Origin of the sequence: Amycolatopsis sp. DSM 110486, assembly GCF_019468465.1 — a bacterium.
Classification (GTDB): Bacteria; Actinomycetota; Actinomycetes; order Mycobacteriales; family Pseudonocardiaceae; genus Amycolatopsis.
The window spans coordinates 7,071,732-7,128,653 of sequence record NZ_CP080519.1; the positions used below are offsets into that span (position 1 = coordinate 7,071,732).

The 56,922-nt window shown below is 71.0% G+C and carries 54 protein-coding genes and 1 pseudogene (2 of these 55 running past the window's edge); 26 read left to right on the top strand and 29 right to left on the bottom strand.

The window, feature by feature from the left end:
- Positions 1–16 carry the 3' portion of a TIGR03854 family LLM class F420-dependent oxidoreductase gene (locus tag K1T34_RS34340; protein ID WP_220238881.1) on the top strand. The gene continues 902 nt to the left of window position 1, outside the view, so only the last 16 of its 918 coding nucleotides appear in the window; its start codon lies off the left edge, out of view; its stop codon occupies positions 14–16.
- Here the strand turns inward: K1T34_RS34340 and K1T34_RS34345 are convergent.
- Positions 13–1,536 carry an MDR family MFS transporter gene (locus K1T34_RS34345; protein WP_220238882.1) on the bottom strand — a complete coding sequence of 508 codons (1,524 nt, stop codon included), beginning with the start codon at positions 1,534–1,536 and terminating at the stop codon, positions 13–15. The genes K1T34_RS34340 and K1T34_RS34345 overlap by 4 nt on opposite strands.
- A gap of 113 nt (positions 1,537–1,649) precedes the next feature.
- On the opposite strand from K1T34_RS34345, the gene K1T34_RS34350 reads away from it, so the two are divergent.
- On the top strand, positions 1,650–2,804 hold the full coding sequence (locus K1T34_RS34350) for a DUF1015 family protein (protein ID WP_220238883.1): 1,155 nt from the start codon (positions 1,650–1,652) through the stop codon (positions 2,802–2,804).
- Positions 2,805–2,972: 168 nt separating this feature from the next.
- Positions 2,973–3,146, top strand: a complete 174-nt coding sequence (locus K1T34_RS34355; protein WP_220238884.1) for a hypothetical protein — start codon at positions 2,973–2,975, stop codon at positions 3,144–3,146.
- A 17-nt stretch (positions 3,147–3,163) separates the two neighbouring features.
- Here K1T34_RS34355 and K1T34_RS34360 read toward each other — a convergent pair whose 3' ends face one another.
- The 18 genes from K1T34_RS34360 to K1T34_RS34445 all read right to left on the bottom strand — a co-directional run bounded on the left by K1T34_RS34360 (position 3,164) and on the right by K1T34_RS34445 (position 23,101).
- The gene (locus tag K1T34_RS34360) at positions 3,164–4,147 is read right to left on the bottom strand and encodes an amidohydrolase family protein (RefSeq protein ID WP_220238885.1); all 984 of its coding nucleotides are present in this window, start codon (positions 4,145–4,147) and stop codon (positions 3,164–3,166) included.
- Between the two features lie 11 nt (positions 4,148–4,158).
- Positions 4,159–4,941, bottom strand: a complete 783-nt coding sequence (locus K1T34_RS34365) for a PaaX family transcriptional regulator C-terminal domain-containing protein (protein ID WP_220238886.1) — start codon at positions 4,939–4,941, stop codon at positions 4,159–4,161.
- A gap of 56 nt (positions 4,942–4,997) precedes the next feature.
- Entirely contained in the window at positions 4,998–6,359 is a 1,362-nt protein-coding gene (locus K1T34_RS34370) for an MmgE/PrpD family protein (protein WP_220238887.1), read from the bottom strand.
- On the bottom strand, positions 6,343–8,091 hold the full coding sequence (locus K1T34_RS34375; protein ID WP_220238888.1) for a hydantoinase B/oxoprolinase family protein: 1,749 nt from the start codon (positions 8,089–8,091) through the stop codon (positions 6,343–6,345). The genes K1T34_RS34370 and K1T34_RS34375 overlap by 17 nt, the downstream gene beginning before the upstream one ends.
- Positions 8,088–10,151: a hydantoinase/oxoprolinase family protein gene (locus K1T34_RS34380; protein WP_220238889.1), complete on the bottom strand. Its 2,064-nt coding sequence runs from the start codon at positions 10,149–10,151 to the stop codon at positions 8,088–8,090. The genes K1T34_RS34375 and K1T34_RS34380 overlap by 4 nt, the downstream gene beginning before the upstream one ends.
- Positions 10,152–10,176: 25 nt before the next feature.
- On the bottom strand, positions 10,177–10,989 hold the full coding sequence (locus tag K1T34_RS34385) for an ABC transporter permease (protein ID WP_220238890.1): 813 nt from the start codon (positions 10,987–10,989) through the stop codon (positions 10,177–10,179).
- Between the two features lie 4 nt (positions 10,990–10,993).
- On the bottom strand, positions 10,994–11,821 hold the full coding sequence (locus K1T34_RS34390) for an ABC transporter permease (RefSeq protein ID WP_220238891.1): 828 nt from the start codon (positions 11,819–11,821) through the stop codon (positions 10,994–10,996).
- Positions 11,818–12,597 (bottom strand): ABC transporter ATP-binding protein, encoded by a 780-nt coding sequence (locus tag K1T34_RS34395; RefSeq protein WP_220238892.1) that lies wholly within the window; start codon positions 12,595–12,597, stop codon positions 11,818–11,820. The genes K1T34_RS34390 and K1T34_RS34395 overlap by 4 nt, the downstream gene beginning before the upstream one ends.
- A gap of 12 nt (positions 12,598–12,609) precedes the next feature.
- Positions 12,610–13,599, bottom strand: a complete 990-nt coding sequence (locus tag K1T34_RS34400; RefSeq protein ID WP_220238893.1) for an ABC transporter substrate-binding protein — start codon at positions 13,597–13,599, stop codon at positions 12,610–12,612.
- Between the two features lie 270 nt (positions 13,600–13,869).
- A complete protein-coding gene (locus K1T34_RS34405) occupies positions 13,870–14,367 on the bottom strand; it encodes a hypothetical protein (protein WP_220238894.1) in 498 nt (165 codons plus the stop codon).
- Entirely contained in the window at positions 14,364–15,626 is a 1,263-nt protein-coding gene (locus tag K1T34_RS34410; protein WP_220238895.1) for an aconitase family protein, read from the bottom strand. Before K1T34_RS34410 ends, K1T34_RS34405 begins: the two co-directional genes overlap by 4 nt.
- The gene (locus tag K1T34_RS34415; RefSeq protein WP_220238896.1) at positions 15,623–16,903 is read right to left on the bottom strand and encodes an aconitase/3-isopropylmalate dehydratase large subunit family protein; all 1,281 of its coding nucleotides are present in this window, start codon (positions 16,901–16,903) and stop codon (positions 15,623–15,625) included. The genes K1T34_RS34410 and K1T34_RS34415 overlap by 4 nt, the downstream gene beginning before the upstream one ends.
- Positions 16,900–17,409 carry a 3-isopropylmalate dehydratase gene (locus K1T34_RS34420; protein WP_220238897.1) on the bottom strand — a complete coding sequence of 170 codons (510 nt, stop codon included), beginning with the start codon at positions 17,407–17,409 and terminating at the stop codon, positions 16,900–16,902. Before K1T34_RS34420 ends, K1T34_RS34415 begins: the two co-directional genes overlap by 4 nt.
- 45 nt (positions 17,410–17,454) lie before the next feature.
- Positions 17,455–18,534, bottom strand: coding sequence for an ornithine cyclodeaminase family protein (locus K1T34_RS34425; RefSeq protein ID WP_220238898.1), 1,080 nt, complete (start codon positions 18,532–18,534; stop codon positions 17,455–17,457).
- The gene (locus K1T34_RS34430; protein ID WP_220238899.1) at positions 18,531–19,577 is read right to left on the bottom strand and encodes an aminopeptidase P family N-terminal domain-containing protein; all 1,047 of its coding nucleotides are present in this window, start codon (positions 19,575–19,577) and stop codon (positions 18,531–18,533) included. Before K1T34_RS34430 ends, K1T34_RS34425 begins: the two co-directional genes overlap by 4 nt.
- Complete coding sequence (locus K1T34_RS34435) at positions 19,574–20,746, bottom strand: Xaa-Pro peptidase family protein (RefSeq protein WP_220238900.1); 1,173 nt, start codon at positions 20,744–20,746, stop codon at positions 19,574–19,576. Before K1T34_RS34435 ends, K1T34_RS34430 begins: the two co-directional genes overlap by 4 nt.
- Positions 20,747–20,800: 54 nt before the next feature.
- Positions 20,801–22,192, bottom strand: a complete 1,392-nt coding sequence (locus K1T34_RS34440) for an MFS transporter (RefSeq protein WP_220238901.1) — start codon at positions 22,190–22,192, stop codon at positions 20,801–20,803.
- Positions 22,193–22,627: 435 nt separating this feature from the next.
- Positions 22,628–23,101, bottom strand: a complete 474-nt coding sequence (locus tag K1T34_RS34445; protein WP_220238902.1) for a MarR family winged helix-turn-helix transcriptional regulator — start codon at positions 23,099–23,101, stop codon at positions 22,628–22,630.
- Positions 23,102–23,290: 189 nt separating this feature from the next.
- On the opposite strand from K1T34_RS34445, the gene K1T34_RS34450 reads away from it, so the two are divergent.
- The 4 genes from K1T34_RS34450 to K1T34_RS34465 are packed head-to-tail and all read left to right on the top strand — an operon-like array spanning position 23,291 to position 26,331.
- On the top strand, positions 23,291–24,340 hold the full coding sequence (locus tag K1T34_RS34450; protein WP_220238903.1) for an aromatic ring-hydroxylating dioxygenase subunit alpha: 1,050 nt from the start codon (positions 23,291–23,293) through the stop codon (positions 24,338–24,340).
- Entirely contained in the window at positions 24,337–24,552 is a 216-nt protein-coding gene (locus tag K1T34_RS34455; RefSeq protein ID WP_255637755.1) for a hypothetical protein, read from the top strand. The genes K1T34_RS34450 and K1T34_RS34455 overlap by 4 nt, the downstream gene beginning before the upstream one ends.
- A gap of 21 nt (positions 24,553–24,573) precedes the next feature.
- Positions 24,574–25,515 carry a PDR/VanB family oxidoreductase gene (locus tag K1T34_RS34460; RefSeq protein WP_220238904.1) on the top strand — a complete coding sequence of 314 codons (942 nt, stop codon included), beginning with the start codon at positions 24,574–24,576 and terminating at the stop codon, positions 25,513–25,515.
- 21 nt (positions 25,516–25,536) lie between these two features.
- Positions 25,537–26,331, top strand: a complete 795-nt coding sequence (locus K1T34_RS34465) for an IclR family transcriptional regulator (protein WP_220238905.1) — start codon at positions 25,537–25,539, stop codon at positions 26,329–26,331.
- Between the two features lies 1 nt (position 26,332).
- Here K1T34_RS34465 and K1T34_RS54500 read toward each other — a convergent pair whose 3' ends face one another.
- The 3 genes and pseudogenes from K1T34_RS54500 to K1T34_RS54510 form a co-directional block, all read right to left on the bottom strand.
- On the bottom strand, positions 26,333–27,229 hold the full coding sequence (locus tag K1T34_RS54500; protein ID WP_220238906.1) for a CU044_5270 family protein: 897 nt from the start codon (positions 27,227–27,229) through the stop codon (positions 26,333–26,335).
- Complete coding sequence (locus K1T34_RS54505; RefSeq protein ID WP_304504332.1) at positions 27,222–27,326, bottom strand: sigma factor-like helix-turn-helix DNA-binding protein; 105 nt, start codon at positions 27,324–27,326, stop codon at positions 27,222–27,224. The genes K1T34_RS54500 and K1T34_RS54505 overlap by 8 nt, the downstream gene beginning before the upstream one ends.
- 251 nt (positions 27,327–27,577) lie before the next feature.
- Positions 27,578–27,790, bottom strand: a pseudogene (locus K1T34_RS54510) (RNA polymerase sigma factor); the annotation flags it as partial.
- A gap of 143 nt (positions 27,791–27,933) precedes the next feature.
- On the opposite strand from K1T34_RS54510, the gene K1T34_RS34480 reads away from it, so the two are divergent.
- Genes K1T34_RS34480 through K1T34_RS34490 form a run of 3 tightly spaced genes read left to right on the top strand, consistent with a single transcriptional unit; the run spans position 27,934 to position 30,463 of the window.
- Positions 27,934–29,016 (top strand): ATP-dependent DNA ligase, encoded by a 1,083-nt coding sequence (locus tag K1T34_RS34480; RefSeq protein WP_220238907.1) that lies wholly within the window; start codon positions 27,934–27,936, stop codon positions 29,014–29,016.
- On the top strand, positions 29,013–30,014 hold the full coding sequence (gene ligD / locus K1T34_RS34485) for a non-homologous end-joining DNA ligase (protein WP_220238908.1): 1,002 nt from the start codon (positions 29,013–29,015) through the stop codon (positions 30,012–30,014). Before K1T34_RS34480 ends, ligD begins: the two co-directional genes overlap by 4 nt.
- A gap of 5 nt (positions 30,015–30,019) precedes the next feature.
- Positions 30,020–30,463 (top strand): GNAT family N-acetyltransferase, encoded by a 444-nt coding sequence (locus K1T34_RS34490; protein WP_220238909.1) that lies wholly within the window; start codon positions 30,020–30,022, stop codon positions 30,461–30,463.
- 102 nt (positions 30,464–30,565) lie between these two features.
- Here K1T34_RS34490 and K1T34_RS34495 read toward each other — a convergent pair whose 3' ends face one another.
- The gene (locus tag K1T34_RS34495) at positions 30,566–30,841 is read right to left on the bottom strand and encodes a hypothetical protein (protein WP_220238910.1); all 276 of its coding nucleotides are present in this window, start codon (positions 30,839–30,841) and stop codon (positions 30,566–30,568) included.
- 107 nt (positions 30,842–30,948) lie between these two features.
- Positions 30,949–31,989 carry a GTP-binding protein gene (locus K1T34_RS34500; RefSeq protein WP_220238911.1) on the bottom strand — a complete coding sequence of 347 codons (1,041 nt, stop codon included), beginning with the start codon at positions 31,987–31,989 and terminating at the stop codon, positions 30,949–30,951.
- Between the two features lie 345 nt (positions 31,990–32,334).
- Between K1T34_RS34500 and K1T34_RS34505 the strand changes: the two genes are divergently transcribed.
- From K1T34_RS34505 to K1T34_RS34520, 4 genes are all read left to right on the top strand, one after another.
- A complete protein-coding gene (locus K1T34_RS34505; RefSeq protein ID WP_220238912.1) occupies positions 32,335–33,480 on the top strand; it encodes a nitric oxide synthase oxygenase in 1,146 nt (381 codons plus the stop codon).
- Between the two features lie 147 nt (positions 33,481–33,627).
- A complete protein-coding gene (locus K1T34_RS34510) occupies positions 33,628–34,134 on the top strand; it encodes a flavodoxin domain-containing protein (protein ID WP_220238913.1) in 507 nt (168 codons plus the stop codon).
- Positions 34,135–34,326: 192 nt separating this feature from the next.
- Complete coding sequence (locus K1T34_RS34515; protein ID WP_220238914.1) at positions 34,327–35,616, top strand: MFS transporter; 1,290 nt, start codon at positions 34,327–34,329, stop codon at positions 35,614–35,616.
- Between the two features lie 600 nt (positions 35,617–36,216).
- Positions 36,217–37,284 carry a PadR family transcriptional regulator gene (locus K1T34_RS34520; RefSeq protein ID WP_255637757.1) on the top strand — a complete coding sequence of 356 codons (1,068 nt, stop codon included), beginning with the start codon at positions 36,217–36,219 and terminating at the stop codon, positions 37,282–37,284.
- 294 nt (positions 37,285–37,578) lie between these two features.
- On the opposite strand, the gene K1T34_RS34525 is transcribed toward K1T34_RS34520, so the two are convergent.
- Positions 37,579–38,337 carry an IclR family transcriptional regulator gene (locus K1T34_RS34525; protein ID WP_220238915.1) on the bottom strand — a complete coding sequence of 253 codons (759 nt, stop codon included), beginning with the start codon at positions 38,335–38,337 and terminating at the stop codon, positions 37,579–37,581.
- Positions 38,338–38,435: 98 nt separating this feature from the next.
- On the opposite strand from K1T34_RS34525, the gene K1T34_RS34530 reads away from it, so the two are divergent.
- Positions 38,436–39,545: a mandelate racemase/muconate lactonizing enzyme family protein gene (locus K1T34_RS34530; protein ID WP_220238916.1), complete on the top strand. Its 1,110-nt coding sequence runs from the start codon at positions 38,436–38,438 to the stop codon at positions 39,543–39,545.
- Positions 39,546–39,658: 113 nt separating this feature from the next.
- The gene (locus K1T34_RS34535; protein ID WP_255637758.1) at positions 39,659–40,687 is read left to right on the top strand and encodes an iron-containing alcohol dehydrogenase; all 1,029 of its coding nucleotides are present in this window, start codon (positions 39,659–39,661) and stop codon (positions 40,685–40,687) included.
- 329 nt (positions 40,688–41,016) lie between these two features.
- On the opposite strand, the gene K1T34_RS34540 is transcribed toward K1T34_RS34535, so the two are convergent.
- Positions 41,017–46,488, bottom strand: coding sequence for a biotin carboxylase N-terminal domain-containing protein (locus K1T34_RS34540; protein ID WP_220238917.1), 5,472 nt, complete (start codon positions 46,486–46,488; stop codon positions 41,017–41,019).
- Positions 46,489–46,876: 388 nt separating this feature from the next.
- On the opposite strand from K1T34_RS34540, the gene K1T34_RS34545 reads away from it, so the two are divergent.
- From K1T34_RS34545 to K1T34_RS34570, 6 genes are all read left to right on the top strand, one after another.
- Positions 46,877–47,425 (top strand): cupin domain-containing protein, encoded by a 549-nt coding sequence (locus tag K1T34_RS34545; protein ID WP_220238918.1) that lies wholly within the window; start codon positions 46,877–46,879, stop codon positions 47,423–47,425.
- Between the two features lie 418 nt (positions 47,426–47,843).
- Complete coding sequence (locus tag K1T34_RS34550) at positions 47,844–49,370, top strand: sugar ABC transporter ATP-binding protein (RefSeq protein ID WP_220238919.1); 1,527 nt, start codon at positions 47,844–47,846, stop codon at positions 49,368–49,370.
- Entirely contained in the window at positions 49,367–50,368 is a 1,002-nt protein-coding gene (locus K1T34_RS34555; RefSeq protein ID WP_220238920.1) for an ABC transporter permease, read from the top strand. The genes K1T34_RS34550 and K1T34_RS34555 overlap by 4 nt, the downstream gene beginning before the upstream one ends.
- A gap of 28 nt (positions 50,369–50,396) precedes the next feature.
- Complete coding sequence (locus K1T34_RS34560; protein WP_220238921.1) at positions 50,397–51,410, top strand: substrate-binding domain-containing protein; 1,014 nt, start codon at positions 50,397–50,399, stop codon at positions 51,408–51,410.
- A complete protein-coding gene (locus tag K1T34_RS34565) occupies positions 51,407–52,813 on the top strand; it encodes an L-fucose/L-arabinose isomerase family protein (RefSeq protein WP_220238922.1) in 1,407 nt (468 codons plus the stop codon). Before K1T34_RS34560 ends, K1T34_RS34565 begins: the two co-directional genes overlap by 4 nt.
- A 53-nt stretch (positions 52,814–52,866) precedes the next feature.
- Positions 52,867–53,271 (top strand): hypothetical protein, encoded by a 405-nt coding sequence (locus K1T34_RS34570; protein WP_220238923.1) that lies wholly within the window; start codon positions 52,867–52,869, stop codon positions 53,269–53,271.
- Between the two features lie 677 nt (positions 53,272–53,948).
- On the opposite strand, the gene K1T34_RS34575 is transcribed toward K1T34_RS34570, so the two are convergent.
- Both K1T34_RS34575 and K1T34_RS34580 read right to left on the bottom strand, forming a co-directional pair.
- Positions 53,949–54,224, bottom strand: a complete 276-nt coding sequence (locus tag K1T34_RS34575) for a hypothetical protein (protein WP_220238924.1) — start codon at positions 54,222–54,224, stop codon at positions 53,949–53,951.
- A complete protein-coding gene (locus K1T34_RS34580; RefSeq protein WP_220238925.1) occupies positions 54,225–54,380 on the bottom strand; it encodes an EsaB/YukD family protein in 156 nt (51 codons plus the stop codon).
- Positions 54,381–54,637: 257 nt separating this feature from the next.
- On the opposite strand from K1T34_RS34580, the gene K1T34_RS34585 reads away from it, so the two are divergent.
- Positions 54,638–55,051, top strand: a complete 414-nt coding sequence (locus K1T34_RS34585) for an SsgA family sporulation/cell division regulator (protein ID WP_220238926.1) — start codon at positions 54,638–54,640, stop codon at positions 55,049–55,051.
- Positions 55,052–55,305: 254 nt separating this feature from the next.
- On the opposite strand, the gene K1T34_RS34590 is transcribed toward K1T34_RS34585, so the two are convergent.
- Positions 55,306–56,121 (bottom strand): hypothetical protein, encoded by an 816-nt coding sequence (locus K1T34_RS34590; RefSeq protein WP_255637759.1) that lies wholly within the window; start codon positions 56,119–56,121, stop codon positions 55,306–55,308.
- Between the two features lie 94 nt (positions 56,122–56,215).
- On the opposite strand from K1T34_RS34590, the gene K1T34_RS53680 reads away from it, so the two are divergent.
- From K1T34_RS53680 to K1T34_RS34600, 3 genes are all read left to right on the top strand, one after another.
- A complete protein-coding gene (locus K1T34_RS53680) occupies positions 56,216–56,344 on the top strand; it encodes a hypothetical protein (protein ID WP_255637760.1) in 129 nt (42 codons plus the stop codon).
- A 97-nt stretch (positions 56,345–56,441) separates the two neighbouring features.
- Positions 56,442–56,810: an STAS domain-containing protein gene (locus K1T34_RS34595; protein WP_220238927.1), complete on the top strand. Its 369-nt coding sequence runs from the start codon at positions 56,442–56,444 to the stop codon at positions 56,808–56,810.
- A 39-nt stretch (positions 56,811–56,849) separates the two neighbouring features.
- Positions 56,850–56,922: the beginning of an aldo/keto reductase gene (locus tag K1T34_RS34600; RefSeq protein ID WP_220238928.1), read on the top strand. The gene runs 767 nt beyond the window's last position; the window shows 73 of its 840 coding nt (coding positions 1–73); the start codon lies at positions 56,850–56,852; its stop codon lies off the right edge, out of view.

Here is a 56,922-nt window from a genome sequence, read left to right on the forward strand (position 1 = left end):
GCCGCTCCAGAACTAGAACTGCAGCTGCTCCGTCTTGCGCGGCATCAGGGCCAGCGCGACGAGGCTGAGCGCGGCGACGGCGGCGATCGCCACGAATACGTTGTGCGTGGCGCCTGCCAGCGAATCGCGCACGTACTCCGCGGCCGCCGAGTGGTCGTTCCGCCCGAGTACGAGGCTGGTCGCGTCGGCGCTGTCGGGCAGGCGCCCGGCGACGGCGGCGGGCGGGTGGGCGAAGCGGTCGGCGAGGGTGGAGTTGGCGATCGCGCCGAACACCGCCGCGCCGATGGCGCTGCCCAGCGAACGGCCGAACATGTTCGTGGCCGTGACCACGCCGCGGCGTTCCCAGCCGACGCTCGACTGGCTGGCCACGATCGTGGGGCTCGAGGCCAGGCCGAGGCCGGCGCCGACCACGAACGCGGCGCCGGCCACGCTCCAGAGCGAGGTGTCCGCGCCGAGCAGTGTGGTGAGCACCACGCCGACGACGATGAGCCCGGCGCCGATGAACGCGGTGTCGCGGAACCCGATCCGCATGTAGAGCCGTCCCGACAGCGACGCGGCGAGCGGCCAGCCGACGGTGAGCGCGGCCAGGGCGAACCCGGCCGTGAGGGCGTCGTGGCCGAGCACGCCCTGAGCGTAGGTCGGCAGGAACGAGCTGAGTCCCATCAGCGTCGCACCGACCACGAGGGCCACCAGGGTGCCGCCCACGAGGGTGCGCCGCGTGAACACCCACAGCGGCAGCACGGGCTCGGCCGCGCTGCGTTCGACCAGCACGAACCCGACCAGCGCCGCCGCGGAAGCGACGAAGATGAGGACGCCCACCACTGAGCCCCAGCCCCAGGCCACGCCGCCTTCCAGCAGCCCGAGGATCAGCAGCGTGCAGCCGCTGATGAGCAGGCCGGCGCCCGCGTAGTCGATGCGGTGGCGCGTGCGTTCGACGCGTTCGGCGAACTTCCGGTACAGCATCCAGGCGGCGATCGCACCCAGCGGCAGGTTCACGAAGAAGATCCAGCGCCAGCTCAGGAACTCGGAGAACACGCCACCCAGCGCCGGGCCGAGCACGGACGCGACGGCCCACACACCGGCGACGTAGCCCTGCACGCGCGCGCGTTCCTCGACGGTGTACAGGTCGCCGACCATTGTCATGCTGATCGGCTGCACGGCCCCGGCGCCAACGCCCTGCAGGGCTCGCGCGGCGATGAGCACCGGCATGCTCCAGGCCGCGCCGCACAGCACCGAGCCGAGCAGGAACACGGCGATGCCGAAGAACATCACCGGCCGGCGGCCAAGGACGTCGGCGAACTTGCCGTAGAGCGGCACGGTGACCGCCTGGGTGAGCAGGTAGACCGAGAACAGCCACGGGAACTGCGAGAACCCGCCCAGGTCGCCGACCACCGAGGGCACGGCCGTGGCGATGATCGTGCTGTCGAGCGCGACCAGCCCGGTGCTCAGCATCACCGCCGCAAGCACCGGCCCGCGTTCGGAGCGCAGGCCGACGGCCTTTTTCGTGGTCGCCGGCGTCTCGGCGGGGGTGCTCATCGGCGGGGTCTCCTTCGGGGTTCCCAGGGGCCGGGACAACTGTTTCGCAACGGTAAGCATTTCACGAACGAGTGACTGTCGGACAGTCTTGGCGGGCCAGCCATGATGAGGGGATGGACACGTGGGTGCGGCCGATCCGCCGCGGGTGGGTGGTGCGCGGCGAGGTGCCGGGCCCGGACGTCGACGAGTTCGCGGAGCCCGACGCGGTGGTCACGGCCCTCGCGTCCCCCGGCGCGGCGGGCGACACGCTGCTGGCGGTGCAGCACCCGGCGCGCACGCCCGCGGCGTTGGCGCGGGGCCTCGACCTGGCCGCCGCGCTGCCTTCGGCGCGGGCCGCGCTGGCCCGCATCCGGGCGCGGCACTACCGGTCGGTGGCGGGGTTCGTCGCGCCCTACCGCATCTCGGGGCCGGACGGCGTCGCGGTGGGCGTGCTGTGCCTGGTCGACGTCCGTGAGCTGACGGCGGGCGGGTCCCACGTGCGGCACACGGAGGAGGTGTACCCGCACGTGGTGGCCGAGCGCGCCGCGGTGCTGGCCGGGCTGGGCACCGCGACGAGTGCCGCGCTGCTGGTGCCGTCGTCCGGCGGCGAGGCGCTGACCGCGGCGGTGGAGGCGGCGTGCGCGGCGCTGGGGCCGCCGGACGTGTCCACTGTGGATCAGTCGGGGCGACGGCACGAGCTGTGGGTGGTTCCGTCGGGGACTTTGCAGGAACGTTTGGTGGGGGCCGCGTCGGCTGCGGATCTTCTGGTCGCGGACGGGAATCACCGCGTGGCCGCGGCTGCGCAGACGGGTGCGCTGCTGGCTTTGGTTACCGGCGGACCGCGGTTGCGGATCGGGGCCATCCACCGGGTGCTGACGGGGACGGGGCTGACGTCCGATGCGTTGGCTTCGGCTTGGCGTGGGGTCGGGTTGGAGGTTTCGGAGATCGTCGACGCCACTGCGCCCGCTGTTTCGGGTTCGGTGGTGGTACTGGCCCGGCCGTCTTCCTTGCGGGTGGTGTTGCCGCCGGCCGACGAGCTGACGATCGACCACGCTGTGGTGGAGCAGCTGCTGTTGGGGGAGGCTCTCGGTTTGGATCTGGACGGCCCGCACGTGCAGCCCTTGCCGGCCGGCCGCCCTGCACCTCCGGATGCCGACGCGGTGGTGCAACTGGCGCCCGTCGAGTTCTCGACCGTGCTGAAGGTCCACGCGGCCGGCCTGCGCATGCCCCGCAAGGCGACTTACTTCACCCCGAAACCTCGGGGTGGGCTGGTTCTCGCGGAGATCTGAGGGTCTTGGCGACGATGGAGTGGTATGCCGTCCGCTGCGTTTTCCAGTGGCCCCTGTGGCAGGGCACGCCGTTCGAAGAACGCATCACCCTCTGGCGTGCGTCCAGCCCCGCCTCCGCCCTCGAATCCGCGGAGCGCGAGGCTCGGCGTTTTTGCCTCGGAGAACGGGGTGACTTTCCTGGACTTCGCCCAGGCCTACGCCGTCGGTGAGACCGGCGCGCTTTCGCCGGGAACCGAGGTCGTCTCCTTGCTGCGCGACAGCCCACTCCCGCCGGAGGACTACGCGACCCGTTTCTTCGACACCGGTGGGGAACATCAGGGAGTCGTCGAACCGGGGGAGTGAGCGTTCACAGTGGAGACTCACGTCAGGCGGAACACCGACTCCGCGTTGGTCGAGTAGATCTTCGTCCGCACCTCATCCGACAAGGCCGACTCGTCCAGCACCGACACCGCCGCGTGGGGGCTCCAGCACGGGTGGTCGGTGCCGTAGAGGATGTTGTCCGGGCCGTAGTACTCCAGTGCCGTGCGGATGGTCAGCGACTGGGGTGCGACCGTATCGACGAAGACCCGCTTCAAATACTCCGAAGGCAGGCGCGGCAACCCTTCGATGCGAGCGTTCTTGTCGATACGCCCAGCCTGGTAGGGCAGCAGGCCACCGGCGTGGGTTTGGACGATGCGCAGAGACGGGTGGCGTTCCATGATGCCGCTGAAGATGAGGCGCAGCACCGTCACGCTGGAGTCGAGGAGGCGGCCGATGGACCGCTGGATGCCGTCCGCGTAGCCGGTGAGGACTTCGTTGAAGGCGAGGTCCGTCGGGTGCACGATGAGGGGGACGTCGAGCTCCGCGACCCGCTCGTAAAACGGCTCCAGGCGCAAAGCGTCAACGGTTTCCGAGCCGATCATCGAAGGCAGGTTCACCCCGCGGAGATCGAGTGAACCCACCGCGTGGTCCAGCACCTTCAAGGCCGTCGCCGTGTCCTGCAACGGAACCGCGGCCGTGCCGAAGAACCGGCCCGGGTGCAGGCGTTGCGCACGAGCGATTTCCTCGTTGTACGCGTACGCCTCGTCCAGCGCCTCGTCCGCCGGCATCTGGTCGAGCATCCCCGCCAGCACGCCGGTGGTGCAGACCACGACGGTATCGGGGCCGGTGGCGGCAAACGCCGCCTCGAAGCCCGCGTCGAGGTCGGACCAGATGGCCGGCAGCGGGATGAAGCCGCGGCCGTTGTTGTACAGGTAGCGGTAGCCGTCGCCGACGCGTTCGGTGCGGGGAAACGAGCCGCGTCGCGCCATGGTTTCGAAGTGGGACCGGGGGAACCAGTGGAAGTGGGTGTCCACCACGCGCATCGAAATTCTCCTCAGCTCATCCGGTGTTCGGCGAGGATGCCGGCGAAGATGCGGTCGGCATCGGGGCGGTAGTTCTCGTGCAGGGTGCGGAACAGTTCGTGGCAGCGCGTGGCCGGCCAGTCGCCCGGCAGGTGCTCGGCGGGCAGGTGCGGGGTCTCGCGCAGCAGCTGGCGCCACGCCGACGCCAGGATCAGGTCACGGCCGAGGTCGTCGAGAGCCTCGGGTACGGGGTCGGGCACGTCCCAGGACCGCAGGAACCGGTCGTAGCGCGCGGCCAGCTCGTCGAGGTGCCACGTGCGGGAGATCATCCCCTGCACGTCGTCGAACTTCGGGTACGCAGTGAACACCTCGACGTGCTTCTCGACGCCCGCGCCGGGCAGCTGCGCGAGGATCGCCGACACGTCGCGCTCGCCCGGCGCGAGCCACACGCCGTCGCGCAGCAGCCCGAAGCTCTCCCACGCGAGGCTCCGCCGCAGCAGGTGGCGTTCCTTGCGGTGCGTCTCCGGCAGCGAGAAGCACAGGACCGTCCACGCGCCGGGCGGTTGCGGCCCCTCGCCTGTGTCGTGGAACGTCCGCTGCTGCTGCACGCGCACCACCCGCAGCCCGACCTCCGACGCGCGGAAGTACGCCGCGCGGCCCTGGCGCGAGCGGTCCAGCAGCCCGCGCTCGGTCATCCGCGACAGGGTGAGCCGCGTGGCGTGCGCGGACACGCCGATCCGCGCGAGTACCTCGATGTACCCGGCGGTCGCGATCTCGGGGTTCGCCTCGAGGCAGTAGCGGCCGAGCATCGTCATCAGCACCGTCTGTGGCGTCGGCGCGCGGCTCAGGTCGGGTGCGGGTCGGTCGGTGGTCAGGACGAACCCCCTGTTCTCACGCCCGCCGCGGCGTTCTCCGGTGACCTGTCGAACGTACCCCCGAGTAACGGCAGCACGTGCTCGCGCAGCACCGACACGGTCGAGGGATCCGGGCCCAGCAACGACTCCGCGACCATCCGGGCCCGCGCCGGGCCCAGCTCGCGCTCGGCCAGCGTGACGAATTTGCCCACGATCTCGTTGTCCGGCAACGGGTTCCCCGGGTCACCCCGCGCGTCGAGCCGATCCGCGTGGACCTCACCCGACGCGGTGGTGATCTCAACCCGCGCGCCCCACTTGGTGGGATACGCGGCCGTGAGGTCGTCGGCCGACCCGACCTCGACGACCCGCGCCAGCTCCAGCACGGCCTCGTCGCGCAGCGCGCCGTCCTCGAAGTCCCACGGCGTGCAGTGCCCCCGCAGCGCTGAGATGGCCAGCACGAACTGGGCACTGCCCAACGCGCTCAACGCCGACCCGAACGGCGGCGGCCGATCGACGATCCCGGCCAGCTGCGCCGGCAACAGGCACCTCAGCCGCCGCACCGACGAGCGGGACCAGCCGCCCCCAGGACGCAACGACAGCACGGCGTCGATCGCGCCCTGCAGGTGTTTCGCCCCCGCGTGCGGCTTCAGGCTCGTCTCCGGCAGCAGAAACGGCTCCGGCAACGCGGCGTCCGAACGCCGCAGCGGCGAACGCGGGTCGTCGAGGATGTCGAGCGGGCCCGTCCAGCCGGAGTCGGCCGCGAGGAACGCGGTGACCGCGCGCTCCGCCGCGAACCCGGCCAGAAGGTACTTGCCGTCCGCCCGGTCCGTCGCGCCCGCGATCGACCCGCCCGCGTGCTGCGCGGCCAGCGCGATCGCCGACGCGGTGACGGCGAGCGGCCGGTCGAGGAGCACCGAAGCCGCGGCCGCACCGCCGAGCGGGGCCAGCAGAGCCGTCGGCCACCACCCGCGCCGGATCAGCCCTTCGCCCCCGATCGCGGACGCCGCGCCCAGCGCCACCTCGTAGCCGGCCAGGAACGCCCGCTCGTAGTCGTCGAAAGAAGCATCGGCAGGCAACACGGCCAGCGTCGCCGGCAACACCACGCACCCCGGGCACAGCACCGAACCGCGGTGGATGTCACCCGCTTCCCAGCCGTGGGCGTACACCCCGCCGAGGAACGCGGTCCGCCGCGCGGCGCCGTACTCCGCGGACAGGGTGTGCGCGAGCCCGGCCACCGAGCCGGCGAGCGTGGTGTGGCCGGCGATGAGGGCACCGACGGCGTCGGTCAGGTGGGCTCGCACGGCGGCCCGGACCGCGGGCGGCACCGGCCGGGAACCGACCGAGTGCGCCCGCGCGGCGAGCTCATCGACGAGCGACATCTGCCTGCGTGGCCCGGAGCCGGCCGGTCGACGGCTCGTCCACCCGCCCGTCGGCCGTGAGCACGACGCCGTACAGCTCACGCGCGGCCTCGGCCGTCACGAAGCCGTCACGCACATCCTCCGCGACGTCCGCGGCCGGCCGCTCCGACGGCGAACCCCAGCCCCCGCCGCCCGCGGTGCGGAAGGTGACCTTCGACCCCGCCTGCAACGCCAGCCCGGTGTGCTTCTTCACGTGCTCCGGCTGCCCGCCCGGCTGCGTGACGATCGTGTCGTTGACCGCGCCCGCCTGACCGCCGCGCAGGCCCCACGGCGGGCAGGTCGTGCGCTCGTTGGCGATGTTGGTGAACATCGCCTGCTGCGGCTCCACGTCGATCTCCAGGCCCAGCCCGCCGCGGTGGCGACCCGCGCCACCGCTGTCGGCGCGCAGCTCGTGACGCGTGAACACCAAGGGGTAACGCGCTTCCTGGATCTCGATGGGGATGTTGCGCACGTCGCCCTGGCACACCGACACGCACGCGCTCGGGCCGTCGCCGACGGGACGCCCGCCCCAGCCGCCGCCGTTGATGTTGAGGCACACGAACCGCGAGCCGGTCTTCTCGTCGATGCCGTGGAAGGTGAAGCCGGACATGTCGCCCTTGTGCGCGGCCGGCACCTGGTCGGGCAACGCGTCGGCCAGCGCGCGGATGATCGTGTCGACCACCGTCGGCAGCGAAATGCTCCACTGGCCCAGCGCGGCCGGGGACTTGGCGTTGAGCAGTTTCCCTTCCGGCAGCACCACGTGCAGGTTGCGGAAGGACCCTTCGTCGACCGGGTGGGTCGGCAGGGTCAACATCTTGAACGCCACGCGCGCGGCCGCGACGCCGCCCGACTTGCCGGAGTTGAGCGGGCCCTTGACCTGCTCGTTGATGTCGGAGAAGTCGATCGTGAGCTCTTCGCCCTTCACGATCACCTTGAGGTCGAGCGTGATGCGCTTGTCGAGGTCCTGGCCGTCGTTGTCCATCCACGCGGACGCCGTGTACTCGCCGTCGGCCATCTGCGCGACCGCGTGGCGCGACAGGCGTTCCGACTGGTCGCGCATCTCGGTGATGCAGGCCATCACCGTGTCGAGGCCGTAGCGCTCGGCGAGCTCGGCGATACGACGCTCGCCGAGACGGCAGGCCGCGATGGCCGCGCGCAGGTCACCCAGCGACGATTCGGGGATGCGGATGTTGTCCTTGAGGATCTGCATCACGTCGGCGTCCCACTCGCCGGCCTTCATCACCTTGATCGAGCGCAGCTGCAGGCCCTCGGAGTAGATGTCGGTGGTGGCGGTGGAGCCGAATCCGATGCGCGAGCCGCCGATGTCGACCCAGTGGGCGCGCACCGCGGGGAACGCCACCACCTTGCCGTCGACGAAGATCGGCGTGTAGACCACGACGTTGTTGAGGTGCTGGCCCGCGACGTACGGGTAGTTCATCACCAGCGCGTCGCCGGGTTCGAAGCCCTCGAGGCCGTGGCGCTCGATGCCGTCGGCCACGGAGACGCCGAGGTCGGCCAGGAAGATCGGCAGGCCGCCGAGGTTCTGGGCGATCAGCTCGCCCTCGGTGTCCACCAGGCCCACGCAGTAGTCCTGGACCTCGAAGATCATCGGGTTGTAGGCGGCGCGGCGCAGCGCGGTGGCCATCTCGTCGGAGTACGCCACGAGCGCGCAGCGGACCACTTCGAGCGTGACGGGGTCGATGGTGTTCCTCATGCGGGGCTCCCCACGGAGACGACGAGCGAAAGGTCGGGCGCGACGGTGAGCACGTCGCCGGCGTAGAACACGACCGAGGACGTGGCTTCCTGCACCACGGCGGGACCGGTGATCCGGTGGCCGGGCCGCAGCGCCTCGCGGTCGTAGACGGGACAGGACACGGGTTCCGGGCCGCCGCCGTGCAGCACCACGGGCCGGTGCTCGACCGGCTCCGGCTCGCCCGAGGCGGTTTCGACCTCGGCCGCGTTGCCCGCGGTCGTTTCGAGCGGTAGCGAGATCACCGTGCGGACACCGACGGCCTCCACCGTCTCGTCCGACGCGTGGTGGCCGTAGAGCCGGTTGTGCATCTCGTCGTACAGCGCACGCACGGCCGCGTGGTTCGAAGTGGACAGTCCCTCTTCGGGCACCGGCACGGGAATCGTGAACTCCTGGCCCTGGTAGCGCAGTTCGAGGAAGTGCTGCAGCACGGGCGCGGTCGCCGGCTCGCCGACGTCGGCCCGCAGCCGCGCCCACGCCTCGGCGCCCAGCGCCTTGAGCGTGATCGCGTACTGCTCCACTGTGGACGATTCGAACTTCGCCAGGTGCGTGCGCGTGAGGTCGTGGCGCACCTCGGAGTAGAGCATGCCCTTGGCCGAGAACTGCCCGGGCAGCACGGGAACCACGACCGTGCCGATGGTGAGTTCACGCGCGATGGACACCGCGTGCAGCGGGCCCGCGCCGCCGGTCGCCACGAGCGCGAACGTGCGCGGGTCTTCGCCCTTCTCCACCGAAACCGCGCGCACGGCCAGCGACATCTGCGCGTCGGCGATGGTCACGATCCCGCGCGCGGCGGCCAGCAGGTCGAGGCCCAGCGGTTCGGCGACGTGCTTCGTGATCGCGGCTTCGGCGGCCGCGCGGTCCAGCGGCATCTCGCCGCCTAGGAACCGGCTCGCGCCGAGGCGGCCGAGCACGAGGTTCGCGTCGGTCACCGTCGGGCGGTCGCCGCCGCGGCCGTAACACGCGGGGCCGGGTGCCGCACCGGCGCTGACGGGGCCGACCTTGAGCGCGCCCGCGGGGTCGACCCACGCGATGCTGCCGCCGCCGGAGCCGACCTCGACGATGTTGACCACGGGCAGCGCCATCGGGTGCCCGGTCGCGTAACCGCCGATGAAGTAGCCCGGGCTGATGTCGACCTGGCCGTCCTTGACCAGGCTGGTCTTGGCCGTGGTGCCGCCCATGTCGAACGAGATCAGCCGCGGCAGGTCGAGGCCCGCGGCGAGCGCCGACGCCCCGATCACCCCGGCGACCGGACCCGACTCCATCATCCGCACCGGGCTCTGCCGCGCCGTCTCGACGGACATGATGCCGCCGTTGGACTGCATGATCAGCAGCCGGCCGCGGAAGCCCCGGGCCTCCAGCCGCGTGGTCAGCGAGTCGAGGTAGCGCGACACGACCGGGCCGACGTAGGAGTTGAGCACCGCGGTCGACGTGCGCTCGTACTCGCGGTACTCGCGCATGATCTGGTGCGACAGCGTCACGTACGCCTCGGGCCACAGCTCGGTGAACAGCCGGCCCAGCTCGAGCTCGTGCTCCGGGTTGGCATACGCGTGCAGCAGGCAGACCGCGACGGACTGCACGCCCGAGGACTTCAGCTCGGTGATCAGCTCCCGCGCGGCGGCGACGTCGAGCGGCGTGCGCACGCTGCCGTCCACGAGCACGCGCTCGCGCACCTCGCGTCGCAACCGGCGGGGAACCAGCGGGTCGGGCTTGCCGAAGAACAGGTTGTACGGCTCGGAACGGTTGCCGCGCCCGATCTCGTAGACGTCGCGGAAGCCCTCGGTGGTGATCAGCGCGGTGGCGGCGCCGGCGCGCTGCAGCACGGTGTTGATCGCGATGGTGGAGCCGTGCAGGAACAGTTCGGTGTCGGGCAGGTGCGCGCCCAGCTTGTCGAGCCCGTCGAGCACGCCTTCCGCGTGGTCGTGCGGGGTGGTCAGGGTCTTGGCGGTGCTGAAGACGCCGTGCTCGTCCACGGCGGTCAGGTCGGTGAACGTCCCGCCGATGTCGGCGGCGATCTGCTTCACGAGGTACCTCTTTCCTGGAAAGCGGTCAGGGGAGTTCGGTGCGCCAGGAGTCGGCGAGGGATTCGAGCTTGCGGGCGCCCACGTTGAGCAGGACGCCGACCACGATCACCACGAACACCGAGGCGAGCACGTCCGTGGTGCCGAGGTGACCGGCGAAGAAGCTGATGTTGTAGCCGATCCCGCCGTCGCCCGCGAAGAACTCGCCCACGACCACGCCGACGAGCCCGCGGCCCACGCCCAGGCGCAGCCCGGCCATCACCGTCGGCACCGACGCGGGCAGGATCACCTTGCGCAGCAACGCGGTCTCACCCGCGCCGAACGACACCGCGGTGCGGATCAACTTCGGGTCGACGTTGCGCACGCCCTGGGCGGAGTTGACGATCACGGGGATCACCGACATCAGGAACGTGATGGCGACGACCGTCGGGCTGCCGAGGCCGAACATGAGCACCAGCAAGGGGAACAACGCGATGATCGGCGCCGAGTAGAGCAGCCACACGTACGGTTCGACCACGTAGTCGACGTAGCGGTAGCGGCCCATCAGCAGTCCCACGGCGACGCCGACAACGCCGGCCATCCCGAAGCCGATCACCAGCTCCAGCGCGCTCGTGCCGATGCTGCGCAGCAGCAGCCCCGAGCCGATCTGGTTGCCGAGCGAGCCCGCGATGAGCACGGGGGAGGACGTCAGGAACGGGTTCACGAGGCCGGCCCACACGGCGATCTGCCACAGGATGGCGACCAGCACGAGGAAACCGCCGCCGAGCACGATCGGCATGGCCTTCTCCGGCACCCGCCGCCGCTTGGGGGGACGCACAGTGGTACTGACAGTGGTGGTCATCGGTTCACCTCTCCCACGACGTGGCGGCGGTGCCGAGCACGCGCAGCAGCGCGGTCACGATGTACCCGAAGATCCCGACCACGAGGGTCAGGAACAGCAGCGGGGCGACGTCGAAATTCTGGCCGTACGTGGAGATCAGCTGTCCCACGCCGTCCGTGCCGCCGTACAGCTCGGCCACGATCACGGCGATCACGCCGCGCCCGGCGCCGAGGCGCAGCCCGGCCATGATCGTCGGCAGCGCGCTCGGGAACAGGATCTTGCCGAACATCGCGCCGCCGCCCGCGCAGAACGCCCTCGCGGCCTGCACGAGCTTCGGGTCCGTCTCGCGGATGCCGGCCATGGCGTTCACCGCGATCGTGATCACGGCTTCGATGAAGACCATCGCGATCTTCGACGCCTCGCCGATGCCCAGCGCGAGCACCACCAGCGGCAGCAGCGCGAGCGACGGCGTCACGTAGAGGGCGACCAGCGCCGGCTCCAGCGTCTGGCGGATCCGCAGCTTCCAGCCCATCAGCATGCCCACCGGCACGCCGACCACGACGGCGAGCAGGAAGCCCGTGAAGAACTCGACAAGCGTCGTCTGCGCGTTCTCCCACAGCTCGCCCGAGCTCAGCAGGTCGCCGCCGGCCTGGACGATCGCCACCGGCGTGCTGGTGAACTCCACGTCGACCAGGCCGGTCGAGGCGGCCAGCTGCCACAGCGCGAGAACCACGACGACGCTGCCGAGCACGAACCGCGCCCGCACCGGCGGCAGCCAGCGCAGGCCCACCGCGCGGCTCGGCGGCGCCGCGGCCACCGGGCGCGGCGGCCGCGTGCGCAAGCCCTGCGTCATGACGGCACCGCCGCCTTGGCCTGCGCACCGAAGAGCAGCTCGGCCAGGTGCGTGCGGTACTTGCCGAACGCCTCGCTCGCGCGCACCGCGGCGTCGCGCGGACGCGGCAGGTCGATCTCGATCACCTCGACCACGCGGCTCGGGCTGCCGCCCATCACGAGCACGCGGTCGGCGAGGAACACGGCCTCGTCGATGCCGTGGGTCACGAACAGTACCGTTTTCCGGTCCAGGTCCCAGATCCGCAGCAGTTCGGTGGCCATCAGCTCGCGTGTCTGCGCGTCGAGCGCGCCGAACGGCTCGTCCATCAGCAGCACCTCGGGGTCGGTGGCCAGCGCGCGGGCGATGCCCACGCGCTGGCGCATGCCGCCCGACAGCTGGTGCGGGTGCGCGTCTTCACGCCCGGCCAGGCCGACCAGCTCGATGAAGTGCCGGGCCCGGTCCAGCCGCGTCGCCTTGTCGACACCCTGCATCTCGAGTCCGAACGCGACGTTCGCGAGGATCGTGCGCCACGGCATCAGCGACGCGTCCTGGAACACCACCCCCCGGTCGGGGCCGGGCTTGCTGACGACCTTGTCACCGATGCGGATCTCGCCGGCGGACGGGCGCAGCAGGCCGTCGGCGGCCAGCAGCACGCTGCTCTTGCCGCAGCCGCTGGCGCCCACGATCGTCACGAACTCGCCGTCGCGCACGTGCGCTTCGAACCCGTTCACCGCCACGAACGATTCGCCCTTGCCGGGGTAGGAGATCTGCAGGCCGTCGAAGGTGATGTCTGCCATCGGGTCCTCCGTTCAGCTGGTCTTGGGCAGGAAGCGGGTGTCGAGCCACTGCGAGTCGGGCAGCCGTTTCGCGAACACCTTGCCCTGCAGGCCCATCTGCCAGAAGTCGTCCATCGCCTTGGCCGAGGGCATGCGGCCGTCGGGGTAGAGCTGATCGATCCACTCGGCCATGCTGGCCTTCGCGTCGTCGACGCTGATCTTGAGCGCCTTGGCGATCGACTTGGCCGCGGCGTCGGGCTGGTCCTTGGTCATCTGCATCGCCTGCGACAGCGTGTCGACGAACTTCTTGGCCCGGTCGGGGTTGTCGTCGACGAAGCCGGGCTTGCTCCACGTGACGTGCATCGGGTAGCTGTCGACGAGGTCCTTGAGGTCCAGGATCTTGTTGTAGCCGGCCTTTTGCGCGTAGACCGTCTGCGGCTCGGTGAAGATGTTGGCCTGCAGCTGGCCCGCCTTCATGGCCGCGAACCGCGCCGCCGAGGCGCCGCCCTGCACGACCTTGATGTCCTTGTTGGGGTCGAGCCCCGCCTTGGCCGCGGCGAAGCGCGTGAGCAGGTCGGTGGACGAACCGATCGTGGTCACGCCCCAGTTCTTTCCCTTGCCCTGCGCCACGGTGTGGATCTCGGGCACGGCGTACCAGGCGAACGCCGTCATGTCGAAACCGCCGTAGATGACCTTCACGTCCTGGCCGGCTTCCTCGGCCGTGAGCGGCCCGGTGAGCGAGCCGACGGCGACGTCGACGTCACCGGAGAGCACGGCTTTCGCCAGCTCGGCGTCGCCCTTGAACGTGACGGCCTTGACGGTGAGGCCGTGCTGCTTCCAGAGGTTCTCGTCGTTGGCCAGGTAGACCGACGCGAGGGTGGTGGCCTGCACCGGCAGGCCGAGGGTGATCGTCTCACCGCCGCCGGAGGAGGCGGCACCACCCGAGCCGCACGCGGTGGCGACGAAGGCGAGAGCGATGGCCGGTAACGCGAACCGCGTCCGGCGGAGAGTTTTCCATGGCACGGGGGAGACCTCGATTGTGTCCAGGGGGAGACCGGGACGCGGGGGAACTTTGCCGCCTCGGTCTGGAATCGGGCGAGGTGTCGACCATGAGAAGCATCGGGAGGTGCACCTCTTTGTGCTCCGGTCAGTGTGACTCTCGATCTCGACGCGCGTCAAGAAGTTGAGAAACATCGTTTGGCCCGGGATTTCCCACCGGACCGCGGGCGCGACGAAACCCCCGGCGGACGCGAAGTCCTTGCCCGCCAGGGGGTTTCACCGTTCACGTCCGTCCTAGCGGAACACCTCCGGCCGGTTCTTCGCGAGGCTGATCAGACCGCCCGCCTCGAGCATGTCGACGAGGAACGGGTCGGCCGCGGCGCCGCGGATCGTCGTCTGCGTGGTCAGGTTGGTGAACTCACCGGTGGTGAGGTCCACGCGCACGCGGTCGCCGTCGGCGGCGAAGTCGGGGTTGAGCCCGACTTCGAGCGCCGGCAGGCCGACCTCGAAGCAGTTGCGGTAGAACGTCCGGGCGAACGTTTCCGCGACCACGCACCCGATTCCCGTGGCTTGCAACGCCTTCGTCGCGATGGCGCGGCCCGAGGACTGCCCGAAGTGCTTGCCGGCGAACACGATGTCACCGGGCTGCACCTGCTTCGGGAACTCCGGGTTGAGGTCTTCGAGCACGTGCTGCACGAGGATTTCCATCGGCTCGAACACGTACTGGGTCTTCACGAGCCGGTCGGTCGGGATGTTGTCCCCGAACCGCCAGCAGCGGCCCTCGAACTTCACGATTTCCCTCCCGTTTGGACGGTCGAGGCGATGACACCCGCGACGGCCGACGCGGCGACGGTGGCCGAGGACGCGAGGTACATCGACGCGTCGGGGCTGCCGTTGCGGCCGGGGAAGTTGCGGGCGTGGGTGGAGATCATCGTCTCGTCGGACGCCATCGCGCCCATGTTGTAGGCCTGGTTCGAGCCCGTGCTGGGCGGGAACCACGTGGCACCGGCCTCGTGCAGCGCGAGCACCAGCCCCTCGCGCGCGGCCTCCGCGAACACCTCACGGCTGGAGGGCACGAGGTGGAACCGCGTGTCCGGGTGCACCTTGTGCCCGGCCAGGACCTCGGCCGCCGTACGGAAGTCCTCGAGCCGGCCGCCGCCGTGGCCGCCCAGCTCCGCGTACTGCACCGGCGTGCCGGCGACCTCGGCCACGGGCTTGACGTTGCCGACGGTCGGCGGGCAGGCGACCGTGGGGTCGACCTCGCCGACGTCGAAGCGCAGCACCTGCGCCGCTTCCTCGCCGTCACCGTGCACCAGCAGGCCGGCGTCGCCGCCGGGCAGCGTGCGCACGAACGCCTCGGTGACCTCGTCCGGCTCGACGAAGCTGCACTTGGCACCGAGATCCACACACAGCAACGGGAAGAGCCAGCGGTCCCAGAAGGACAGTCCGCGCACGTACGGGCCGCCGAATTCCACGGCCCGGTAGTTCAGCTCGCCCTCGCCGATGCGGCCGACCAGCCACAGCGCGATGTCGCGCGGCGTGACGCCGGGCTTCGGCGTCCCTTCGAGGTGGACCCTGGTCGTCTCCGGCACCTTGAACCACGCTTTGCCGTACGGCAGCACGGTTCCGGCGTGGGAGTCGTTGCCGAGCGCCACCGCGAGCGCGCCCATCGTGCCGTGCACCGGCGTGTGGCTGTCGGACCCGACCACGATCATGCCCGGCTTGATGTGCCCGTTGCGCACCACGGCGTGGTGCAGGTTGCCGTTGCCGCAGTCGTACAGCTTCAGGCCGTGCTTGCGGGCCCACCGGCGGTTGTGCTGCAGCACGTCCGCCTGCTGCTCAGTCGGCGGCGCGAAGTGGTGGTCGAACACCATCACGGCCCGCTCGGGGTCGGGGATGGGCACGTTCACACGCTTCTCGTACACCTGCGAGGTGAGGTACCCGGACAGGTCGTGCATGATCAGGCGATCCACTTTGGCCACGACGATCTCGCCGGGCTCCACGGACTCGCGGCCGCTGGCGCGGGCGAGGATCTTCTCGACGAGGTTCACGCGACCACCGCCGTCGCGACGATCTCGCGGGGGTCGGTGATCACGCCGCGGATGGCCGACGCCGCGGCCGTGGCCGGGCTCGACAGGAAGATCTTCGAGTCGTAGCTGCCCATGCGGCCCTGGAAGTTGCGGTTCGCGGTCGACAGCGTGGTCTCGCCGTCGGCCATCGCGCCGCCGTTGCCCGCGCACGCCCCGCAGCCGGGGTTGGTGATCATCGCGCCGGCCTGGATCAGCTTCGTGAGCACACCGCTGTCCGAAGCCTGCGCCATGATCTTCGCCGACGCCGGCGTGACGATCAGCCGCAGGCCTGGGGCTACGCGGTGGCCGGCCAGCACGTCGGCCGCGATCACGAGGTCGTCGTACTTGGCGTTGGCGCACGAGCCGATGAAGACCTGGTCGAGCTTCGTGCCCGCGACGTCACCGACGCCCACCACGTTGTCGACCGTGTGTGGCACCGCGATCTGCGGGGCGAGCGTCGGCCCGTCGAGCCGCACGGTGGCGCGGTAGGTGGCGCCCTCGTCCGGCAGCAGGATGTCCAGCTCGTCGCGCGGCACGCCGGCCTCGTCCAGGTAGGCGAGCGTGGTGTCGTCCGGGGCCACGAAGGCGTTCTTCGCACCCATCTCCATGGCCAGGTTGCAGAACGTCATGCGTTCCGAAACCGACATGCCCTCGACGTAGGAGCCGGAGAACTCCACCGACTCGTAGGTGAGCCCGTCGGCACCGAGGTCGCCGATGAGCTTGAGCATGATGTCCTTGGCGTAGACGCCCGGGGCGAGGTCGCCGTCGATCACGATCCGCACCGACTCGGGCACCTTGACCCACAGCTTGCCGGTCACCCACGCGGCGGTGATCTCGCTGAACCCGACGCCGGTGCCGAACGCGCCCAACGCGCCGTAGATCGTGGAGTGCGAGTCGGTGCCGATGATGAACTGGCCGGGCCGCACGAGCCCGTGCTCCATGAGCACGATGTGCGCGATGCCGCTGTTGACGTCGAAGAAGTTCTTCACGCCCATCTTCTGCGCGAACTCGCGGCACAACGCGTGGTCCGCGGCGGTTTTCGCGTTCATGGCGGGGGACAGGTGGTCCATCACCATGGCCACGCGGTTGACGTCGTAAAGCTCTTCGACGCCCATCTTCTCCAGCGTGCGGATGCAACGCCAGCTCGCGGTGTGGCTCATGTACAGGTCGGGGAACGCGTCGACGATCTGGCCCGGCACGAGGTCCGCGACCCCGGACGCGCGTTCGATCGCCTTCTGCGCGAAGGTCTTGGCGGTCACTGCTTTCCTCCCGCGAAGCTCGCCATCAGGTGCGGGATCAGGCCACCGTCGGCCATGATCTCCCGCAGCACCTGCGGGTACGGGCTGAAGGGGAAGGTCTGCCCGCCCACCTCGACCGTGCCCGCGTCGTAGTCGACCCACATCTCGCCGCCGTCGGCGGCCGCTTCCGCCGCGGCGGGCGACTCGACCGCGACGAGCCCGGTGTTGATGGCGTTGCGGAAGAAGACGCGGGAGAAGGAGGCCGCGACGACCGCCTTGATCCCGGCGCCGATCAGGCACGTGGCGGCCTGCTCCCGCGCGCTGCCGCAGCCGAAGTTGCGGCCGGCGACGACGACGTCGCTCGCGCGCAGCCGCGCCTGAGTTTCCGGCCCCAGCGGCTCGAAGGCGTGCTCGGCGAGCTCAGCCGGGTCGATGCTCACGAGGTAGCGGCCGGGGATGATGACGTCGGTGTTCACGTTTTCGCCGAAGGTGATGATCTTGCCTCCGACGCGATGTTCACTGCCCATGGGGATTCTCCGCTCGTGGATCCGGTGGTGTGCGGCGGGAACCGGTCACGGGCTCGTCTCTTCCAGGAACCAGTCGGTCGGCACGGTGTGCCCGAGCTCGCGCTCCTCGGCCAGCGCCAGCGCCCGTGCGCAGACGGCCGCGAACTGGACGCCCATGCCGGTGTTGTTGGCGAACACGGTGATGTCGTCGGGGCTCGTGCGCCCCGGCGCCTCGCCCAGCAGAAGGTCGCCGAGCTCGCGGATGTCGTCCCACGACTTCAGGCCGCGGTTGACCGGGCCGAGGATGTCGTACTGCTTGTCGTGGTGCACCTGCTCGCGCGAGAGCACGGTGATGCGGTCGGCGCGGTCGAACGTCGTGTCATCCAGCTCGCGCCGGGTGGCGGTGCCGTCGGGCGAGGTGATCGCCGTGACGTGCGTGCCGGGTTCGAGCCAGGCGCCGTCGAAGCAGGCTTCCATGGCCGCGGTGGCGCAGGTGACGATCTGGCAGCCCGCCACGGCGTCGCGCCGCTCGTCCACGGCCACGATCTTGCGCCCGGTCTTCTCGCTCCACACTTTCGCGAACTGTTCGCGGTGCTCCGCCGTGGGGCTGTAGACGCGGACCTCTTCGATGTTCGGCCGCACCATCAGCAGGCACTCCAGGTGTGCCTCGGCCTGCCAGCCGGAGCCGAACATGCCGGCGACCGTCGCGTCCGGGTTGGACAGTTCCCGGATGCCGAGCGCCGAGGTGGCGCCGACGCGCATCTTCTGGATGAAGCTGTCGTGCATGATGGCGAGCGGTTCGAGCGTGGTCAGGCTGTAGAGCGTGACGAGCCCGACGTAGCGGCCGCCGGGTGCGGCCGGGATGAGCCGGCGGCGCTGCACGCCGCTGGGCAGCGTCTCGACGCCCGCGATGTCGGACGTGATCCGCAGCGCCCACACGCCGCTGGAGACGTTGCCGCCCTCCTGCGACTTGAACCGGAAGCGGAAGCCGGGGTGGCGGCTGTCCTCGACCGGGAAGTACGTGTGGTTGCGCGGCCGGTTGGCGCCCTGGCCGGCGTTGAGCTCCTTGTACGCCGTCTCCAGCGCGTCGAGCGTCTCGCCGGCGGTGAGCACCTGCTCGATGTCGCCGTTGGAAAGGATCCTCACCGCTGTGCTCCTGTCAGGTGTTCGGGTTCGCCTTCGGTGACGCGGACGGTCTCGGCCACGGCCGCGTTGCCGCCGTCGGCGAAGGCAACCTCCACGGACACCGCGCCCGCTTCGCCGTCGGCCAGTACGGCAGCCGGGTCCTGGGCGCGGAACTCGCCGCTCGTGGACAGATCGGCCTGGTTGACCCAGCGGACCTCGGCCTTGGCGCCGCCCGGCAGCTTCGCCAGCGCGGGCGCGGCGGCCTCGGCGAGCGAGCCGATCCTCGCGCCGGCCTTGGCTGCCGCGATGGCCGCGGTCAGCGCGTCCTTGATCGCGGCCGGCCAGCTCGCGCCGTCACCGAGGACGCGGCTCGAGTACACCCAGTTCATGCGGTACTGCCCGGTGACGCCGAAGGACGTCACGCCGTCCGAAGTGGACAGCGAGCTCGGGTACAGGTCGAGGAAACCGCCGCCGCGCAAGGCGCGTTCCACGGTCTCGACACGGCTGCCGGCGGTGCTGCCCTCCACCGTCGCCTTGGCCGCGGCGTCGTCGAGGATGCGGCCGGCCGCGCGCAGCAGCTCGGTCTCGGCCGCCGACGGGATGAGCCGCTGCTCACGGACCAGGCTGCCGAGGCGCTTGACCTGCCAGCCGGGCACCGCGGCCACGATCTCGTCGGCCACGTCGGCGGGCCACAGCGCGGCGTCGACCAGGCCGATGGTGCCGTTCTTCTTGCCCAGCAGGTACTTCGCGACGAGGTCGGCGAAGTTCTTGCCGCCGCTGAACTCCGTGACCTTCGACGAGGCCTTCATCCAGTTCTGCACCCGCAGCGACAGCTTGGTGAGGAACGTGACGGGTCCCTCGGCGGGGATCGCCAGCACGCCTTCGTTCCAGTAGAGGCACAGGTTGGTCAGGTAGGCGAGGTCGTCGGAGCGGGACACGTCGGCGTAGACGAACGCGACGTCGACGCCCTGGGCCGCCATGGCCTTCTGGAGCGCGGCGACGCGGTCGCCCCACTCCTGGTCGGAGGTTTCCGCGGGGTCGAGTACGTGCAGACCTCGTTTCACGCCACGTCTCCTGTCTCGAACAGCTTCCGTTCGGTCGTGATCAGCACTTCACAGCCGTCGGCGGTCACGCGCACGGGGTCGCCGAGCACGTGGTAGCCGGCCAGCGGCGTGTAGGTGTTGGGGTGGATGATGAACACGGAGTTCTCGGGCAGCACGGTGTGGTTGCCCTCGATGATCGGCGTCTCGTCGAGGTGCAGGCCGTGGCCGTGGCCGCGCACGCGGGTGTAGTTGCTGGAGCAGTACTCGCCGTAGCCGTACTTGCGGAACACGTCGTTCTCGGCCACCGCCACCTCGTGGGCGGTGATGCCCGGGCGCACCACGGAGATGCCGGCCTCGACGGCCTCGTTGAACAGGTCGAACGACTTGCGCTGCCCGTCGTCGGCCTTGCCCACCACGGCGGAGCGGCAGATCTGCAGCCAGTAACCGTCCATCTTGGGCGTGAGCTCGGTCCGCACCATGTCGCCCGCTTCGAGCAGCCGGTCGCCGGGCGGGGTCATGCCGCGCACCTCGTCGCGGCCCGAAGCGATGAGCATGAAGTTGTCCTCGGCACCGAGGTTCTTCAGCCGCGCCTCGACCTCCGCGACGATCCGGTACTCCGGCAGCCCCGGCTCGAGCACGTCCACGAACGCTTCCCAGCCGGCCGCGCACACCACGGCGCTGCGGCGCATCCGGGCCAGCTCCCACTCGCTCTTCACCAGCCGCGCGGTGTCGAGCAGCTTCGTGGCCGACCCGACTTCGGCGCCCGGCGCCGCGGCGCGGATCGTCTCCATGAGCACGAGCGGCACGAGCTCGTGGTGGGCGATGCCGATGCGCCGCGGCGCCAGCTCCTTGAGGACCACGCCCAGCTCCGCCGGGTTCGCCGGGTCCAGCCGCCGGGCCTCGCCGACCCAGCCCTGCGCGGTGAACGCCGCGAGGTCCGAAGGCCGGGTCGAGAACGCCACCGCGTCACCCTCGGCGGGGAACACCACGAGCGCGGCGCTGCCGGCCGGGGTCACGTCGGTGAAGTAGCGGATGTTCTCGCGCCGCCAGGCCGGGCCGTAGGCGAGTACGACGTCGAGGCCCTGCTCGGCCATCGCGTCGCGGATCTTGCGGTGCCGCAGCTGCAGCTCCGCGAGGTCCTCGGGGGACAGGCCCGCACCGGCGGGTGCCGGGGCGTGGTCGATCGTCATGGATTCCTCCACTGTGTTTGTGGTGGGTTCGGTTTTTCGGTGTTGCTCGGTCAGTCAGGAGCGCGCCGGGGTCAGGGCGGCGGGCGCCCCTTCGCCGGTGATCTCACTCGTGATCTGCTCGACGGTGCGGCCGCGGGTCTCGAAGGTCGCCACGAGCGCGGCGATCCCGGCGAGGATGGAGATGATCCCGAAGACCAGGAAGAACAGGAACTGCGAAGCGTGCGCCGCCAGGATGAACCCGACGAGCACGGGCATGATGAGGCCGCCGACCTTCTGCCACGCCGCCGCCCAGCCGAGCCCGGTCGCGCGGCTCGCCGTGGGGTAGAGCTCGCTGGCGTAGGCGAAGAGCGTGCTGCCGGCGAGGCCGCTGCCGAAGAACGTGGCCAGCGAACCGAGCACGATCACCGCGCCGGTCGCCGACGTGGTGCCCCAGGCCAGGCAGAACAGTCCACTGAGGATGAATGCCCCGCCGAGGACGACGCGGCGGCCGATCCGGTTGATCAGCTGCCCGGCGAGGATCGCGCCGACCACGCCGGCGGCCGTGATGATCGCCGTGTAGCCGAAGCTCTTGAGCAGGTCCACGCCCTGGCCTTCCAGCACGGACGGCAGCCAGCTCGAGAGCCCGTAGAGGAACGCGCCGGCGCAGACCTCCATGAACCAGATGGCGATCGTGTAGCGCAGGTAGTGCCGGGCGACGAGCGTGCGCACGGTGCCGCTGGTCTCGGGTGCCGAGTGCCGGGCGGCGGGAGCTTCGGTGGGGTTACCGCCTCGGCACAGGCCGCTGACGATGGCCGCCGCTTCGGCGAGGCGCTCGCGGCGCAGCAGGTAGCGGACCGACTCCGGCAGCGTCGCCAGCATGAACACACCGACGAGCACCGGCACGGTGGCGATCACGAACATCGCACGCCAGCCGAACGCCGGCACCACCGCGGTGCCGACCGCGGCCGCCGTCGGCAGCCCGATCAGCCACGCCGCCGTGGCCGCGGTGACGAGCGGGCCGCGGTGGCGCGAGGGCACGAACTCGGCGATGTAGGGCAGGACCACGGCGATCTCGGCGCCGAGCCCGATCCCCTGCAGCGCGCGGAACGTGACCAACGCGCCGAAACTGGGTGCGAACACCGCGGCGAGTGAGAACACGGCGTAGACGATCACCGTGATCGACAGCGGCACCTTCCGGCCGAACCGGTCGGACACCGTGCCGGCGACGGCCGCGCCCACGAGCATGCCCGCGAACAGCGCCGAGGAGAACACCCCGGCCGACTCGCTGGTGAGGTGGAAGGTCTTGATGACACCCGGCAGGATCACGCCGGTCAGGTTGATCACGAACCCGCACAGGAAATGTCCGATGAGGACGGTTACGTAGATCCTCAGGTGCCGTGCGGTGAACGCCGACTCGTCGAGGCGGGAGAGCAGGGAGTGGGACGAGGTCGCGGGGGACGGGGGCATGTGGGGCCACCTCCTTGTGGCTTGGAACAACCCAGGGCTTGTGAAACCCAGCAGCTCGTAGGCGGCGGCTGGTGCTACCCGGTGGCTCCGCGCCGCTCGACGCGGTGGTCGCGCGGCTCGGAACCCGTTGGCCGGCAACCCATCGGCGGTTCAGCGATCCGGTTGGGCAGGCCGGCGGGCTGGTGAGCCGTCGGTCTGCGGTCCGGTCGCATCGGGCTGATCGGTTGCCACCCGATGGCTTCGACGCCTCCGGCACCGCGGCACTCCGAAGCCGCCCGGCTCGGAAGCCGGGCTGTTCGGAGGCCGAGGGACGTCGGCCGGTGGCTCGAAGCCGTCCGGTTCGAAACCTCGTGGTGCAGGGCCGAATGGCCCAGCGTCAAACGGTTCCGACCCGGTGTCGTGCGGTGGTGCTGACCCTCCTTGGGTCTTCTTCCGTCACCGGTCGTCCAGGTTGCCCTGGACGTCGAAGTAGAGCTGCGAGAGCGCGGGCAGCAGCTGGTCGCGCATCTCGGAGGTGAGGCCCGCGGTCAGCTCGGCCGCGAACTTGTCGAGGGTGCGCCGGGCGGTGTCCCGCGCGTTGACGCCCTTGGTGGTGAGCTCGAGTTGCATCGTGCGCCGGCTCGTGGCCGAGGGGCGGCGCGAGAGTAAGCCCTGGTTCACCATCTTGTCGACGCTTTCGGACATCGTCGACGGATTGCGGTGCGCGAGCTTGCACAGCGCCGTGAGCGACGTGTGGCCGCTCCCGACCCTCGAGAGGATCCGGTACTGCCGGATGGTGAGCGGCAGCTCGAGCTCGGCGAGCAGCTCCGTCTGGAGCCGGGTCAAGCGCCCGCCCAGTGCCAGCAAGACCTCGCCGAGGCCCGCTTCCGGGCCCAGCTCGTCGAAGGTCTCAGTGTCGTTGGTGGTCATTTTGGTCCCCGTACGTTCCGGTACCCGAAATAACGATGCCGCCGACTGTACGTCCGCCCCCGCGCTGTGGGAAGGGGTGATTTCGTGACGATGAGAGTCTTTCAGTGGGTGAAAACCCGGATGGTCCCCGGCGCACCGCGGGTGAGAGCTTCGGAAGCCGACCCCGACCGAAGGAGCTCTGAGGCGTCGATGGCAGCGTTTGCCCGAAACCAGTGGTATGTCGCCGCATACGGTCGCGAAGTGGGCCGGGAGCTGTTCTCCCGGACCGTGCTCGGCGAGCCGATCGTCTTCTACCGCACCGAATCCGGCGACGTCGTCGCTCTGGCCGACCGCTGCGTGCACCGCCGCTACCCGCTCTCGGAGAGCCGGCTCGACGGCGACAAGATCGTCTGCGGCTACCACGGCTTCACCTACGACAGCGCCGGCTCGTGCGTGTTCGTCCCCGGCCAGGCACGGATTCCGCGCACCGCACGGGTTCCGTCCTACCCGGTGGTGGAGCAGGACTCGTTCGTATGGGTCTGGATCGGCGAGCGCGAGCTGGCCGACGAGTCCACCATCCCGCGAGCCCCGTGGCTCGCGGACCCGGCCTACACCAGCGTGAGCGGCATGGAACCACTCGCCGCGCGTTACGAGCTGCTGGTGGACAACCTGCTCGACCTGTCGCACGAGACTTACCTGCACGGCGGCTACATCGGCACGCCGGAGGTCGCGAACACGCCGATCACCACGGAGGTCGACGAGGACCGCGGCATCATCTACGTCAGCCGCCACATGGCCGACGCCGAGTGCCCGTCGTTCTACGCCAAGTCCACGGGCATCGAAGGCCGGATCACGCGCTGGCAGGACATCGAGTACCACCCGCCGTGCCTGTACCTGCTGCACAGCCGTATCGCGCCCGTCGGTGTGCTGCCGAACTCCGACGGCACCGACCCCGACGGCTTCCACGTCGAGGTCGTCTACGCGATCACTCCGGAGACCGAGCACAGCACCCACGACTTCTGGGCCGTGGCAAGGGACTTCGCGCTCGACGACGCCAGTGTGTCCGATTTCCTCGCGGAGAACAACCGCACGGTCGTGCTGCAGGACGTGCGGGCGCTCGACATCCTCGAACGCGTCATCGAGGCCGAGCCCGAGGGGTACCAGGAGCTTTCGGTCAACATCGACACGGGCGGGCTGGCGGCGCGCCGCATCCTCAAGAAGATGGCGGCCGGCGAGAGCGCGCAGGTCGTGTCGTCGTGAGCGAGCGCGTGGCGATGCTGCGGGGCGAAAACGTGGTGCGCATCCACTGGAAGCTCGGCACGGACGTGCTCGTCGGCGTTTGTCACTGCGGGGCCGAGCACGAGTCGGAGGACCCGGTCGAGTTGTGGGACTGGCTGCTGGCCCACCCCGTCGGGCACGGCGGTCCGTCGGTGCCGGTGGTCCCGCCTGAGCGCGTGGCCGTCGCTGTCTGAGCGGTTTTGGAGGAGGAGACGATGAGCGTCCTGGCCACGGAGCTGGAGCTCGACGTGGTGCTGGCGGCCCCGGAACGGCTGGCCGACGGCGTCGTCCGGCTGACCCTGCGCGACCCGGCCGGCGCGGCGATGCCGGCGTGGGAGCCGGGTGCGCACGTGGACCTCGTGCTGGGCCCGGATCTCGTGCGGCAGTACTCGCTGTGCGGTGATCCGGCCGACCGGTCGGTGCTGCAGGTGGCCGTGCTGCACGAGCCGTCCGGACGCGGGGGCTCGGCGCACGTCCACGGACTGACCGGTGGCGAGCGGCTGCGCGTGCGCGGCCCGCGCAACCACTTCGGGATGGTGCCTTCGCCGCGCTACTTGTTCGTGGCGGGTGGCATCGGCATCACGCCGCTCGTGCCGATGCTGGCCGCGGCCGAGGCGGCGGGCGCCGAGTGGCGCCTGCTCTACGGCGGCCGCACGCGGGCGTCGATGGCCTTCGCCGCGGAACTGGGCGAACGCTACGGCGAACGCGTGGAGCTCGTGCCGCAGGACGAGCGCGGACTGCTAGACCTCGACGCGGCGCTGGCCGCGGCACCGGGCGCGGCCGTCTACTGCTGCGGCCCGGAACCGTTGCTGGCGGCCGTCGAGCAGCGGTGTGCGCCCGATTTGCTGCACATCGAGCGGTTCACGGCGCTCCCCGACACCGGTCCGCGCGACGCCTTCGAGATCGAGCTCGCCCAGTCGGGCCGGACGTTGGCGGTACCGGCGGACCGCTCGATCCTGTCGGTGCTCGAAGAGTCCGGCGTGCCCGTGTTGTCCTCCTGCCAGGAAGGTACGTGCGGCACGTGCGAGACCGGCGTGCTCGCGGGGGTGCCGGACCACCGCGACTCCGTGCTCACCGGCCCGGAGCGCGAGGCGGGTGACGTGATGATGATCTGCGTGTCGCGCTGCGCCGGCGCGCGACTCGTTCTGGATCTGTGAATCCGCGGGTAGCGTGAGGCGATGACCCGGCAAGCCCCGGCGACGGGCACCTCCGTGACCAGCAAGGTGCTGGCGCTGCTCGAGGCTTTCACCCCGGACGCCGCGGACCTCAGCCTCAGCGAGCTGGCCCGGCGTTCCGGCGTCTCCCTCGCGACCGCGCACCGGCGCGCGGCCGAGCTCGTCGAGTGGGGTGCGCTGGAACGCGACGCGGCTGGGCGCTACCGCATCGGGCTGCGGCTGTGGGAGGTCGCGTCGCTCGCTCCGCGCGGGCTCGGCTTGCGCGACGCGGCGATGCCGTTCCTGGAGGACCTGTACGAGGTCACGCACGAGAACGTCCAGCTCGCCGTGCGCGAGGGCCTGGAGGTCGTGTTCGTCGAACGCATCGCCGGGCGCGACGCCGTGCCGGTCTGGACCCGCGTCGGCGGCCGGTTCGCCTTGCACGCCACGGGCGTCGGCCTCGTCCTGCTCGCCCACGCGCCCGCGGCCGTGCAGGAAGAAGTGCTCGGAGCGCCCCTGCACAGCTACACGCCGAAGACGGTCTGCGACCCGATTCGGCTGCGCCGCACGCTCGCCGAGGTCCGCAAGCTCGGCTACTCCGTCAGCGACGGCCAGGTGACCGTCGACGCCCTCTCCGTCGGCGCCCCGGTCTTCACCGCCGACGGCACGGTCGCGGCGGCAGTGTCCCTTGTGGTGCGTGCCGGCAGCACGCAGCCGGGAGCGTTGGCGCCCGTGGTGATGGCGGCCGCGCGCGGCATCTGCCGGGCACTGGCGGGCGGGCCGGCGCGGGTGTTCCCGGCCGGCCGCACCCGCCCGTGACCTACTGCGGCGGAATGTCCGTCCAGCCCGCGTCGACGCGGGCGGTGCCGGGCGGCGCGATGAGGTACTGCGCGCCGTCGGCGGTGACGTAGACGGAAGTGGCGTTGACGCGACCCGTGGCGGGGTCGACGACGAGGCGCAGGCCGTCCGGCGGAATCGTCAGGCCCTGCCCGCCCGGCACGGCGCCGAGCGTGCCGACACCCGGGTACTCGGAGATCGCCCGGAACGCCGCGGCCCGCACCGCCGGCGGCGCCGGCAGCGTGGACACCAGCGAGACCAGCGACTCGAACGTCGCCCGGTCCCGCTCGGCGGCCGTGAACGGGCCGCCGCTCGTCCGTGCGGCGCTGTGCGTCTCGGCCTCGGCGATCCACGCCTTGAGCGCCGCCGGGTCGGTGGGCAGAGCGCGCAGCTGGGCGTAGGTCAGGTGCACGCCCACGAGCGAGAACGGCTGCGAGCCGGGCATCGGCATCGCCTTCCCGCCGGTCTTCGCGCCGCGGAACCACCAGTGCCCGTCGGGCTTGACCCAGTAGTCCGTGACGGCCGCGCCCGGGCCGGTCTCGGTGATCGTCACGTGCCAGTAGGTGCCCGTCGCGTCGGGCGAGCGCTCGGCGACGGTCGCGGCGGCGAGCAGCACCTGCGGCCCGGACTGGACAACGGGCGGCGCGGCGGGCGGGGCCGGGGCCGCGCTGAACACCGCGACAGCGACGGCCGCGGCCGCGATGGCGCCGGTCCCTCCGGCCAGCCACGCCGCGCGCAGCCCCCGGACCGGCCTCGCGGTGAGGCCGCGGGCGGGCTTGCCGGCGATCCGCTCCTGCAGCCGGCGGCGGCTCTGCGCCACGGCGGCGGGCGTCGGGTCGTCGGCGGCGAGCAGCATTTCGAGCTTCTGCAGGTCATTCATCGCGAGCCTCCTGGGCCAGGATCGGAGCGAGCTTCTGACGGGCGCGGTGCAGCCGGGAGCCGACCGTGCCGGAGGAGATGCCGAGGGCCAGGGCCACCGAGGCCGCTTTTCAATGGCTCCGTCGAGTTGCGCGAGCGCCACGAGCAGCAGCACGTCGCGTTCGCCGCGTGGGAGCTTCGCCAGCGCGGCCGCGAGCGTGCCACGCGCGGCGATCGCCGTGACCACACGGCTTTCGTGGCCCTCACCGGGCTCTGGCGCGACCCCCAGCCGCGTCAGGGCCCGGTAGTGGCGCGCTTCCTTGCGGTGGTGCCCCGCCACCAGGTTCGTGGCGATCCCGAACAACCACGGCCGCAGCTCGCCGCGCGCGGCGTCGAACTTCTGCCGCCGATCGAACGCGATCAGGAACGTCTCCGCCGTGACGTCCTCGGCGTCGCGCGAATCGAGCCGCGCCGCGACGTAGCGGTGGACGGCGGGGTAGTAGCGGTCGTGCACCTCGGTGAACGCCTCGGGTTCCAGCCGGAACCGCGCGGCCAGTTCGGCGTCACCCACCGATGCGGTCATGTCTCTGCCTCGCTCACGCGGGTTTCCTCCCAGTCGGGGACAGCTTTCACCACGTCTTCGCCGCAGCGGGGAAACTTCTTCCCGAACGGGCGAGGAAAGTCAAACCGGTGCTGGTCAGCCGCGACGCGGCCTACGATCGGCGCGTGGAGCTTCCCGTGATGCCGCCGGTGCGGCCGATGCTCGCCAAGGCCGTGCACGAGGTCCCCAGGACCGAGGGGCTCTGGTTCGAGCCCAAGTGGGACGGGTTCCGCTGCGTCGTGTTCCGCGACGGAGCCGAGGTGGAGCTGGGCTCGCGCAACGACCGCCCGCTCACGCGCTACTTCCCCGAGCTGGTCGAGCTACTGGGCGACGCGCTGCCGGAGAAGTGCGTGGTCGACGGCGAGATCGTGCTGGTCACGCCGCGGGGCCTGGACTTCGAGTCGCTGCAGCTGCGGCTGCACCCGGCCGCGAGCCGCGTGCGGAAGCTGGCCGAGGAGACGCCGGCGAGCTTCGTGGCGTTCGACCTGCTGGCCTTGGGCGACCGCGACCTCACGGCCGAGCCGTTCAGCACGCGCCGGCGGATCCTGGAAGACCTGCTCGGCGACAACCCGAGCGGCGGCCTGCAGCGCGTCCACCTGACCCCGCTGACCACGGATCCGGACACGGCCGAGGACTGGTTCACCCGCTTCGAGGGCGCGGGCTTCGACGGCGTGATGGCCAAGCCCGCCGATCAGCCGTACGAGCAGGACAAGCGCGTGATGTGGAAGGTCAAGCACGAGCGCACGGCCGACTGCGTCGTCGCCGGGTTCCGCTGGCACAAGGACGGCCAGGGCGTCGGCTCGCTGCTGCTCGGCTTGTTCGACGACGCCGGCGCGTTGCACCACGTCGGCGTGGCCAGCAGCTTCACGGCCAAAAGGCGCCGTGAGCTGGTCGACGAGCTGGCGCCCCTGCGGGAGAACGCGCTGGAAGGCCACCCGTGGCGCACCTGGGCCGAGTACGAGCCCGAGCCCGGCCGGCGGCCCGGCGCGAACAGTCGCTGGGCGCCGCAGAAGGACCTGTCGTGGGAGGCCGTGCGGCCCGAGTGGGTCGCGGAGGTGCGCTACGAGCACCTGCAGGGCGGCCGGTTCCGCCACGGCGGGCGGCTCGTGCGCTTCCGCCCCGACCGCGAGCCGGCGTCGTGCACATACGCGCAGCTGGAGGAAGCGCCGCCGGCCGAGCTGGCGACGTTGTTCGGGGAGGCGAGATGAGCGGGGTGGCCCTGGAGCTCGACGGCGTCGAGCTGACGATCTCCAGCCCGGACAAGGTGTACTTCCCCGAGCGCGGCGAGACGAAGCTCGACCTCGTGCGCTACTACCAGGCCGTGGCCGGCCCGCTGCTCGACCGCCTCGGCGGCCGGCCTCTGCTGCTGGAGCGCTACCCGGACGGGGCCGGCGGCAAAAGCTGGTTTCAGAAGCGCGTGCCCAAGACCGCGCCCGAGTGGCTCACCACCACCGTCGTCTCCACGCCCAACGGCACCACCAGCGACGCCCTCGTGGCCGCCGACCTCGCCCACGTGCTGTGGGCCGTGAACCAGGGCTGCCTCGGTTTCCACGTGTGGCCGAACCGCGCCGCGTCCCTCGACATCGCCGACGAGCTGCGCATCGACCTCGACCCGTCGCCCGGCATCGGCTTCCCGCAGCTGCGCGACGCGGCGGTGCTCGTGCGCGAGTTCCTGACAGGGCTGGGCATCGAGGTCCACGTGAAGACCTCCGGCTCGCGCGGCCTGCACCTCTACGCCATCCTCGAACCCCGCTGGGACGGCTACCAGGTGCGCGCAGCCGCCGTCGCCCTCGCGCGAGCCCTCGAACGTCGCCACCCGGACCTCATCACGGCCCAGTGGTGGAAGGAGGAACGCGGCGCGCGCGTCTTCGTCGACTTCAACCAGAACGCCCCGCACAAGACGGTTTTCGGCGCGTGGTGCGTCCGCCCGCGGGTCGGCGGCCAGGTCTCCACGCCGATCTCGTGGGACGGCCTCGCCACCGTCGTCCCGGACACGCTGACCCTGACTTCTGTGCCCGCCCTCGTGGCCCAGCACGGCGACCCGTGGGCCGGTGCGAACGACCGGCCGCAGTCGATCGAGCCGCTGCTGGAGCTGTCCCGCTCGGACCTCGCGTCGGGCCTCATGGACGCTCCCTGGCCGCCGGTGTACCCGAAGATGCCGGGCGAGCCGCCCCGCGTGGCGCCGAGCCGCGCGAAGAAGACCTGAGGCGCGTGGACATCGAGCCGTGCGAGACCACCGATCCGGCCTTGCATACCCTCGTCGCCGCCATGACGGCCGAACTCGTCGCCGTTTACGGTCTGCCGCCGGACGCCCGCCCGTCCCCCCTGCCTCCCCGCACCCACTACCTGATGGGCACCGGCGACGGCGTCGCCCTCGGCTGCTGCGCAGTTCAGCCCGAGGTCCAGGGCTGGTGCCTGCTCAACCGCATGTACGTCGCTCCGCCGGCTCGCGGGAGCGGGCTCGCCGCTGCCCTCGTGGCCGCCGCCGAGGACGTGGCCCGCCGGGGCGGCGCCACCGGAATGCGGCTCGAGACGGGCCTGCGGCAACCCGCGGCGATGCGGCTGTACGCGCGCGAGGGCTACCGGCGCGTCGCCGCGTTCCCGCCGCACGAGAACGACCCGGAGAGCGTCTGTTACCAATCCGGCCAAAAGTAGGCCGACCCCCGCGCGGCAACGTAACCGTTGCCAAGAAGCCATTCGGCCGTGGCTGTGGTCTGATTGGTAACGATCGGCACAGTACGCCAAAGACCTCGCCGCTCACTCGAACGGCAGGTCGAAGGCCAACTGATCGCCCGCACCCGGCGGTGCGCCCGAGAGGGTCGCCGCACAGTCCGGGCACGGCGTGACATCGCCGGTGCGCGGGGCCGCGAGGTCGATCGGCGTCCAGGTGCGCGATTCGCGTTCGCCGCAGACGGAGCGGCGGTAGCGCAGGTCGCCGGCGCGGGTCATGAGATGGGCGACGGGTGCGTCGTCCGGCAGGGCGCCGACGAGGTACCAGCGGGTCGCGGTGTGGACTGTGGGGATGGTCGCCATGGAACAGTCCTCCTGGGAGGCCGGTTCAGCTTCATTCCTTCGTCACAGCCATCTTCCGTCGCGGTGCGGCGGAATCCGTGCGTTTCGCGGTGTTCGGCGTGGCGCGGTCAGTCCTCGAGGGACGGTTCGCCCTGGTCAGCCGCCGGTTCGTCGAGGTAACGCAAGATCCGCAGCAGGCCGCGTTCGTCGATCTTGTCGTCCTCGGCCACGCACTCGGTGAGGCGCCGCGTGACATCGTCGGCGTCGAGGCCGGCGCCGATGAGCACCAGTTCGGTGCGGCGCGGACGTCCGGCAGGCCAGGCGGAGCGGTCGAGCTGGATGAAGGCGCCCACGGTGTGCAGCCCGAACCGCGCGCGCGGCCCCAGGTCCACGTGGCCTTTCACGCGGTAGAGGCCGGGCGGGCGCTGTTCCAGGAACGCGAGCAGCCGTCGCGGCGACAGCGGGCGGTCGGCTGTGAAGGTGACGCTCTCGTAGGCCGCGTGGAGGTGCTGCGAGTGGTCGTGGTCGTCTTCGCGCAGGTCGTCGAAAGACAGCTGGCCGTAGCGCTCGCGGGGCTTCGGGTCGAAGAACAGCTGCGGGTCCACCCGGCCGTGGTCGGTCACCAGCACCGGCACCCCCGGCGCGAACTCCTCGACGGTCGCGGTCAGCTTGGCGAGCTCGTCGGACGTGACGCGGTCGGCCTTGTTGACCACGACCAGGTCGGCGATGCGCAGGTGGGCGGCCAGCTCGGGGTGGCGCTCGCGGGTGCTCTCGAACTCCGCGGCGTCCACGACCTCGGCGAGGCCGCCGTAGCGGATGTCGGGGTTCTCGCTGGCGATCATCAGCCGCAGCAGGTCGCGCGGCTCGGCGATGCCGCTGGCCTCGACCACGATCACGTCGATACCGGCTTCGGCGCTCGACAGCCGCCCGAGCATCGCATCGAGCCCGCTCGCGTCGACGGCGCAGCAGAGACAGCCGTTGCCGAGCGAGACCATGGTGTCGACCTGGCCGGACACCGCGAGCGCGTCGATGTTCACGCTGCCGAAGTCGTTGACCACCACGCCGACGCGCGCGCCCTCGCGGTTGGCGAGCAGGTGGTTGAGCATCGTGGTCTTGCCCGAGCCGAGGAACCCCGCGACGAGGACCACCGGGATCCGCTGCCTGGCCACGATCACACCCCTCCCACCATCGCGACGACCTTACCGCCAAGTGATCACGGAACCGCTTCCAGGTCGTGATCAATTTCCGGACACATTGCGCAAGGTTGATGTGACGCATTTATTTCCGCCCCGCTCACCTGCGTCTATCGAATTATCGCGGTGCCGCCGACACATTCGGCGGTTGTCTTGAACGTCGCTTCGGGTACGCTTCCCGGCTTGGCGAAACCCCTGGGGCTACGGGGTTTTTCGCCGTCGACTCGGATCAGCACCGAATGACGGAGGAACAGTGGGTCTTCCCTGCGTGTCGCGGGTTGTGCTTTCGAAGAGCGGAGTAGCCCGGTGACCGTTGCGTCCATGCGAGTGAATTTCGACGCATCGTTACCGCCCGAGAGGGTGACAACCGTCGAATACGGCGAGGCCGAGGAATTCATCCGGCTCTGCCACGCGGAAGCCGCCGTGCCCGGTCTGCGGGTCGACGAGCGGCTGGCGCAGATCAAGGAGGAGATCGCCGAAACCGGTTCCTACCGGCACACCTACGCCGAGCTGGCCCACGGCGCGCGCGTGGCGTGGCGCAACTCCGCGCGCTGCATCGGCCGGCTCTACTGGCGCGGCCTGCGCGTGCGCGACCGCCGCGATGTGCATGACGCCGCGGGGGTCGCCGCCGAATGCGTCACGCACCTGCACGAAGCGACCCGCGGCGGCCGGATCCGGCCCACGCTGACGGTGTTCGCACCGGACAGCCCCACCGCGCCAGGCCCGCGCATCCACAACGACCAGCTCATCCGCTACGCCGGCTACCGCCTCGAAGACGGCTCCGTGCTGGGCGATCCGCAGTACGTCGAGTTCACCGACACCGTGCGAGAGCTGGGCTGGCACGCACCCGAGCGGCGCGGTTCGTTCGACGTGCTGCCGCTGCTCGTCGAGGCCGAACCGGGTTCGCGGCAGCTGTTCGGCCTGCCCACCGACGCCGTGCTGGAGGTGCCGCTGACGCACCCGGACCACCGCTGGTTCGCCGGCCTCGGCCTGCGCTGGCACGCCGTGCCCGCCATCAGCAACATGCCGCTGGAGATCGGCGGCGTGCGCTACTGCGCGGCGCCGTTCAACGGCTGGTACATGGCCACGGAGATCGGCGCGCGCAACCTCGCCGACGTCACGCGCTACAACCTGTTGCCCGTCATCGCCGGCCTCATGGGCCTGTCCACGGACGACGACCGCACGCTGTGGCGCGACCGCGCCTTGGTGGAGCTGACGTTGGCCGTGCAGCACTCGTTCGACCACGCGGGCGTCACCATCGCCGACCACCACTCGGAGTCGCAGCGGTTCCTCACGCACCTCGAACGAGAGGAGCGAGCGGGCCGCTCGTGCCCGGCCGACTGGAGCTGGATCGTGCCACCGCTTTCCGGCGCGCAGACCCCGGTTTTCCACCGCTACTACGACGAACCCGACCCCGCGACGCGTCCGGCGTTCCTCCCGGCCGGTCACGAATCCGACCAGAAGTAATCGGGAACAGTTGCCGTGTCCGGCAACCGTTCCCGCCGTGACTGTGGCCGGATCGAAATCGGGACAACGCAGTAATGGGAACAGCCGTTCGGCGGATCGTGGCGAACTGGGGGAGCCGACGGTCCGCCGAGGGCGGACAATGGGGACATGACCGCAGTGCTCGTCGCCCACGCAGGCAAGACCGGCGGCACCCGCGAGATCGCCGAGGTGGTCTCGGAAGAACTGCGCGCCTTCGGTCACACCGTGGACACCCGGGACGCGGCCGACGTCGCCGACGTCACCCCGTACACGGCCGTGGTGGTCGGCAGCGCGCTGTACTACTCGCGCTGGCGTCCGTCCGCGGTCCGGCTGCTGGAGCGCAACGTGGCGGCCCTGCGTGAGCGTCAGGTCTGGCTCTTCCACAGTGGCCCCTGCGGCCCGGGCGCCTCCCTGGTGCACGTAAGCCTTCCCGCGTCCGTGGCGCTCCTGGCGGCGAGCATCGACGCGGAACGCACCACGACCTTCGGCGGGCGGCTCGACCCGGCGCTCGTCCGGGGGGTTCTGCCGCGGCTGATGGCGCGCGGGTCCCGCGGCGGCGATTTCCGCGACTGGGCGCGGATTCGCACGTGGGCCCGCGACGTCGGGCACCACGTGAGCTCGCACGTTTCTCTCTGAGCATTTGCCAGTTTCACCAGTGACGATCATCTTCGTGACCTTCGCACGCCCTGCTCCGGCCGCGCCGGAATCCGCGCAAAACCCTTGAATGCCACCAAAACCGCCAAACCACATCGGTTGCCCGGTCACTCACTCAGGTGTAGACCAACACCGGCGACACCTCGAAACTCACCAACGAGCAGGGGGACTCCGGTGCCGGATGCCACGGCGGGCAAGAAACCCAAACTCACGTCGGACCAGCGCAACGCGTTCATCGCCGCCTGGCTCGGGTGGACCATGGACGCGTTCGACTACTTCCTGGTCGTGTTCATCCTGGCGGACATCGCCAAGGACAAATCCTTCGGCGCGACCGCGACCCAGCTCGCGTTCATCACCACCGCGACGCTGGTGATGCGGCCGGTGGGGGCGCTGGTGTTCGGGCTGTGGGCGGACCGCGTCGGGCGGCGGATCCCGTTGATGGTGGACGTGCTGCTGTACTCCGTCGCCGGTGTGCTCTGCGCGGTGGCGCCGAACTTCACCGTGTTGCTGATCCTGCGGTTCATCTACGGCATCGGCATGGGCGGCGAGTGGGGCCTGGGCGCGGCGCTGGCCATGGAGAAGATTCCGGTGCAGCGGCGCGGGTTCTTCTCGGGGGTGCTGCAGGCCGGCTACTCGAGCGGTTACCTGGTGGCCGCACTGGCGTACCTGCTGTTCCACACCGCCCTCGACCTGGACTGGCGCTGGATCTTCGTGCTGAGCGTGTTCCCGGCGCTCATCAGCCTGCTGATCCGCGCGCGAGTCAAGGAATCCGAGGTGTGGGTGGCCGCGCAGGAGAAGATGCGGGTCACGCGCACGTCGGTGAAGGACGTGCTGCTCAACGCGAAGGTCATCCGCCGCTTTGCCTATTTGATCGTGCTGATGACGGCGTTCAACTGGCTCAGCCACGGCACCCAGGACGTCTACCCGACGTTCCTCAAGTCCACCGAACACGGCGGCGCCGGCCTGAGCACCTCGACGAGCACGTGGATCGCCGTGATCTACAACATCGGCGCGATCATCGGCGGCCTCACCTTCGGCGCCCTGTCGGAACGCTTCGGGCGGCGCGTGACGATCGTCAGCGCCGCCGTACTGGGCCTGCCGATCATCCCGATCTTCGCCTTCGACCACGGCGCGGGCATGCTGGCGCTCGGCTCGTTCCTCATGCAGATCATGGTGCAGGGCGCCTGGGGCGTCATCCCGGCCCACCTCACCGAAATGTCGCCCGACGCGATCCGCGGCTTCTACCCCGGCGTCACCTATCAGCTGGGCAACCTGCTGGCCGCGCTGAACCTGCCGATCCAGCAAGCCATCGCGCAGTCGCAGGGCTACTCGGCCGCTCTCTTGTGGACAGTCATCCCGGCACTGGTCTGCGTCGCCGTACTGACCGCCGTGGGCAAGGAAGCCAAGTCCATCCGCTTCGGCACCGAGGCTGCGACCACCGCACCGGCGACCAGCGCGCAGTAGTTCAGGTCGGCTCTGCCCCGTCTCGTCCTGTCTCGGCGCCGCCCCGCCTCGCCCTGTCAGCCCGTTCTGCCCAGCCCCGTCCCGCCCTGCCTCGCCGTGTCCTGCCAGTCCTGTCCTGCCCGGCGCGGCCCCGCCCCGCCAGCCCGTCCTGCCCCGCCCCGCCCTGCCCCGCCAGCCCGTCCTGCCCCGCCCTGCCCTGCCCCGCCCGGTCTCGGCGTCGCCCCGCCCTGCCAGCCCGTCCTGCTCCGCCCTGCCCGGTCTCGTCTCGGCGCCCCGCTCTGCCGGCCCGTCCTGCCCTGCGCTGTCCCGTCCAGCCCCGTCCCGTCTCGGCGCCGCTCGCGCCTCACGTGCGGCCCTGCACTCGGGCGCACCGACGTCCGTACGGCGCGGTCGGCCGGCATCACCACGCGGCCGAGCCCCCACGGTGATCACGCCCTCGCCGTCTCCACCCACCGCCTCGCCCCGGCCGACATCGCCCTCCGCGTGCTTCCGGCCCACGGGCTGCCGGTCGCCCTTCACTGCGCTGACCTGCAGGGTTGCCGACGATAGGCTGCCGATATATCGTGGCTATGTCGGCGATAGCACACGAAGGGATTTCTCATGACCAGGACAGCAGGCACCCACCACATGTTCAACGGCTTCGGCGGCCCACAGCACCCCGGCAACTTCGACAGCCACCACCCCGCCCGCTTCGGCTTCACCCACCACGCCCCCAGCCACGACGACGAGCATCACGGATTCGGCCACCGCGGCCCTGGCGCGCCCGACCACTTCGGCGGCCACCAAGGCCCCGTCAACGGCTTCGAGCACCACGGCTTCGGCCACCACGGCCCCGGAGCCCCCGAGCACTCCGGCAGGCCGGAAGGCTCCGGCGAGTTCGAGCGGTTCGGCTTCGGCGAGCACCACGGCTTCGGCCACCACGGTCCTGGCGCCCCCGATCACTTCGGCGGCCACCACGGCCACAGCCACTTCGGCGGCCACCACGGTCCCGGCCACTTCGGCGACCTCGGCGATCCCTTCGGCTTCGCGCCCGATGCGGCGCGCGGGCCGGGCGGGTTCCCGCCGCCTCCGCCGATGCCGCCGGTCCCGCCGGGGCCCGGATTTCCCGGCGGCCCGGGTTTCGGCGGCTTCCCTGGTGGCCCCGGCGGTCCGCGCGCGTGGTTCGGCGACGGCCGCCAGTGGGGCGGCCGCGGCTCCCGCGGCCCGGCGCGGCCCGTGCGCCCGGCAGTACTCGCCTTGCTCGCCGAAGGCCCGATGCACGGTTACCAGCTCATGCAGGAAATCCGGCGCCGCTCGAACGAAGAGTGGCGCCCGAGCCCCGGTTCGATCTACCCGATCCTGCAGCAGCTGGAGGACGAGGGCCTCGTCCGCTCGGCCGAGGAGGGCGGCCGCCGCGTCGCGCATCTGACCGAGGCGGGGCGCGAGCACGTCGCCGGCCGGGAGGAGGAGTTCGCGGCGCTGTGGGCCTCCCACGCTCCCGAAGACGACCCGGCCGCCGACCGCTTCGCCGCCCTGCACAAGCAGCTCGGCGACCTCTGGGCCGCCGCAGGCCAGGTCGCGTACACCGGCACCGACTCCCAGGCCGCCGACATGCGCAAAATCCTGGCCGACGCGCGCCGCCGCCTCTACGCCCTGCTCGCCGAAGACCAGGACGACCCCGAAGACTGACCACCACAAGGGCGCCGAGTCCACAGTGGACTCGGCGCCCGCAGTCACGTCGGCGCCCCGCCGTCACGTCGGCGCCAGGCAAGCTCGGCACGGGCTCGGTTCCCCGTCGTTCGGCCTGCGACATCGACACCCACCGCCGACGTGCCGTGTTTTGGAGCACGAGCACTCAGACGCGGCGGCAGTTCTCTGTTGCGCCGAAGCAAATGCCCGGCATCGACGTACCGAAGCATCCGCGCCGCAGCACCCAACCCGAATCACCCGGGATCGATGCCCGGCGTCGAACTCCGGCGCCCGTCAGGTCATCCGGCCAAGCGGTGGCTCCGGCTCCCACCCCAGATGCGCCGACACCACATCCGCCGCCGCGATCGTCCGGCGCCCCGCCGCCGCCAGCCGCGAACCGATCCGCGCATCCGGCGCCGAGATGTTCAACGCCGCCACCACCCGCCCCCGGAAGTCCCGCACCGGAGCCGACACACCGGACAGCCCGGGCTCGAACTCCTCCACCACCCGGGCAAACCCCTCGTCACGCGCGTGACGGATCGTGGCCCACAGAGTGGGCAGCGCGGGATGGCCGGGGAACCGCACGTAGAGCTCGTCAGGCGTCGCGTCGAACAGCAGGATGCGCCCGGCCGAGGTGCGGTCGGCCGGCACACCGCGGCCCTCCCATTCGTGGACGCGGAACGAGTGCCCCGACACCGAAAGCAGCGTCAGCACCTCGCGGTCGCGAAGCACGCACAGGTGGCTCGTCTCCTCCAGGTCCGCCGACAGCGAGTGCATCACGGGCTCCGCGGCGCGCACCAGACGGTCCTCCGCACTGCGCGCGACCAGTGAAAACAGGCGCCGGCCCATGCGGTAGCGGAGGGTGTCGGGGTCGCGCTCGACCACGCCCTCCAGCGCCAGCGCCTTGAGCGCGCGCGAAACCTGACTCTTCTCGCGCCCGGTCAACGAAGCCAGCCGCACCACGCCGAGGCCGCCCGAGCGCTGGGCCTCGGCCGAGGCCAGCGCCTCGAGCAGGTCGAGGTCGCGGCGCAGGCCGTGCCCGGACACTGTCATGGCCGAACCCTAAGCCGAGTTGGCCTGAGCGCAACACACGTTGCGATGTCCCGCGCACCCTTGTCGGCCCGCCCGGCGCGCTCGTAGCGTCGAAACCGATGAAGATCACCGCGATCACCCTCGACCACCTGCGCCTGCCGCTCGACCCCCCGCTGCGCGCGGCGTGGGATCCCGAGCCACGGCGGCACTTCGACGCCACGATCGTGCGCGTCCACACCGACGAAGGCGTCACCGGCATCGGCTCCGGAGACACGATGGCGGGCTTCGAGGCCGTGGAGCACCTGTTCGTCGGCACCGACCCGCTCGACATCGTCCGCCACGTCAAAGCCATCGAGACGGCCAACTTCCACGGCGGCCGCTACTGGCCGCTCGAAGCCGCGCTCTGGGACGTGATCGGCCAGGTCGCCGGCCTGCCCGTCGCCACGCTCTTCGGGAACTCCGCGCAGTCGCTGCCGGTCTACGCGTCCTCGGCAGAGCTCAAGCCGCCGGCGGAACGCGTCGAGGCAGCGCAGCAGGCCCGTGAAGAAGGCTTCCGCGCGCTCAAGATCCGCATCGATCGCGACCACGCCGACGAAGGCGTCGAGACCGTCGCCGCCGTGCGTGATGCGCTCGGTTCGAATTTTCGCATCATGGTGGATCTCAACCAGTCGTGGCGGATGGCCGGTGACACCGCGCCCGCCGCCGACCTCGCCGCGACCCGCCGGCTTGTGCGCCGTCTGGCCGAACTCGACGTGTTCTGGGTCGAGGAACCCTTGCCCTATGCCGATGTCGAAGGTTTTCGCACCCTGCGTTCGGAAAACCCCGGCTTGCGCATCGCCGCGGGAGAAATGCACCACTCGGTACCCGACTTGTTGTCCTATCTCGAACAGGACGTGCTCGATATCTACCAGATGGACGCCGTTCTCGCGGTGGGAATGCACCGCGCCCGCACACTCGCCGAGGTGGCGGAATTCAAACATCGCGCGTTCACGCCGCACAGCTGGACCAACGGCATCGGCCTGCTCGCAAACCTGGCGCTCGCGGCGGGCGTCGGCGCCGGCCCGTACCTGGAGTTCCCGTACGACCCACCCGGCTGGACTCCGGAACGACGCGACTTCATGCTCGCCGAACCCCTGACGATCACCCCGGGCGGCGAGCTCGCCGTGCCACCACGGCCCGGGCTCGGCGTCGAACTCGACGAGGAGGCGGTGGACCGATGGCGGATCTGACCCACGAAGACTGGCTGGCCGCGGCGCAAAACCTGGCTCCCGAGACCAAGACCACCTGGCTCGACCTCGCCTGAGTTGTCGACTTGTCCACCTCTCCCGGGAAAGGGGCACGCGTGGTGCGGACCGAGTTCGGGCCCGGCTTCGTCGAACGGCTGCCGGAGTTCGCCGCCGAGCTGGGCGGGTCGCGGGTTTTCGTGGTGACCGACCGCGGCCTGCGCGCGACGGGCATCGTCGGGCGCGTCGAGAAGATCTTCGCCGCGGCCGGCGTCGAATGCCTTGTGCACGAAGACATCGGTCCCAACCCCGCGACGACCGAGCTCGACCGCGGCGCCGCCCGCTTGCGCGAATACGGGGCGGCCGTCGTGATCGCCCTCGGCGGCGGGTCCGCTTTGGACGCGGCCAAAGGCATCTCGCTGCTGGCCGGCAACCCCGGCTCGCTCGCCGCCGACGCCGACACGCTGTGGTCCGCTTCGGACGGACTGCCGATCGTCGCCGTGCCGACGACGTCGGGCACCGGCGCGGAGACCAACGGTTTCGGCGTGGTGGAAGACACCCGCTTGTGCTGGAAAGTCTACATCGGACACGAATCCGTCCGGCCGCGGATCGCCGTGCTCGACCCTGAGCTCACACTCGGCCTCCCCGCCCCGATCACCGCCGCCACTGGCCTCGACGCCCTCGTCCACGGCGTCGAATCCCTCGCCTCCCGCGGCGCCGACGCGGTGTCGACCGCCGACGCCGCCCGCGCCGTCGCCCTCGTCGGCGCGTGGCTCCCGATCGCCTACCGCGACGGCGCCAACCTGGAGGCCCGCTCCCAGCTCATGCTCGGCGCGCACCTCGCGGGCCACGCCTTGACGCGCTCCGGCCTCGGCCTGGTCCACGGCCTCGGCCACGCCATCACCGCCCGCACCGGCACCCCGCACGGTGTCGCGCTGGCCGCCGTGCTGGAGGAGGTCATGACCTACACGGCCCCTTCGCGGTCACCGCCTACGCCACCGTCGCCGACTCCCTCCGTGCCCCGACCGCCGTCGACGCCGTCCGCGCGATCTCCACGGCTGTCGACCTCAAACGCCCGCTGCGCGCCTTCGGCCTCACCCGCGCCGACCTGCCCGCGGTCGCCTCGGCCGCCCTGGCGGACGCGGTGACGAAAAACGCGCCTCGCTCACCGCGGCAAGACGAGGTCGAGGAGCTGCTCGCCTCCGTCTATTGAGGACAAAACCGGCCGCCGAACTGCGAGTCCGATTCGCCCGGCAGCTGCGCGAGACTCCACCTGGGCGACGTGCGCCTCGGGCCCATCGGGACGCGGTGCCTCGGCGTGCGCAGTGAGGCCCTCGACCGGGACGCCTTCGCGTCCTGGACCGCCGTCGTCATCGGCGTAAGCCCGCACGTGGCCGGCGTTTCCGCCTCCGTCTACTGAGGACAAAGAAAACGCCGGACCCCATCCAGGACCCGGCGTTTCCCTAAAACACCAACCTCAGCGCTTCAACCCGTGCTCGATCGCCTCCACGATCCGTGGCCGCAGGTCCGTCACGCTGACGATCGCGTCGACCGAGCCGACCTCCACCGCGCGCTGGATGCTGTGCACGCGGTCGAACTCGGCGGCCACCTCGCCCAGCTTCTCGGCGCGTACGGACGACTGCACCTCCGCCAGCTCGGCCGCGCAGGCCGCGCGTTCGGCGCCGTTCAGCTCGCCCAGCCGCGCCTGCAGCGAGGAGACCCGCGGGTCGTTCGCCGTGCGCGTGGTGACCTCGCCCGAGAACACCACCGCGGCGGCCGGTGCGCCGCCCAGCACGGAGGCGAAGGAGCCCTCCAGGGCGAGCACCGTCATGTTCGGGTTGAGCGCCTTGGAGAACACCACGAACGCCCCGCCGTGGTAGCGGGAGATCACGGTGAAGACGATCGGGCCGTCGAAGTTGACGATCGCGCGGCCGATCTCGGCGCCGTACTCCAGCTGGAGCTTGCGCATGGACTCGGGGGAGCCGTCGAAGCCCGACAGGTTCGCCAGCACCACCAGCGGACGGTTGCCGCTGGCGGAGTTGATGGCGCGGGCGGCCTTCTTGGACGAGCGCGGGAACAGGGTGCCCGCGGTGTAGGTGTCCGGGCCGTCGGTGGGCGGGAAGCCGCGGCGCGGCACCGAGCGCGACTCGATGCCGAGCAGGCACACGGGGTGCCCGCCGATGTGGACGTCCTGCACGGCCGCCGTGTCCGCGTCTCCCATACCGGCCCAGCGCTCCAGCACCGGGTGGTCCTGGTCGGACAGCGCGCGCATCACCGTACGGATGTCGAACGGCTTCTTCCGGTCCGGGTTGTGCTCGGCCGAGAAGATCTGGCCCACCGTGGTGAAGTCGCTGCCGACGATCGCGTGCGGGAAGTCCGACACGTCGCGGTTCACCGGGTCCGACGTCGCCGCCGTGCGCGGGCCGGGTTCGCCCGGGACCACGTAGGTGTGGTCGTAGTGGGACATCAGCACGTCGCGCGCCCCCGCCAGGTTCGGCGCCCAGTACTGCGCCTGGCCGTTGGGGCCCATCACGCGGTCGTAGCCGCCGATGCCGAAGTTGTCCTCGGCCGACACGCCGCCGGAGAAGTCGAGCGACTGCTTGCCCGTGAGCACCATCGCGGAATCCGGCGTCATGACCAGGATTCCCTTGGTGTGCATGAGCATCGTCGCTTCGGCGTTCCAGTACGGCTGGGCGCCCACCGTGATGCCGGCGACGACGATGTTGATCTCGCCGCCCGCCTGCGTGAACTCGACGATCCGCTTCAGCGCGGCCGCCACCCAGTCCATGTTCTCCACGCCGGAGTCCATGGAGATCTTGGCCCCGGCCGACAGCGCGAACCACTCCAGCGGCACCCGCATCCGCTCGGCGAGGTCCAGCGCGGCGATCACCCGCGCGCACTCCGGCTCCGCGAGCGCGCCGAGGGACTTCGTCGGGTCGCCCAGCAGCACCACCCGCGTGAGTCCCTCGGGCACCCGCTCGGTCGGCGTGGAGACGACACCCGCGACGATCCCGGCCTTGTTGCGGCCCTTCGGCCGGTCGACCGGCACCAGCGCGCCGGCGTCGTCGAGGTCGTGCTCGGTGAACGTGCCCTCGCCGGCCAGCATGTCGGTGAGCTCGTACGGGTAGACGGTGTCGCGGCGAGCCGCGCGCAGCACCTTCTGGCGGTAGTCGTCCAGCGGCTGCACCGGTTCGTGCGAAGGCTCGCCGACCGTCAGCCGGACGCCGGAGCCGACCTCGTTGCGGATCGTCACCGCCAGCTCGGTCAGCTCGCCCGTCTCCGGGTTGCGCCGCCGCGCCAGGAACTGGATCTCCTCCAGGCCCGCGCCCGCCGTCGACGGCAGCACCCGCTGGGCGAGCAGGTTCAACTCGTCCATGGTGAGGTCGCTCGGCGGCCACACGTAAACGACGATCCGGTTGGTGTCGAAGCGTTTCCGGGCCGGGCGCTGCGCCTGCACGTTGCGGATCGCGTCGAGGCACGCGGCCAGCGTGTCCTCGGCCGCGGGCAGCGACACGAGCCGGCCGTCGGCCTCACGCAGCGGCGTCAGGTCGCGCACCTGCGCCATCGCGACGAGGCGCTCGTCTGCCGGGTTGGCCTGCGCGACGCACTTGAACAGGTACACCTCTTCGTCGGCCGAAGGCAGGCGCGTGAGGTCGAACTCCTGCAGCCGTTGCAGCTGCATCCGCTCGGCCACACGCGGGTGCAGGCCGCGGATCAGCCGGTCTTCCGCGAAGCCTTCAGCGCAGCGGCGGAACGTGAAGTGGTGGTGCATCACGGCCCCGCCGCCTCCGGCGACGGTGGTGGTGATGCGCGTGATCGTCTCCGGCAGCGGCTGCGCGGCGATGACCTCGCCGAGGCGCGCGGCGATCGCGTCGGAGTCGGGCTGGTCGGCCCACGTCACGTAGATGTCAGCCACCGCGTACGTGCCGGCGTCTTTCGCGAGCTCACCCGCGGCGCGGACGGCGGCGGGCAGGTGGGCGAAGTCGACGGCCGTGGTGACCACCCGGGCGGGCTCTGCGTGCTCCGCGGTGACGAACACACACTCGGCGACCTCGCGCCGTTCGATTTCGGACAGGCTCTTGTTGCCGTAGTAACGCCGGGTGAGAACTTCCAGCAGCGGCGCGGGATCCGTGCCCGGCCGGCCGATGCGCTGGCCGAGCAGCCGCACCAGCGGCTCGGAGCTCGACACCATGCCGGCGATGAGCTCCGCGCGGTCCGCCGCGTCCGGGTTGCGGTCGAGGTGCTTGAGGCTCTGGCGGACCTCGGCGTAGACCTCGGCGCGGGCGCGGCGCAGCAGCGGCTGGGCGAACCAGCGGAACACCACACCGCGCGCGAAGTCGCTCACGGCCGGGTGGCGCACCTGCGTGGCGGCCACGAGGTGCTCCAGCGCCAGGCCGGCTTCCTCGCGCAGGTCGCCGGTGGGCGGCGCCTCCGTGAGCCACTGCCGCAGCAGCGCCGTGACGATCGCGACGTCCGACGAAGCCCGTTGCTGGGCCAGGAAAATGCGGAAGACCGCCTCCTCCAGCTCCGGTGTGCGCTCCAGGTCGGCCACGCCGTAGTGGCCGAGCACGCGGCGCAGGCGGGCCTGGAACGTCTCGGGCAGCCCGGCTCGCTCCACGTCGAGGCTCTGCAGGTACGTGTGGAAGTACTCGCGGGCGCTGTGCACCGGGCTCGCCGGGCTGACGTCTTCGCCGGCCGGCTTGTTGCGCGTGAGCTCCGACAGGTCGGCGAACACGCCCAGCAGCCCCACCTCGCCCGCCAGCGGCCGGGTCGCCCCCTGCTCGGCGCGCGCGGCGAGGTAGCCGGCGAGCGTGCGGCGCTGGTCGTGCGGGTCCACGTCGAACCCGAGCAGCAGGCCGCGCAGGTCCTGCAGCCCACGGGCCGCGCGGTCGGCGGCGGAGGCGGCCGTGGGCTCGGCGGGCAGCTCGATCTCCACGACTTCGCCGGCGTCGGCGGTTTCCTCTGCCTCGTCCTCGTCGGCCAGCGGCTCGAGGCGCATCAGCGCGGCGCCGGTCTCGACCTGGCTGCCGACCGACACGGGCAGCTCCCGCACGCGAGCACGGAACGGCGCGCGCAGCACCGTCTCCATCTTCATGCTCTCCAGCACGACGATCGGGGCTCCTGTGTCCACCTCGTCGCCGACCGACAGCGGCGTCGCGACCACCAGCGCGGGTGCGGGGGAGCGGACGACACCGCCCTCGTCGCGGCTCACGCGGTGGGTGATGCCGTCGACCTCGACCAGGTGGATCGGGCCGTGGGTGGCGGCGACGAGGCGGAACCGCGTGCCGTTCACGGTGATCTGGCCGCTGTGGGAGTCGAAGCGCTCGATCTCGACGTCGGCCGGGTGCACGTCGCCGCCGCCGCTGATGCCGACGCGGAAGCGCTTCGGCCCGATGCGCGCGACGCTCACGCGGTAGGCGACGCCGCGCAGCTTCAGGTCGAGCGGGCGGCCGCTCTCGAACTGCACCTGCGGACGGCCGCCGTGCGCGGTCGAGAGCAGCCGGACGCGGGCGATCTCTTCCTCGTCCTCGTAGGCCTCGATGGCCGCGGCGGCGAGCGCGATCGCGGAGTGCTTGCTGGTGACCAGGCGGCCTTCGGCGCGGACGCGGTCGATCCAGCCGGTGTCGGCGCTGGCGTCGATCACCTCGGGCTGGTCGAGCAGGTCGAGCACGAAGCTCTTGTTGGTGGCGCCACCCTCGATGATCACGGTCGTCTCGGACATCGCGCGGCGCAGGCGGGCGAGCGCCTGGTCGCGGTCGCGGCCGTAGGCGATGATCTTGGCGATCATCGAGTCGAAGTCGGCGGGGATCGTGTCGCCTTCGCTCACGCCGGTGTCGACGCGGATGCCCGGGCCGGCCGGCAGCAGCAGCCGCGCGATGTGTCCGGGCGACGGGGCGAAGTCGCGGTCGGGGTCCTCGGCGTTGAGCCGCGCCTCCACGGCGTGGCCGAGCTCGGCCGGCTGCTCGCCCTCGAGCTTTCCGCCCGACGCGACGTGCAGCTGCAGCCGCACCAAGTCCGTGCCGGTGGTGATCTCCGTGATCGGGTGTTCCACCTGCAGTCGGGTGTTCACCTCGAGGAAGGCGAACAGCTTCTCGCCCGGGTGGTAGAGGAACTCGACGGTGCACGCGCCGCGGTAGCCGACCTTGACCGCGAGCCGCTCGGCCGAGGACTTCAGCTCGGCCGTCTGCTCCGGCGAGAGGACCGGCGACGACGACTCTTCGATGATCTTCTGGTTGCGCCGCTGCACCGAGCAGTCGCGCACACCCAGCGCCCACGCCGTCTCGCCGTCGGAGATCACCTGGACCTCGACGTGGCGGGCGCCCGTGACCAGGCGCTCCAGGAACACGATGCCGCTGCCGAACGCGCGCAGTGCCTCCTGGCTGGTGCGCTCGTAGGCGTCGGTGAGCTCGTCGGCCGAGGACACCTTGCGGATGCCGCGCCCGCCGCCGCCCGCGGTGGCCTTGAGCATGAGCGGGTAGCCGATCTTGTCACCGGCCGCCAGCGCGTCTTCGAGCGTCGCGACCTCGCCGCGGCTCCACGGCGCCACCGGGACGCCGACCTCCTCGGCGATCAGCTTCGCGCCGATCTTGTCACCGAGCTGGCGCATGGCGTCGGCGCTCGGCCCGATGAAGGTGACCCCCACCTTCTCGCACAGCTCGGCGAACGCCGGGTCCTCGGCGACGAAGCCCCAGCCGACCCACGCGGCGTCGGCCTTCGTCTCAACCAGCGCCTTCTCCAGCTTGGCGAGATCGAGGTACGGGCGAGCCGAGGCCGGCCCCAGCGAGTAGGCCACGTCGGCCTCCCGCACGAACGTCGCGGACCGGTCCGCGTCCGTGTAGAGGGCGACCGTCTCGATCCGTGTACCGGTCTCCGCGGAAAGATCTCGGACAGCGTGGATCAACCGCATTGCGGCTTCCCCGCGGTTCACGATGGCGACACGACTGAACACCGGACTGAGCCTCCCAAGTACCCACGCGCAGCAGGCGACGTCCGTATCCGGATCGTCGCCTGTCTTCGCTTACACCCTGCTCCCTTACCGGCGGGTACACCAATGTCGTGCATGGCGCATGCCGGAGCCGCTGCATTGTGGGAACCCGCCAAAAAGTTGCCCAGGCCACACTGCCGGGGACACGTTTCGCGCGAGGTCTGCCACAAACCACCCGGTAAACGTACGGCGCTCGGACTGGGGAAACGGCGAGAGTGCGGAGCGTGGCCGAGGTTGTCGCCGGGACGGTGCGTGATCGTCACCGGCTGTTCAACCCTCCGATGTGGTTTGACTTCGAATAGTTCGTCGCCGTACTATCTTTCTGGTGGATGGGTCATCTGAGGAGGTCGGGATGAATCAGCCGGTACTGGTCCGGAGCAGTGACGCCGAGGTGCTGGGCGCCGCGCCGAACCGGACGTGGCTGCTCGCGGACGCCGCCGACACCGGCGGCGTGATGAACGTGGTCCGGACGACGCTGGGGCCGGGCGTGGACGGTCCGCCGCCGCACTTCCACCGGCTCGCGCCGGAGATGTTCTACCTGCTCGACGGTCGCCTTCGCGTCCTCGTCGGCGACGAGGTGGTGGTCTTGACCGCCGGTGATTACCTGCTGGTGCCTCCGGGCGTGGTGCACGCTTGGGGCACCCTGGCCGAGTCGGGTGCTGACGTGCTGATCGTGAAGGCGCCGGGGGAGAACCGCTTCGACTACTTCCGCCTGGGCGACCGCATCCGGCGGGGTGCGGCGGATCCGGCGGAGGTCTTGGCCACGCAGGAGAAGTTCGACAACCACTTCACGACGAGTCCGGTGTGGACGCGGCTCCTCGCGGGGGAGCCGGAGCGCGCTGCGGTGGTGGATTTTCCGGGTGGTGCGAGGGATTGGGCACCTGGCGGTACGGAGGGTTGACGGGGTGCCTCGCTGGTGCGCTTCGGATTGCGGCGTGTGAGCTGCGGGGCGTTGGCCCGCGTGTGCTGATCGGCAGGCCGCGGTGCAGCGCGATCAGGCGGCCCGGCCGGTCGGCCGGGCGCGCGGACAGGGCTGCGGGCCGTGCGGGTGGTGCCGCGTTTTCTTGGCCGAACTGGGGCCCAGTAAGGCGCGTTGGCCGAGCCTCGGACGTCGTCGTGGCGTGATCGGCCGGCCTGGCCGGCCGTGGACTGCGCGGAGTAGCGGGTTGACCCGCTCGGCTGAAGCTTTCCGCACATGTGCGTCCCGATCGGTCCGATTTCCCTCGTTTTCGACCGGTTGTCCAGTGACTCTTGACACACCTCCCCGGCCCCCTTACCTTCGCTGGTAATCGATTTCTCGAACGGTGGGATCGAGGGGGATGGGCGACGACGGCGTCGCGCTGGTCGAGCTGGCCGGCGTCAGCAAGACCTACGGCGGAGTGCGTGCAGTTCGTTCGGTGGATTTCACCGTGTGGGCGGGGGAGGTGCACGCGCTCCTCGGGGAGAACGGGGCGGGCAAGTCCACCCTGATGAAAGTTCTCTCCGGAGAGGTGGCCGCCGAGGAGGGGGTGATCCGGATCGGCGGGCTGCCGGTCCGGTTCGCCCGCCCGGCCGACGCGCAGCGGGCCGGCGTCGCGATGATCCACCAGGAGCTCGACCTCGTGCCGGCGCTTTCCGTGGCGGAGAACGTGTTCCTCGGCCGCGAGCCGCACACCCGCTACGGCGTGCTCGACCGCAAGCGGATGGTCCGCGCCACCCGGGCCCTGCTCGAACAGTCCGGTGTGGACCTCGACGCCACCACGCCCGTCGAACGGTTGCGCACCGGCGAACAACAATTGGTGACAATCGCGAAAGCGCTGTCGCTGAACGCACAGATCCTGATCATGGACGAACCGACCTCGGCGCTTACCCCCCGCGAAGTCGAGCGGTTGTTCACAGTGATCGACCAGTTGCGCACAGCCGGTGTGGCCCTGGTGTACATCTCCCACCGCATGGAAGAAATCGGACGCGTCGCGGACCGGGCGACGGTGCTGCGCAACGGCGAGGTCGTCGCCGAGTTCGCCGCGCGCGAGCTGACGGCGTCGCAGGTCGCCGAAGCGATGGTGGGCCGGCCGGTGCAGCAGATGTTCACGACCGAAACCAAGCCGTCCGAAGGCGAACACGTTTTGGTGGTCGACGAACTCGTTGTCACACCGAAGGCCGGCCGCCGTGAACCCGCGGGGGTCAGCCTGAGTGTCGGCGCCGGCGAGATCGTCGGGGTCGCCGGGCTGCTCGGGTCAGGCCGCACCGAACTCCTCGAAACCCTCTACGGCGCGTCCCCCGGAACCATCACCAGCGGCCGAATTCGGCTCAACGGCACGGAATACCGGCCGCGATCCCCGCGAGACGCGCTCCGCAACGGCGTGGCCTTCGTCCCTGAGGACCGCCGGATCTCCGGGCTCTCGCTGGACCACTCGATCCTCGCCAACACCGTCCTCTCCGTCGTCGACGCCCTCGCCCGCTTCGGCATCGTTTCCGCCGGCCGAGAGCGCGAAACCGCGCACAACTCGGCCGAACAGCTCGATGTCAAACTTCGCACACTGGCCGACCCGGTCGGCGCGTTGTCCGGAGGCAATCAGCAAAAGGTGGTTCTCGGACGCGCTTTGCTCACAAAACCACAACTGCTGTTACTCGACGAACCAACCCGAGGTGTCGACGTCGGCGCGAAGGCCGAGATCTACCGGATCTTGGGAGAAGTCGCACAAACCGGGGTGGGAATCTTGCTCGCGTCGTCCGAACCCGCCGAGCTCGTGGGAGTCTGCGACCGCGTGGTGGTGCTGCGCGGCGGCAAGACCGTGCACGAGCTCGACACCGCGCTCGCCGGCGAAGGCGAGCTGCTCGCCGCGTCGATGGGCGACGTCCGGTGACCGGCCGCAGGGTGCTCGCCACGCTGTTCCGGTTCCAGAGCGTCTTCGGGCTCGTCGTGGTGTTCGCCGCCGCGATCGTGTTCTCACCCTCGAACGACGGCGACCTCGTGTTCCTCGGCGCCGACAACCTGCTCAACGTCGTCCGCGCCATCTCCGAGATCGGCATCCTCGCCGTCGGCATGACGCTGGTGATCCTCGTCGGCGGCATCGACCTGTCCGTGGGCTCGGTGCTGGGCCTGGCGAGCGTCGGCGTCGCCGAGCTGCTCACCACGAGCGACTGGGCACTCGTGCCCGCCGTGCTCGCGATCCTCGCACTGGGCCTGGGTTTCGGCCTGGTACAGGGGGTCGCGAGCGCACGGTTCCGCATCCAGTCGTTCATCGTCACGCTCGCCGGCATGCAGATCGCCCGCGGCCTCGCGCGCATGTGGTCCGGCGGTGAAGGCGTGTCGATCACCTACGGCGACGGCCCCGGCCAGGCGCCCGTCCCGTTCTCGCTGCTGGGGGAGCGGACGTTCAACGGCACCGTGCCGATCCCCGCGCTCATCTTCGTGGTGGTCGCCGCCCTCGCCATGGTGCTGCTGCGGGTGAGCGCCTTCTCCCGGCACATCTACGCGATCGGCGGCAACGAAAAGGCCGCGCGGCTCTCCGGCGTGCCCGTGGTGCGGGTGAAGGTGCTCGTGTTCGGCATCTGCGGCCTGCTCGCCGCGCTCGCCGGCATCGTCCACGCGGGACAGCTCAACTTCGGCGGCCCCAACGATGGCAACGGCTACGAGCTCAACGCCATCGCCGCCGTCGTCATCGGCGGCACCAGCCTCTCGGGCGGGCGCGGGACCGTGCTCGGCACTGTGGCGGGCGCGCTGCTCGTCGGCGTGCTCGACAACATCCTCCAGCTCAACAACATCGACTCCAACGTGCAGCTGATCGTGGTCGGCGTGGTGATCGTGTTCGCCGCCGGACTGCAACGGCTGCGTCCGGGCCGCGCGCAGGCCGGGCCGTAGCGACGTTCGCCAGGGAAGAGGAGCTCACATGTCCACCACCACTCGCCGCGGGCTGGCGCTCGCGGTCGCCGGGGTCGCGTTCGTGGCCACGGCCTGCGGCACCACGCACGAGAACGCGCCCGGGGCGTCGTCCGGCGCCGGGCCCGCCACGCAGGCGTGCAAAGGGCCGGGCGGGAAGTTCACCATCGGCATGAGCCAGGCGAACCTCGGTGAGCCTTACCGGGTGCGGATGGACGACGACATCCGCACGGCGGCCGCGTCGATCCCGCAGTTCACGGTCAACTTCGCCGACGCCGCCCAGGACAACTCGAAACAGGTGGAGCAGGTCAGCACGTTCCTCACGCAGAAGATCGACCTGCTGATCATCAGCCCCAATGAGGCGACGCCGCTCACCAGCGTCGTGAAGAAGGCCTACGACCAGGGCATTCCGGTGCTGGTGCTCGACCGCAAAGTGGACGGTGACGCGTACACGTCGTTCATCGGCGCGGACAATGTGGATATCGGGCGCCAGGCCGGCCAGTACTTCAAGCAGCACCTCCTGCCGCAGGGCGGGAAGATCGTGGAGCTGAAAGGGCTCGCGGGTTCGACGCCGGCGAAGGAACGCGCCGACGGCTTCAACGAGGGCATCGCGGGCTCGGGCATCACGATCGTCGGCACGGCCGACGCCGACTGGCTGCGCGACAAGGGCCAGCAGCAGGCCGACGCGCTGCTCAAGGCCCACCCCGACGCGCAGGCGATCTTCTCCGAGAACGACCCGATGGCCGAGGGCGCGCGGCTCGCCGCGCAGAACGCGGGCAAGGCGGCGCTGCCGATCGTCGGCATCGACGGGCTCCCGGTGCCGGAGGGTGGCATCAAGGCGGTGGAGGCCGGGCGGCTCTCGGCCACGTTCATCTACCCGACCGGCGGGGCGGAAGCCGTTGCCGCGGCCAAGAAACTGCTCGTCGACTGCGGGCAGGTCCAGAAGACGCAGACCCTGCAGACGCGGCTGATCACCAAGGACAACGCCGCGCAGGTCTACGCCGAGCTGAACCAAGGCTCATGACGCGCATCGGGGTCATCGCGATCTCCGACGGTCGCGATCACGTGCACCGCCGCAACATCGGGTTCATCCGGTCCAAAGTGGACTCGTTCATCGCCGCCCTCACCGACGCCGGCCACGACGTGATCAGCGGCGGGCTCGTGGCCACCAACACCACGGCGACCGCGGCCGCCCGGTCCGTCGCCGCGGCTTCGGTGGACGTGACAGTGTTCTACTACGCCGTCTGGAGTTTCCCGCACTTCACGATGCTGGCGGCCGACGCGACGACGACGCCGTTGCTGCTCGTCGCGTCCACCGATCCGGCGGAACCGGGGCTCGTCGGGATGCTCGCCGCGGGCGGCGCCCTGGACCAGCTCGGCCGCCGCCACACGCGGCTGTGGGGCGCGCCGGACGACCCTGCGCTGGTCGACGACGTCGGCGTGCACGCGCGGGCGGCCGGCGCCGTGGCGACGCTGCGCGGCTCGACGTTCGGACGGTTCGGCGGGCGGCCGATGGGGATGAACACGGCCGTCGCGAACACGGACCAGTGGATGCGGCAGTTCGGAGTGGACGTCGAGGAGATCGACCAGTACGAGCTCGTGCTGCGCGCGGAGAAGGCTGATGCCGTCGAGGCCGCGTGCGGGCGCGAGTGGCTGGAGCGGTTCGCGACTGTCCACTATGACGGGGAGAAGCTCACGCCCGCGTTGCTGGAGCGGCAGATCCGGGGGTACCTGGCCGTGCGGGATATCGCGGCCGAGCGGCACCTGGACTTCTCGGGCATCAAGGCCCAGCCCGAGCTGACGGAGAACTTCGCGACGATGGACGTGGCGGAGGCGCTGCTCAACGACCCGTACGACTGGAATGGGCCCAAGGCCGTCCACGTCACCGCCACGGAGTCCGATATGGACGGTGCGCTGACGATGCAGCTGATGCACCGCATCACGGGCACGCCGGTGTTGTTCGCGGACGTCCGGCACCACCATCCTGATCGCGACGTGTGGGATCTGTGCAATTCCGGACAACACGCGACGTGGTTCGCCGCCCGCAGCGACGATCCGGCGGAGAACCTCGGCCGGGTGCACCTGTATCCGTCGGTGTTCTTCTTTCCCGCCGGTGGCGCGTCCATCGCGCACTTCGCGGCGCCGGGGCAGATGACCCTCGCGCGACTGACCCGGCGCGACGGTGCGTATCGGTTGCAGCTGGTGCTGGGCGAGTTCGAATGCTATGACGACGCCACGAACACGGCGTTGGCCGCTCGGTCCACACCGGAATGGCCGCACGCGTTCGCCCGGCTCGATGTCGAGGCGCCAGTGTTCCTTCGGGGGTTCGGTGCCAACCACATCCACGCCGTCCCGGGCGATCGGCGGCGGGAGCTGCGCGTGGCGGCGGAGCTTCTCGGGGTGCGCGTGGAGGAGTGGACGCGCTGACCGCTTCCGGCCGACGGCGGCCGTGAGCGTGAGCCGAGAGCGACCGTACACGGGTGAGACTCCTCAGCAGCACCTCGAACAGCTCCGCGTACCGCCCGAGCCGCGCCCCCGGCGCGCGCCGGCTGTGCACGAGACCGAGCGCGGCCACCAACGCGGCCGCCACCCTCAGCGTGGGCACGGCGACCGTCGGCGGGGTTTCGGCGATCAGCGGCCCGATCGCCAGCGCCGTGAACCCGCACAACCTCGCCACCTTCAGCGTGGGCACGGCGACCGTCGGCGGGGTTTCGGCGATCAGCGGCCCGATCGCCAGCTCCGTGAACCCGCACAACCTCGCCACCTTCAGCGTGGGCACGGCGACCGTCGGCGGGGTTTCGGCGATCAGCGGCCCGACCGCCGGCGCCATGAACCCGCACAACCCCGCCACGGGCAGCGGAAGCCGTTGCCGCACCGCCGGATGAAGCCGGGCCCGCACGGAGAATCCCAGCGCCAGCACGGCGAGCAGCACGATTGCCGACGCCCGCCCGTCCGCGGCCGGCACACCTTCCGACACCGCCGCCACGACGGCCGCCCCGCCGAGCAGTCCCGTGAGGAACTGCTCGGCCCGAACCACCGTCGCGTACACCTCGCGCTGCGGCGGCTGGGGTCGTCGCGCACGAGGTCGGCCGCCGTCTGCGGCAACGCGGGCGCCGGGACCCGCCCGAGCCGCGCGCGGCCAGTGGTCCGGACAACTGCGAGAACACCAGCACCACACCCGCCGCCGCGGCCGCGGCGCCCGCGCCGTCGATGACCCCGCCCGCCGCGAGCCACGCGGCGGTCCGGCGAGCACGCTCGCCGTGAGCCCGCCCACGACCACCGCCACCCGGTCCGCCACGGCCACCAGCGCCACCACCGAGGTCACCAGCACGGCCGCGCACCCCGCGAGCACCTGCGGCGCACCGAAAGCGAGGGCACCGCCGAACAGCCCCGGGCTCGTGCCCGCTCCGCACGTCGGCGGCGGCCCGCCGAGGGCCGGCGCGCCCGCGGCGAACGCGAGCGGCAGGCGGGCGGCCGCGAGCGCGGCACCCGCGCCGGAATCACCCAGCGCGCGACAGCACCGTGGCCGCCACGAGCAGCAGCACCGCCACCCCACCGGCCGTCAGCGCGGCCGCGCTGACGGCGGGCCGGAGTGCAGCACGGCGAGCCGCGTCAGCAGCACGGCCGCGCCCGCCCCAGCCAGGCCCAGCGCCCGCGCGTGCCGGGGAGCCCACAGCCGGTCGGCGCGGGCCGCGACCGTTGCCGCGAGGTCGTCGTACTCCAGTTCCGGCCTGTCTGTGCCCCTTGGCACAAGGTGAAGCGCCTCACCGTCGCGCACGCGCTGGGCGCCCAGGGCGCTCGCCTCCGTCACGGGGGTGCCGTCGGGGCGGCGCAGCATTCAGCCGCCGTCGTGCACGCCCTCGTCGGCGAGCGCATCGCCGGCGCGGCGCACCAAGCCGGGTAGCAACTCCGCGTCCGGCGAGCGGTCCCGCAGCGCCAGGTCCATGCGGCGGTCCGGCGCGTCGATCGTCACCCTCACCAGGCCTGTGGTCATCGTCCGTCCTCCCGGGGCTCGTGCGGCTCACGACGACGGGGGAGCGCGGCCCGTGGGGCCCCTCGGCAGCTTCCGGACATCGTTCGGGGACGCTCTTCATGCCGATGAGTGAGCGCATGAGACGTCCGTCTCCACCAAAGGGGTGAAAGATCGGTTGTCGGGCAGCTCGTACTCTTACGGGGCGTTACTCATAGAGGAACATTCACGTTGAGCCGTGAGTTGCTTCGACCCAAGAACGAGATGAAGGAGGTACCGCCATGGGCACCGAGCCCCCCGTCGTTCACGCGACGATCGTCTTCGGGCTGCGCACGTTCGGGAGCGTTCCGCTGCCGGTGCGCGCTGACCTCGAGTACGACCCGTCGGACCCGTACGCCATTTCCGTCGGCTACCACGCCGGCCCCGGTGTCGTCCGCTGGCTCTTCGGCCGCGACCTGCTCGCCGACGGCCTCATCGCCCCCGCCGGAGACGGCGACGTGCGAGTGCGCCCGGCAGCCGACGACGCCCGAGTGGTCGTGGAGCTCAATGCCCCCGACGGCTCCGCCGTGCTGGAAGCCCCGGCCGACGAGCTGGCCGACTTCCTCGACCGCACATACGACGAGGTGCCGGCCGGCGACGAGGCCCTGTGGTTCGACTTCGACCAGGAGCTCGCGAAGCTGGCCCTGCGGGACTGAGCTCCCCGGCGCCATCGGGGACTCAGCTGCACCGGGGCTCAGCTGTACGGAGGCTCCGCTTTACCGAGACTCCGCTTACCGAGACTCCGCTTACCGAGACGCAGCGCCACCGGGTGGCTCATACCACTGAGCCGTCTGCACCACCGAACTTCGCCGAGCCCCTCGCACTCTCCGCATCACCGGGGCCTCAGCGACACCGAGGCCCCGCACCACTGGGGCTTGAGCGGCACCAAAGCCGCCGCGCCGCCGGGTTCTCAGCCCCGCTGTCCGGCCCACCGGACGGCGGGACCCATCGCCCACCCGGCGGCCACGAACACCGCACCCACCAGCAGCCAGCCGGGGGTGCCCCACTGCACCACCACCGTGCTCAGCAGCGCGGGGCCCGCCATCCGGGCCACGGACGTGCCGGTCCCGAAGAACCCCTGGTACTGGCCCTGCCGCGTGGCAGGCGCCAGGTCGAACCCGATTCCCCAGGTACCGGCCGACTGCAGCATCTCCCCGAGCACCTGCAGCAGCGCTCCGGCCACGAGCACCGCGACGGCCACCGTCGCCGACGAGCCCGCCGCCGACAGCGCGAACGCCACACAGGACACGGCCAGCAGCACCCCGGAGTGCCGCACCAGCCGCGTCGCCGAGCGCAGGCCGGTCACCCGCGTCGCCACGCGCACCTGGCCCAGCACAACCACGATCGTGTTCAGCACGAACAGGGCCGACACCGTCCACTCGGGAGCGGCGGTCCGCGAGACGATCCACAGTGGAATCGCGACGCTCAGCAACGGCATGCGCAGCAACAGGATCGCGTTCAACAGTGTGACGAGCGCGTAGGGCCGGTCACGCAGCACGGCCAGCGCCGGCTCGCCCTTGACCCGCGGCACCGGCGCGACGGCCGGCAGCAGGCGCAGCAGCACGGCGGACACTGCGAACGCGGCCGCGTCGAGGGAGAACGCGGCGACGTAAGCGCCGGGCGTGTCGGCCAGCAGCGCGAGCCCGCCGAGTCCCGCTCCGACGGCCAGCCCGCGCCACGAGCACATCACGACGCTGCTGCACGAGGAATTCGCGGAACTGCTCACGCCGGTGCCCTCGGCTGCCGGGTTGCACCTGTGTGCACTGTCCGAAGTGGACGTGGGACCTGTTGCGGCACGGGCGAACCGGGGCGGTGTCGGCGTGCAGACATTGGCGGGACTTTGCGGGGAACCCGCGCCGTCCGGGCTGGCCCTCGGGTACGGCGCCGTGGCCCCGGAGAAGATCGCGGCCGGGCTCGCCGTACTGAAACGTGTGTTCGACGAGGGTTGACCTCACAGCACACCGGCGTACGGTCGGACGTGTTGGCTGTTGTTCAGACACGTGCTCCGGTCAGCGCCCCTGCAGGTTCCTGCGAGAGGAGCGCTCCATGAACACCCCGTTTTCCCCGGTCTCGATACCGGCGGAGCTCACCATCACGACCACCGACCACGAGGGCACCCGCGTGCTCACCCCGGTGGGCGACCTCGACGCCGCCACCGCCCACGTTTTCGCCGAAGCACTCGCGGACGCCGCGCGGCTCGGCGGGCCCGTGGTGGCGGATCTCTCCCGCGTCGAGTTCCTCGGCTGCGCCGGAATCCGCGCGTTGTTCGCCGCGCACGATCGGGCTGTTTCGTTCACCGTGGTGTGTGACGGCGTGCACGGCGTGCGCCGCTGCCTCGACGTGACCGGCGCGTCCGACACGCTGGCCGTGCACACGACGCTCACCGAAGCGCTGGCGGCCGCGGTCGCGTCCTGAGCGAGTTTCGGGGCCCGGGGCCTCGGGTAGGCCGAGATCATGACTGCTCACACAACGAACGTCCCGGACCTCGAGCTGAACAACGGCGTGCGCATCCCGCAGTTCGGGTTCG

Excerpts from the sequence above, each read along its gene's own strand:
- K1T34_RS34345 (WP_220238882.1), bottom strand. The coding sequence starts at position 1,536 with ATGAGCACCCCCGCCGAGACGCCGGCGACCACGAAAAAGGCCGTCGGC.
- K1T34_RS34350 (WP_220238883.1), top strand. The coding sequence starts at position 1,650 with ATGGACACGTGGGTGCGGCCGATCCGCCGCGGGTGGGTGGTGCGCGGC.
- K1T34_RS34360 (WP_220238885.1), bottom strand. The coding sequence starts at position 4,147 with ATGCGCGTGGTGGACACCCACTTCCACTGGTTCCCCCGGTCCCACTTC.
- K1T34_RS34365 (WP_220238886.1), bottom strand. The coding sequence starts at position 4,941 with ATGACGATGCTCGGCCGCTACTGCCTCGAGGCGAACCCCGAGATCGCG.
- K1T34_RS34370 (WP_220238887.1), bottom strand. The coding sequence starts at position 6,359 with ATGTCGCTCGTCGATGAGCTCGCCGCGCGGGCGCACTCGGTCGGTTCC.
- K1T34_RS34375 (WP_220238888.1), bottom strand. The coding sequence starts at position 8,091 with ATGAGGAACACCATCGACCCCGTCACGCTCGAAGTGGTCCGCTGCGCG.
- K1T34_RS34385 (WP_220238890.1), bottom strand. The coding sequence starts at position 10,989 with ATGACCACCACTGTCAGTACCACTGTGCGTCCCCCCAAGCGGCGGCGG.
- K1T34_RS34390 (WP_220238891.1), bottom strand. The coding sequence starts at position 11,821 with ATGACGCAGGGCTTGCGCACGCGGCCGCCGCGCCCGGTGGCCGCGGCG.
- K1T34_RS34395 (WP_220238892.1), bottom strand. The coding sequence starts at position 12,597 with ATGGCAGACATCACCTTCGACGGCCTGCAGATCTCCTACCCCGGCAAG.
- K1T34_RS34420 (WP_220238897.1), bottom strand. The coding sequence starts at position 17,409 with ATGGGCAGTGAACATCGCGTCGGAGGCAAGATCATCACCTTCGGCGAA.
- K1T34_RS34435 (WP_220238900.1), bottom strand. The coding sequence starts at position 20,746 with ATGACGATCGACCACGCCCCGGCACCCGCCGGTGCGGGCCTGTCCCCC.
- K1T34_RS34440 (WP_220238901.1), bottom strand. The coding sequence starts at position 22,192 with ATGCCCCCGTCCCCCGCGACCTCGTCCCACTCCCTGCTCTCCCGCCTC.
- K1T34_RS34445 (WP_220238902.1), bottom strand. The coding sequence starts at position 23,101 with ATGACCACCAACGACACTGAGACCTTCGACGAGCTGGGCCCGGAAGCG.
- K1T34_RS34450 (WP_220238903.1), top strand. The coding sequence starts at position 23,291 with ATGGCAGCGTTTGCCCGAAACCAGTGGTATGTCGCCGCATACGGTCGC.
- K1T34_RS34460 (WP_220238904.1), top strand. The coding sequence starts at position 24,574 with ATGAGCGTCCTGGCCACGGAGCTGGAGCTCGACGTGGTGCTGGCGGCC.
- K1T34_RS34465 (WP_220238905.1), top strand. The coding sequence starts at position 25,537 with ATGACCCGGCAAGCCCCGGCGACGGGCACCTCCGTGACCAGCAAGGTG.
- K1T34_RS54500 (WP_220238906.1), bottom strand. The coding sequence starts at position 27,229 with ATGAATGACCTGCAGAAGCTCGAAATGCTGCTCGCCGCCGACGACCCG.
- ligD (WP_220238908.1), top strand. The coding sequence starts at position 29,013 with ATGAGCGGGGTGGCCCTGGAGCTCGACGGCGTCGAGCTGACGATCTCC.
- K1T34_RS34495 (WP_220238910.1), bottom strand. The coding sequence starts at position 30,841 with ATGGCGACCATCCCCACAGTCCACACCGCGACCCGCTGGTACCTCGTC.
- K1T34_RS34505 (WP_220238912.1), top strand. The coding sequence starts at position 32,335 with ATGCGAGTGAATTTCGACGCATCGTTACCGCCCGAGAGGGTGACAACC.
- K1T34_RS34510 (WP_220238913.1), top strand. The coding sequence starts at position 33,628 with ATGACCGCAGTGCTCGTCGCCCACGCAGGCAAGACCGGCGGCACCCGC.
- K1T34_RS34520 (WP_255637757.1), top strand. The coding sequence starts at position 36,217 with ATGACCAGGACAGCAGGCACCCACCACATGTTCAACGGCTTCGGCGGC.
- K1T34_RS34525 (WP_220238915.1), bottom strand. The coding sequence starts at position 38,337 with ATGACAGTGTCCGGGCACGGCCTGCGCCGCGACCTCGACCTGCTCGAG.
- K1T34_RS34530 (WP_220238916.1), top strand. The coding sequence starts at position 38,436 with ATGAAGATCACCGCGATCACCCTCGACCACCTGCGCCTGCCGCTCGAC.
- K1T34_RS34545 (WP_220238918.1), top strand. The coding sequence starts at position 46,877 with ATGAATCAGCCGGTACTGGTCCGGAGCAGTGACGCCGAGGTGCTGGGC.
- K1T34_RS34550 (WP_220238919.1), top strand. The coding sequence starts at position 47,844 with ATGGGCGACGACGGCGTCGCGCTGGTCGAGCTGGCCGGCGTCAGCAAG.
- K1T34_RS34560 (WP_220238921.1), top strand. The coding sequence starts at position 50,397 with ATGTCCACCACCACTCGCCGCGGGCTGGCGCTCGCGGTCGCCGGGGTC.
- K1T34_RS34565 (WP_220238922.1), top strand. The coding sequence starts at position 51,407 with ATGACGCGCATCGGGGTCATCGCGATCTCCGACGGTCGCGATCACGTG.
- K1T34_RS34575 (WP_220238924.1), bottom strand. The coding sequence starts at position 54,224 with ATGCTGCGCCGCCCCGACGGCACCCCCGTGACGGAGGCGAGCGCCCTG.
- K1T34_RS34580 (WP_220238925.1), bottom strand. The coding sequence starts at position 54,380 with ATGACCACAGGCCTGGTGAGGGTGACGATCGACGCGCCGGACCGCCGC.
- K1T34_RS34585 (WP_220238926.1), top strand. The coding sequence starts at position 54,638 with ATGGGCACCGAGCCCCCCGTCGTTCACGCGACGATCGTCTTCGGGCTG.
- K1T34_RS34595 (WP_220238927.1), top strand. The coding sequence starts at position 56,442 with ATGAACACCCCGTTTTCCCCGGTCTCGATACCGGCGGAGCTCACCATC.